Origin of the sequence: Streptomyces sp. NBC_00078 (genome assembly GCF_026343335.1) — a bacterium.
Lineage (GTDB): Bacteria > Actinomycetota > Actinomycetes > Streptomycetales > Streptomycetaceae > Streptomyces.
Map to the genome: position 1 here is coordinate 3,717,556 of NZ_JAPELX010000001.1, position 57,671 is coordinate 3,775,226.

Genomic DNA, 57,671 nt, shown 5'->3' on the forward strand with positions numbered 1-57,671 from the left:
CTTGCCATAGCCGACGTCGCCGCAGATCAGGCGGTCCATCGGGACCGACTTCTCCATGTCCTCCTTGACCTCGGCGATGGTCGTGAGCTGGTCGGGGGTCTCCGCGTACGGGAAGGCGTCCTCCAGCTCGCGCTGCCACGGGGTGTCCGGGCCGAAGGTGTGCCCGGGCGCCGCCATCCGGGCGCTGTACAGCCTGATGAGGTCGGCCGCGATCTCCTTGACGGCCTTCTTGGCGCGCGCCTTGGTCTTGGTCCAGTCGGCGCCGCCCAGCCGGTGCAGGGTCGGGGCCTCGCCACCGACGTACTTGGTGATCTGCTCCAGCTGGTCGGTGGGGATGTACAGACGGTCGCCGGGCTGGCCGCGCTTGGCGGGGGCGTACTCCACGACCAGGTACTCGCGGGTCGCGCCCTGCACCGTGCGCTGGACCATCTCGATGTAGCGCCCCACGCCGTGCTGCTCGTGGACGATGTAGTCGCCCGCCTCCAGGGTGAGCGGGTCGATGGTCTTGCGGCGGCGGGCCGGCATCCGGGCGCCGTCCTTGCCGGCCGCCTTCTGCCCGGACAGGTCGGTCTCGGTCAGGACGGCCAGCTTCAGCGCCGGGTCCACGAAGCCGTAGTCGATCGAGCCGCACGCCACATGCACGACCGACGGGGAGATCTCCCCGAGTTCGCCCGTTTTCGAATCGGACACGGCCAGGCGGGCCGCGATGCCCTCGCCGCCCAGCACCTCGACCGTGCGGGCCGCGGGGCCGTGCGCCTCGGTGACGAACACCGTGCGCCAGCCGTCGGCGAGCCAGCCCTTGGTGTCGGCGAGGGCCTTGGCGGTGTCGCCGCGATAGGTGTCGGGGGCGTGCATGCCGAGCTTGAGGGTGTCCGCCTCCCCCACCGCGCCGGCGGCATTAGTGAACGTCTCGTCGGCGGCGAACGGCGACACCGACCACCACATCATGTCCAGCTCGCGCGCCCGGTCCCGGACGTCCGCGATGGACCACAGGGAGGCCGCGTCGACGTCGATGGGGGCCTCGCCGCCGCCCGCGGTGGCCGCCCAGGATGCCTGCAGGAACTCCTGGCTGGTGGCGACCAGGTCCGAGGCACGCGTGCGGACCCGCTCGGGATCGCACACGACGGCCATGGAGCCCTTGGGCAGGACGTCGAGCAGCAGCTCCATGTCGTCGACGAGGACGGGGGCCAGGGACTCCATGCCCTCCACGGCGATCCCCTCGGCGATCCTGCCGAGCAGCTCACCCAGCTCGGGGTGCTCCTCGGCGAGGGCACGCGCACGCGTGCGTACGTCGTCCGTCAGCAGGAGTTCACGGCAGGGCGGCGCCCACAGGCCGTGTGCGGCGACCTCCAGGGAGCGCTGGTCGGCGACCTTGAAGTAGCGGATCTCCTCGACGTCGTCGCCCCAGAACTCCACACGCAGAGGGTGTTCCTCGGTCGGCGGGAACACATCGAGGATCCCGCCTCGTACGGCGAACTCGCCGCGCTTCTCGACGAGTTCCACGCGCGCGTACGCGGCGGCGGCGAGGGCGGCCACGATCTCGTTGAGATCTGCGCTCTCCCCGGTCCTGAGCGCGACCGGCTCCAGGTCCCCGAGCCCCTTGACCTGCGGCTGCAGCACGGACCGTACGGGCGCGACGACAACGGAGACCGGGCCGGTCTCGGGGTCGTCGGGGCGCGGGTGGGCGAGGCGGCGCAGCACCGCGAGCCTGCGTCCCACGGTGTCGCTGCGCGGGCTCAGCCGCTCGTGCGGAAGGGTCTCCCAGGACGGGTAGTCGACGACGCCCTCAGGCGGCAGCAGCGAGCGCAGGGCGGCCGCCAGGTCCTCCGCCTCGCGGCCCGTCGCCGTCACCGCCAGCACGGGGCGGCCGGTCTCGCGGGCCAGCGCGGCCACCGCGAAGGGCCGGGCCGCCGGCGGGCCGACCAGGTCGACGTGCATGCGGCGGCCGTCTGCGGCCGCCTTGATCGCTTCCGCGAGGGCGGTGTCCTTGACGACGGCGTCGAGCAGACCGTGCAGGCTCATTCGGGGCGGCTTTCGTCCGGGGGCGGGCAACGCGAATCGCCCGACGCGCGCTGCGGGCCGGGGGTCCCTCCAGCGTACGTCGCGGCTCGCGGGGGCGCGGTGTCCTGTGGACAACGCCGATCACTCGTTGCCCGGTACCGCGGTCAACGCCCCGGGGCTGCCGCCCCCCCCGCTTCGGTCTGGACGGCCTCGTCCTCAAACGCCCGACGGGCTGAGGGGCGCGGCCCGGCGTTCAGACCGGTACCGCACCCCCGCACGGCAACGCCCCGGCGAAAGACGCATGCGCACAGCAGAACCCGGCGCCGGGGAGTCCTCCAGGACTCCCGGCGCCGGGCGCTCCCCCGCAACCCCCGTGTGCGGTGGTCGTAGCCCCCGTGTCCCCTGTCGGGTTATTCGGTGGCGATGGCGTTCAGTACGTTCATCCGGCCCGCCCGGAACGCCGGGATCAGTGCCGCGAACAGGCCCACGAAGGCCGAGCCGAGGAAGACCGCGATCAGGGTCGGCCACGGGATCTCAAGGACCTTCAGGCCCTCCAGGGCGAGCAGCTTCTGGGCCGTCGCGCCCCAGCCCATGCCCAGACCCAGGCCCAGCAGGGCGCCGAAGAGGGCGATGACCACCGACTCCATGCGGATCATCCGGCGCATCTGCCGGCGTGACAGACCGATCGCCCGCATCAGGCCGATCTCCCTCGTCCGCTCGACCACCGAGAGGGCCAGGGTGTTCACGACGCCCAGGATCGCGACGACGATCGCCAGTGCCAGCAGGCCGTAGATCATGTTCAGCAGCTGGCCGATCTGGTCCTTCAGCGCCTGCTTGTAGTCCGTCTGGTCGCGCACCTCGTACTGCGGGTAGGCGTGCAGCGAGGACTTCAGCGACTTGTACGCCGCATCCTGCTGTCCGTCCTTGGCGGTGGCGAAGACCAGCTGGTCGAGCGGCATCTTGTCGGCCGGCACGTACTTGGCGAGCGTGGCGATCGACGTGTACTTGGAGCCCGCGTCGATGAGACCGTCGTTGCTGGTGATGGCGCGGACCGTGAGGTTCGCGGCGGCGCCGTCCCTGAACGCGATCCTGATCTTCGAGCCCAGGTGGACGCCGTGGGCCTTGGCGAACTTCTCGTGGACGGACATCGAGTCGGGCAGGTAGGCGTCCTTGAGGTTTCCTGCGACGGTCTTGACGCGCAGGTCGGTCGCGTACGTCGGGTCCGCCGCCGTGATGTCGGTGTCCTTGAGCGTCTTGCCGTCGGGCGTGGTGTAGTCGGCCTTCGCCGTCCTGTACTCGGTGACCCGGGACAGCCCCGGTGTCGACTTCACGGCCTTCACGGCCTGCGGGGTGACCATCTGCCCCTTGTCGGACTGGATGATGAAGTCGGTGCCGACGGTCTTGTCGAGCTGGTCCGTGGCGGAGGCGACCATGGAGGAGCCGACCACCGAAAGGCAGGCGACCAGCGCGAGCCCGATCATCAGGGCGGCTCCCGTGGCGCCCGTACGGCGCGGGTTGCGCAGCGCGTTGCGTTCGGCCATCCGCCCGACCGGGCCGAAGGCCCGCAGCAGTACGGCGCCCAGGACGCGCACCACGGCACTCGCGAGCAGCGGGCCGATGACGACGAACCCGATCAGCGAGAGCACCACGCCCAGGCCGAGCCACAGCGAACCGTCGCTCGCCTTGTCGACGTTCGCGGCCACGTAGAGGCTGCAGCCGCCGGCGCCGGTCAGCGCCACGCCCACCAGGGCCCGGATCCAGCCGGCCCGTGCGTCGGCCGGGGCTCCGGCGTCGCGCAGCGCGGCCATCGGGGAGACCTTGCCGGCCCGGCGGGCGGGCAGGTAGGCGGCGAGGACGGTGACGACGACGCCGAGCAGGAGGCCGACCACGGGGGTCGTCCAGGCGACCGTCAGGTCTGCGGTCGACAGATGCATGCCCATGGAGCCCATGAGCTTCATCAGCCCGACCGCGAGGCCGACGCCCGCGCCGACCCCCAGCACCGAGCCGAACAGGCCGAGCAGCAGTGCCTCGACCAGCACGGACCGGTTGACCTGCTTACGGCTGGAGCCGATGGCCCGCATCAGGCCTATCTCGCGGGTGCGCTGGGCGACCAGCATCGAGAAGGTGTTGATGATCAGGAAGATGCCGACGAGGAAGGCGATGCCGGCGAAGCCGAGCATGGCGTACTTCATGACGTTCATGAAGCTCGCGACGTCCTTCTGGTTGGCGTCGGCGGTCTCCTTGGCCGTCTGCACCTTGTAGCCGGTGCCGAGCGCCGACGCCACGTTCTTCTTCAGCTGGGGGTCGGTCGTCCCGGAGGCGGCCGTGACGTTGACGTTGGTGAAGACGCCGGTCCTGCCGACGAGCGTCTGCTGCGCGGTCTTCGTGTCCAGGTAGAAGATCGCCGCGCCGGGGTTGGTGACCTGGAAGTCGGCGATGCCGGAGATCTTCGCGGTGTGGGTGCCGACCGCGCTGATCACGGACAGCTCGTCACCCATCGCGAGGTGGTGCTTGTCGGCGGTGTCGGCGTCGACCATGACCTGGCCGGAGTTCTTCGGCGCGGCGCCCTTGGTGATCTTCATGGTGCGGGCGTCGTTGCCGTTCCAGCTGCCGACGATGGTCGGGGCGCCGCTGGACGGCGACAGGTTGTCCTTCTTGGCGTCCACGACGGTGACCGACGTGGAGAACACGGTCCCCTCCGCCGTCTTCACGCCCTGTGCGCCGCGCACCTTGCCGACCACGGCGGCCGGCATGACCGGCGGCCTGCCGTTGTCCGAGGTCGTCTCGCCGCTGTCGGAGGCGCCCTTGGCGCTGACGGTCACATCGGAGGAGGTGGCCGCGAACAGCTTGTCGAAGGTGGTGTTCATGGTGTCGGTGAACACCAGCGTCCCGCAGACGAAGCCCACCGAGAGCAGGACGGCGACCGCCGAGAGGGCCATGCGCCCCTTGTGCGCGAAGAAGTTGCGCATCGATGTCTTCAGCACGGTCATGACGTACGCCCCCGGGCGTCGAAGTCCTTCATGCGGTCCAGGACGGCGTCCGCGGTCGGCTTGTACATCTCGTCGACGATCCGGCCGTCGGCGAGATACAGCACCCGGTCCGCGTACGAGGCGGCGACGGGGTCGTGCGTGACCATGACGATGGTCTGCCCGAGCTCGTCGACGGACCGCCGCAGGAAGCCCAGCACCTCGGCACCCGCACGGGAGTCGAGGTTTCCGGTGGGCTCGTCGCCGAAGATGATCTCGGGCCGCGCGGCGAGGGCGCGGGCCACGGCGACGCGCTGCTGCTGGCCGCCGGAGAGCTGGGTGGGCCGGTGCTTGAGCCGGTCGCTGAGCCCCACGGTGTCGACGACGCGCCCCAGCCACTGCTTGTCGGGCTTCCGCCCGGCGATGTCCATGGGCAGGGTGATGTTCTCGAGCGCGTTCAACGTCGGCAGCAGGTTGAACGCCTGGAAGATGAAGCCGATCCGGTCCCGGCGCAGCTGCGTGAGCTTCTTGTCCTTGAGCCCGGTGATCTCGGTGTCGTCCAGGTAGATCTGCCCGCTGGTCACGGTGTCGAGGCCGGCGAGGCAGTGCATGAGGGTGGACTTGCCGGAGCCCGAGGGCCCCATGATCGCGGTGAACTGGCCCCGGGCGATGTCCACGTCGACATGGTCGAGGGCGACGACGCGGGTCTCCCCGGACCCGTACGCCTTGACGACCTGCCGCGCCCGGGCGGCAACGGCCGTACGCCCTCCAGTGCCCCCGTGCCTGGGAATGGTAACGGCCGATGTCATGGTAATTCTCCTATGTCGGGCGGCAGTTGGATGTGCCGGCCTGCGGATGTGCTGTTCGCGTCGATGCGCCGAGAAGCAAGAAGCGGTACGTCGATGAGTCTGGTGCCGGAGGGGGGTGCCGCGCGCTGGTGCTCGGCACCCTCTTCAAGGGGGGAAAACCCCACCCCCGCAGGTTCGGTCAGCCGCCCCCCAGCGGCATAAAGCCAGGTTAAGCAGGCTCCCGCCCGGTCTCGTCCTCCGGCGGGACGAGCCCTCCCCGGGCCGTAGTACGGAGGAACCCCTAGGGGCAGTCCACCGATGGGTGGAGGTGATCTCGGGGTTCGGTCCACCCACCGGCCCACTGAGCTTCCACCCTGCCGCTACGTCAGGGTCAAGTGGGAGAGTGGTCGCCGGCAGATAGATGCACGGGGAAGGAATCGCGTGGAGCAGGGGGACGTGGACCAGGGGAACGTGGACCAGGGGGACACCGGGATACGGGCGTCGGGGACGGAGGGCATCCCACGGGACACTCGCAGAAGGGGAGCCGTCGTCGCCGCGCTGATGCTCGCGATGGCGCTGGCCGCCCTCGACGCCACCATCGTCTCCACGGCCGTCCCGCAGATCGTCGGCGACCTCGGCGGCTTCTCGGTCTTCTCATGGCTCTTCTCCGGCTACCTGCTCGCCGTGACGGTGACGCTCCCGGTGTACGGCAAGCTGTCGGACACCTTCGGCCGCAAGCCGGTGCTGATCGCGGGCGCCGTGCTCTTCCTGCTGGGCTCGCTGCTGTGCGCCGCCGCCTGGAACATGGCCGCGCTGATCGCCTTCCGCATCGTGCAGGGCCTGGGCGGCGGTGCGCTGCAGGGCACGGTGCAGACACTGGCGGCCGACCTCTACCCCCTGAAGGAACGCCCGAAGATCCAGTCCAAGCTGTCGACGGTGTGGGCGGTGTCGGCCGTCGCCGGCCCGGGGATCGGCGGCGTCCTGGCGGCGTACGCCGACTGGCGCTGGATCTTCCTGGTCAACCTGCCGATCGGCGCGCTGGCGCTGTGGCTGATCGTCCGCCATCTGCACGAGCCGGAACGGAAGCCGGCCGCGCGCCCCCGTATCGACTGGGCGGGCGCGCTGGCGGTGTTCGCGTGCGGAGGCGTCCTGCTGACGGCGCTGGTGCAGGGCGGCGTGGCGTGGCCGTGGCTGTCGGCGCCGTCAATGGCCTTGTTCGGTACGGGACTTGCGCTGGCCGGGGTCGTGGTCCTGGTGGAACGCCGGGCGGCCGAACCGATCATCCCCGGCTGGGTGTGGCGCCGCCGCACGATCGCCGCGGTCAATCTCGCGCTCGGCGCACTGGGGCTCCTGATGGTGGCCCCGTCCGTCTTCCTGCCGACGTACGCGCAGTCGGTACTGGGCCTGGCCCCGGTGGCGGCCGGCTTCGTCCTGTCGGTCTGGACGCTGAGCTGGCCGGTGTCGGCGGCTCTGAGCCAGCACGTGTACGGGAAGATCGGCTTCCGCAACACGGCGATGCTCGGCATCGGGACGGCGACACTGATCCTCTTCGCGTTCCCGTTCCTGCCCTACCCGGGCTCGGCCTGGCAGCCGGCGCTGCTGATGCTGCTTCTGGGCGGGGCGCTGGGCCTGTTCCAGCTCCCGCTGATCGTGGGCGTGCAGTCCACGGTGGGCTGGGCGGAACGGGGCACGACCACGGCGTCGGTGCTCTTCTGCCGTCAGACGGGCCAGACGATCGGCGCCTCCGTCTTCGGCGCCGTGGCCAACGGCGTGCTGGCCTCCCGACTGGGCGGCGCGGGCGACCTGGACTCGGTGACCCGGGACCTGGGCGCGGGCGCGGTACCGGAGGCGACCCGGCGGGCGATCGCGGACGCGGTGCACGCGGTGTACTTCGGCGCGGCCTGCGCCGCGGCACTGGCGTTCCTGGTCCTCCTGCTCCTGGCCCCGCGCCGGTTCCCCGTGCTCGCCGACTGAACGATCGGACACCAAAAGTCTGAGTTAACGCGGGTAACATTGCAGGTCAGCGTAGTAAGCGCATACCGACCAATCAGTTTGGTGAAAAGCTCGCGTTCTCCCAGTACCGGCGAGTAGCGTGCGTGGCTCCGCCCCCCCACCTCCCTGCGGTCCCCCGCACAGGACCCGAGCCACGCAAGGAGCACCGGGATGTCCTACGACCAGTCCCCGTCGTACCCGTACCGCCATCCACCGCACAATCCGCCCCCGTCCTACGTCGCCGGCCACCCGTGGCAACCGCCCACCGAACCAGCCGAAGCGGCGGGACGGCGCCGGCCCGCGGAGCCCGCGCTCGGGCACCACAGCGATCTGCGGATGCTGCGCAACGCGCACCGCTGGCAGCGGCGCACCGCCACGCTCACCGCGCTCGGCTACTTCACGCTGTTCCTGATCCTGTCGGCGTTCGCCCCGTCGTTCATGACGAGCACCGTCACCGACGGCCTGCCGGCCGGCCTGCTGCTGGCGCTGCTGCAGATCCCCGTCACATGGCTGGCGATCGCGCTGTACGAGCACACGGCCCGCCGCCATGTCGACCCGATCGCGGACCGCATCCGCAAGCAGTCGGAGCTGGACGCCAAGCGGGAGGCGGCACGGTGACGACCGGTTTCAGCGGAAACGCGCAGGCCATGTCCCTGGTGGCCTTCTCCACCGTCGCCGCGATCACCCTGCTGCTGTGTGTGATGACGGGCCCCGACGGCGACGACCTCGACGAGTTCTACACGGGCTACGGCTCCCTCTCCCCCATGCGCAACGGCCTCGCGATCGCCGGCGACTACATCTCCGCGGCGAGCGTGCTGGGCACGGGCGGCGTGATCGCCCTGTGCGGCTACGACGGGATCGCGCTGGCCCTCAGCACCGCCCTGTCGCTGATGCTGCTGATGTTCCTGCTGGCGGAACCCCTGCGCAACGCGGGCCGGTTCACCATGGGCGACGCGCTGACACGACGCATGCCCGGACGTGGCGTCCGCATCACCGCCTGCGTGGTGACCATCGCCGCACTGCTGCCGCTGATGCTGGTGCAACTGGCGGGCACGGGGCAGCTGCTGGCGTTCATCCTGGGCTTCTCCGGCGACTCGCTGCAGACCGGCTGCATCATCGGCATCGGGGCGCTGATGATCAGCTACGCGGCGATCGGCGGTATGAAGGGCACCGCCCTCATCCAGATCATGAAGATCGTGATGCTGCTCGGCTCGGGCGCCGTGGTCGCCGTCCTGATACTCCAGCACTTCGACTGGGACCCGGGCGCCCTGTTCAACGCGGCCGCCGCACAGAGCGGCGCCGGCACCTCCTTCCTGCACTCGGGGCTGGAGTTCGCGGGCAGCCCCAACCCCCGCCTGGACATGATCACTTCGGAACTCACCATCGTGATCGGCGGCGCCTGCCTGCCGCACGTCACCATGCGCATGTACACCGCGCGCAGCGCCCGTCAGGTGCGGCGCTCGATGTCCTGGGCGGTGTCGTCGGTGGTGCTGTTCGTGCTCATCATGACGGTCGTCGGCTTCGGCGCCACGGCGCTGATCGGCCGGGCGGTGATCGCACAGGCCGACCCGCAGGGCAACACGGCCTACCTGCTGGGCTCCCGCGCGGCCTTCGGCGCGAACGTCTCCGCCGCCGAGACCTTCCTTTTCACCGCGGTCACCACGGCGATCTTCCTGACCCTGCTGGCCTCCGTCGCCGGAATGATCCTCGCCTGCGCCAACTCCCTGGCCCACGACGTGTTCGCCACGCGGGTGCAGGAGATGTCGGGGCGCCGCGAGATGCTGCTGGCCCGGGTCTCGGCGCTCGCGGTGGGCGTCCCGGCGATCCTGCTGGCCACCCAGGTCCAGCACCGCAACCTGCAGCCCCTGGTGACGCTCTCCTTCTGCATCGGCGCCTCGGCCATCGCCCCCGCGCTGGTCTACAGCCTCTTCTGGCGCCGCTACACCCGTACGGGCCTGCTGTGCACCCTCATCGGCGGTACGGCCGCGGTCCTGCTCCTGATGCCGGGCACCAACCTGGTCTCCGGCTCCCCCGCCGCCGCCTTCCCCGACGCCGACTTCAACTGGTTCCCGTTCACCACGACCGGCCTCGTGACGATCCCCCTGGGCTTCGCCTTCGGCTGGCTGGGCACGGCGGCCTCCGGCCGGAAGGCGTCGGAGGAGCAGCGACGGCAGTACGAGGCGGTGGAGGGCTGGATTCTCGCGGGGGCGGTACGGCGGAACGGGTGAGGGATCGCGGGGCGGGGCGAAAGCCGGGTGAGGCCGGGGCGGAGGCCTGCACCACCACCCCCGCCCTCACTCCCCCGACGCCGAACCCGTCAACGCCGTAAGGCTGTCACGTACGTTGTCCATCTGCGCCTGCACCTCGTCCGACCGCTCCCGGTGCTCCCGCAGCACCTGCTCCGTCTCCCGGGCGATCTGCTCCTCCCGCAGCCGCGCGGCCGCGAGGATCTCGCCGGCACGCGCGCGTGCCTCGTCCATGGACTGGTGGGCGAAGTCCTGCGCCTGGCCGAACGCCCGCTTCGCCTCGGCCAGCTCCGCCTTCGCCCGCGCCAGCCGCTCCGTCCCGCGCGCCTCGCGGGCGGCCACGCGCTCGGTCTCGACCTGCTCCAGCTCGGCCAGGCGCTCGGCGAACTCCCTGGCCTGCTCGGCGCGCATCGCGAAGGTGCGCTGCCGCACCTCCCGCAGCGCGGCCAGCGCCTCGCCACGGCCCGACTTCACCGCACGCCGGGCGCCGATGCGGATGTTGTAGGCCTCGGCCTGCGCCTCGAGGAGCCGCTGCCGGGCGCGTTCATCGGCCTCACCGCATACGGCGTCGGCGTGCGCCTGTGCGGCGTCATTCACGCCGGTCGCGTACTCCTGCGCCTCGTCCATCAGGCGCTGCGCCTCCTGCCGTCCGCGCTCCCGTACCGCCGCGGCCTCCTCCTCCACGCACTGGAAGAGCTGCCGCGCACCCTCCCCGAGCGTCTCGTACGCCTGCGGGGCCAGCTGCGCCACCGTCTCCTGCAGCAGCGCGGCCTCCGCCTCCATGTCCTTGGCGAGCACGGTGAGACGGGCCGCCCTCTCCCATGCGGCGTCCCGGTCCAGGGAGAGGGCGTCGGCGAAGGCGTCGACCTGGTCAGGACAGTAACCACGCCCCCGTACGACCCAGAAGCCGTGGGGCGAGACCGATGCGCTGCTCATCCTGGAACCCCTCTCTGCCGGACCCTCCACCGAACGGGCGCGAAAATCATGAGTGCGCGCACATCTTGATATATCGGACTCAAGTGTTCATAACGCGACACTCCGGGCACGGCGGGCACAGAAAGGGGCCGGGCCGGTCGAAAACGACCGGCCCGGCCCCTCGGGATCGGATCACGTGGGTCAGCGCCGGCGCATCACAGCAGCCCGTCCCACATCTGCTCCAGCAGCACCGACCACCAGCTCTCCGGCGAACCGAGCGCCGCCGGGTCCAGGGAGGCCAGCTGGGCCTGGAAGTCGACGGTCCAGCGGCCCGCCTGCTCCTGGTTCAGCCCGAACCTGAGGCGCCACATCCGGCCCAGCAGCGCCAGGCACCGCTGGAACTCCGGCAGCCCCGTGTTCACGAACTGCGGCGGCACGGGCGCCCCACCGGGACCCGCCTCCACCGGCACGGCCACGATGTTCGCCGTGCCGTACTGCACACAGATCGCCCGGCCGAAGTCACTGCCCATCACGAGGTACGAGCCCGCGTCCGCGGCCGGCTGCACGCCACGCTCCTGCGCCAGTTCGGCGAGCGTCGGCACCGGCCGCCCCGGCTGGGCCTGCGCCCAGAAGAACGGACCCATGTCCATCGGCAGCCCCGCCACCACCAGCACCTGCGCCACGACCGGCGGCACCCCCTGCCGGGACACCGCCGCCTGCTCGAACCGGAACACACCCGGCCCGAACGCCCCGGCCATCTCCTGCGCGATCCCCTCCGGCGGAATCGGCGGCGCGGCCTGCACCGGCGGCAACGGCGCGCGCACCGGCGCCGGGCGCGCCGGCCCGTCCGCGACCTGGTGCAACTCGCCCTGGTGCGCGATCAGTTGCTGCATGCCCTGCTGCCGGCTCGCGTGATCCGTACCGTACGGCGCGATGCTCGCGATCCGCGCCTGCGGCCACTGCTCCCGGATCATCCGCGCGCAGTAGGCACCCGGCAGCTCGCACGACTCCAGCTCCGTGTGCAGCTCCAGGACCTGGTCCGGCGGCACGTTCATGCCCCGCAGCTCGTGGAAGATCTGCCACTCCGGGTGCGGTGTGCCGGGCGCCGACCGCCGGATCAGCTGCTGCTCGGAACCGTCCTGCGCGCGGTAGCGCAGGACGGCCTGGTAGCCGGGGCCCACCGTCGGCTGCGCCTGCTGCGGGTAGCCGTACGCCGGCTGCTGACCGGGCGGCGGCATCGCACCGGGCGGCATGGGCGGCTGGGGCATCGGCGGCTGCGGCATGGGCGGCGCCATACCGGGAGCGCCAGGAGCACCGGGGGCGCCCGGGGGCTGCGGCGGCGGGGGCGCGCCGGGCCCGCCAACAGGGGGCGCGGCCAGCATGGTCTCCGCATGATGAACAGCGCCTCCGCGCCCGCCCGCGGACCCGCCGGGCACACCGGGGGCACTGGGAGGCTGCGGAACGCCGGGGCCACCAGGCGCACCCGGGCCGCCCGGCGGGTTCGGTGCACCGGGGGCTCCGGGGGCTCCGGGGGCTCCGGGGAACGCCGGGGCGCCCGGAGGCGGCGGGGCGCCTGCCCCCGGGCCCATCCGACCGGGGTCGGCGAGCATCGTGGCGGCATGGTGGACACCGCCGGGAGGGGTACCCCCTGGCGCGTTGGGCGCACCGGGCGGATGGGGGGCGCCCGGCGGATGCGGCGCACCACCGGGTGCGCCAGGAGCGCCAGGAGCGCCAGGTGCTCCAGGTGCTCCAGGTGCCTGCGGCGCCCCCGGCATGCCCGGACCCTCGGGTCCGTCGGGACCGAGCGCGGACACGAGCTGCGTGGGAACGTACCCGCCGGCGCCCGGCCCGGGCGGAGGCGGAGGCGGAGGCGGAGGCGGAGGCGTGCTCCCCGGCCGCACCCCCGGAGCACCGGGGGCGCTCGGCGGGTGCGGCGTCGTCGCACTCCGGCGCGGCGGGGGCGCCGCCTTGCTCGTCGCGGCGTCGGCGATGTCCCCGGCGTTCGACGCGAGCGGCCGCCCCGGAGCAGCCGGCGACTGAGGCGCACCACCGGGCGCCTGCGGGTAGCCGTAGGAAGGCGCGGGCGGCACAGGAGAAGGCGGCGTGGCACCGGATCCGGCGGCGGCCGGCCCCTGCGGATAACCGTACGACGAAGGCGCAGGCGGCGGGCCACCCGGCACAGGAGCACCCGGCGGCGGCGTGCCCGGCGCGGCGGCACCACTCGCACCCTGCGGATACCCGTACGGCGCCCCGCCCTGCCCGGGCGGCGGCGCAGACACCGGCGCACCGCCCGGTGCACCCGGCGCGTTCGACGCCCCGCGCGCTCCCGGCACACCCGGTGCACCCGATGCACCCGGCTCGTCGACCGCCGGAGCCAACGTCGTGCGCGGCAGCCGGCTGCCGCCCGACATCAGCGCCGTCTTGGCCTCAGGCGGCGTGTCCTCACCGGACTCGCTCAACGGCGGCGCGAACACGGTCGCGGGCAGCGGTACGGAACGGTCCTCGCCGGCCTCCGCGTTGGTGTCGGTCCCGGCCCACGGAGTCGCCCCCGCGGGCACACCAGGAGCCCCCGGCGCCCCGGCGCCACCATCCGCCGGCACCGCACCGCTCCCCCCGGCCTCCGGCCACCCCGCACCGCCACCGGGCGCAACCGGAGGCGATCCCGCCGGTACCCCCGCCTGCGTCTCGGGCAGCGCTCCACCCCCGGACGCACCCTCACCCGACGAACCGGCCGCGGCACCCGCCACACCCGCACCGCTCCGCCGATCCGGGATCCCCAACTTGTCCGCCGCCTCCTGCAACCACTCCGGCGGACTCAGCAGGAACGACGTCTGATTCAGATCCACCCGTGCCGGAGCCGCCGACGCCGGGGCCGGCTCACCGGTCTCGTCCGGGCGGCCGTACTCCTCCTCGTACCGGCGGACGACCTCACCCACCGGAAGCGACGGCCACAGCGTCGCCTCGCCACTGTCCCGGGCGAGCACCAGCCGCTGCCCGCCCCCGTCCGAACGCGGCCCGTCCGCCCGGTCCTCGGCCCACAGCACGAACCCGAGCCCGAACTCCCGCACCCGCACCTCACGATGCTGGTACGAAGGCAGGTCGCCGTTGATCCACTCCTCGGCGCGCTCCTGCGCCTGCGCGAAAGTCACCATCGCAACGCTCACTCCCCCACAGAAGAGACGGAAGAGACAGAAACGGGACGCGCGAACCCGCCGTCCACCATCAGATTCGCCACCGTCTCCAGCTCCGGCGGATTGCCCGCGAGCCGCGACAGAAACGCGTCGAAGTCCTCACCGCACGGCAGCAGCAACCGCTCCACACGATCCGCCGGCGCCCACGACGGATCGACGTCCCGCGCATCGTCGTACGCGCAGAACCACACCGAGCCGATCCGCTCGCCCTTCACCTTCACCGCGAGCAGACCACCCTGAACGAAACCGACGCCCAGATAGTCCTTGGTCAGATGGTCGCGCAAGCACTTGTTGACATACACCAGATCATTGACGGCCGCCTCGTCCCGCACCGTGAAGAACGGCTGGTCGATCAACAGCCCCAGCTCCGCGTCCAGCGCCGCACCCACCGGCGCACAACCGCCCGCCGCCTTCAGAAACGAACGGTACGCACCCGGCAGCCGGTAGCCGAGATCCTCCTCGACCCCCTGCACCTGCGCCTCCGTCACCGCCACACCCGACTTCGGCAGCCCGAAGTGCGCCGGCCGTGTCTCCTGCAGCGGCCGCGTACCCCGCTTGCCCTGATCGACGTTCGACACGGCGATCCCGCCGTGATGCCGCAGCAACGCCTTCACCTCGACCGGCACCAGTTCGAGCCGCCGCGAGCCCAGCACGTGATGCCACGTCCAGCCGTGCGGCGTCGCCACCGCCGGCACCGTGTCCCACAACTCGTGCCCGGAAGCCGCCAGCGCCGCGTTCGCCGACACGTAGTCCGTCAGCCGCAGCTCGTCGACACCGAAACCCTCCGGCGGCTCCGCGATCTCCGCGGCGGCACGCGCGTAGGCCGAGAAATCGGGGTAACCACGCTCATCGATGCGTACCCCTCTCGGGTGACGTGCCGCCCGGACCGGGTCCGGGAAATGCACGTCCTGCCCGGCGTAGGCCGCGTTCGGCGGCGCGGCTTGCTGCCCGAGCCGACCTGTCGTCATGGCGGTTGCCCCCTGCGGCACTCTGGTACGGCGCGCAACGACCGGCCCAAGCCGCCCGTCACGCCCCGTATCGACTGTCTCGTCCGTCGCAACGTCCGTCTCGCCGACTTCCGTCCCGACCGTCACCGCGCGTGTCACCACGCGCCACCGCATGGGTCACCACGCACCGGCCGCATGGATCGCGGTGCCGACAGCCTATGCGGTACGACCGGACGGGTCACCGGGCACCGGTCAGCCGCCCTCCGCTTCCGTGACCAGCCGTCACCCTGCCGTGACAGCCAGCCCAAACCCGGGCGTGTCGCGCCGCCCCAGCTTCCGCACCAGCCACGGCATTTGGCACTCTGTGACGTCCGGGGGATGCTCGGGAGGGGATGACGATCATGAACGTGACGCAGACGGGACCGCACACGGCACCGCACACCGGTACCTCCGGCGATCCTCGCATCGGCTGGAGCGCCGACGAGACTCCGCACGCGCCCGCCCTCCGGCACCGCCGCGACGGCATACTCCCCACCGTCGCCGCCGCCCTCTCCGTCCGTGGCGCCACCCTCACCGGCACCGCCGCCCGCGGCGAGGAAGCCCCGCCCCTGCACCCCCTCGTCCAGGACTTCCTGGACACCCTCACCAGCGCACAACGCGACCGCTTCACCGGCCGCTGCGCCGAGACCATCCTCATCTCCCGCCTCATAGCCACGGCCGACGCCGCCCGCAGCAAGCGCGCCGCCCGCAAGCCCATGACCAACGGCGAGGCCCGCAAAGCCCTCAAGCAGGCCAAACTCACCGCCCGCCGCATCCGCGAGGACGGCGACCCCCTGCACGGCGGCTTCGCCGCACCCTGCCGCGCCTGCACCGCCCTCAGCGCACACTTCGGCGTCCGCGTCGTCGACCCCGCGGCGGCAAACGGATAGCCGCAGACGGACAACCACGACGGACAAACCCCCACCTGGCACCACATCACGGCCCCGGCCGGGCACAACCTCGGCGAACTCGACGATCGAAGGGCAGATGCACCCCGACCGCACCTCCACCACGCGCTTCCCCGTACCCGTCGACGCCGCCCTGCGCGCCGCCGGCTGGCTCCCCGGACGCTGGGACATAAAGCAGGCCGAGATCTGGGCCGACGCCCTGCGCGAGCACGCCTCACCCGCAGGCCACCGCCATGCCGTCTTCCCCGCCGCGGTCGAGGCCTGGGCCGAATTCGGCGGCCTCCACATCACACCCACAGGTCCCGGCCGCCAGGTCGCCCCCGCCGCCCTGCACCTCGACCCCCTGCACGGCCTCCACATGGCCCGCACCCTCTGCGACCTCGGCCGCGCCCTCGACACCGAAGTCAGCCCCCTCGGCACCGAGACCGACACCCAGTCCCTGCTCGCCGTCGACACCGAAGGCCGCGTCTACGCCCTCGATCACACAGGCGACTGGTACCTCGGCCCCGACATCGACCAGGCCCTCGCCGGCCTCGTCGCGGGCGTCGAACCGGTACGCCTCACAGCAGGCTGAACCGCCCAGAACACCGAGCCGCCAAAACACCGAGCACGCCCAGCACGCCCAGCACGCCCAGCACGCCCAGCACGCCCAGCACGCCCAGAACTACGCGGCCGGAATCACCGCCGACACCCGAAAACCCCCGGCGTCCGTCGGCCCCGACACGAACACGCCCCCCAGCGCGCTGACCCGCTCCTTCATCCCCACCAGCCCGTTACCCCCCGAAGGCAGCCGCGCCGACGACGCCGAGGACACCTCCGGCGGCGGCCCGTTCTCCACCTGCATCGCGATCTCCGACACCCGGTGCGCGAGCCGCACCTGCGTCTTCGCCCCCGCCGCATGCTTGTGAACGTTCGTCAACGCCTCCTGGACGACGCGATACGCGGTCTGCTCGACCTCCGCCGCATACACCCGCGCATCCCCCTCAACGGACAGATCGACGACCATCCCCGCAGCCGCCGACTGCCCGACCAACTCCTCAAGCTCCGACAGACAAGGCCCCTCACCCTCGTCCACGGCCTTCGAAGCCGCCACCGCCGCGGCCACCCCCACCGCCGCCAACGGCACCGCCTGCTCACGCCGCCGGACCCCGTCCGCACTCCTGAGCACCCCGAGCATCTCCCGCAACTCGGTCAACGCCTGCCGCCCCATGTCCCCCACCAACGCGGCATTCCTCACCGCCTTCTCAGGATCCTTCCGGGCCACAGCCTGCAACGCGGCAGCATGCACCACCATCAGACTCACCCGATGCGCGACGACGTCGTGCATCTCCCGCGCGATCCGGGTCCGCTCCTCGTTCCGCGCCCACTCGGCCCGCTCCTCGGCCCGCTCGGCCAGCAACTGCAACTCCCGCTCAAGACTGTCCGCCCGCTCCCGCAGGCTCTCCATCAGCCGACGCCGCGCCCCCACATACAGCCCCAGCAGCAGAGGCGGCGCCGTCATCCCGATCGCCGTCGTGATCGCGGCGAACGGCACGAACCAGTCACCCAGATCCCAGGTCCCGCGCGCCATGTCCTGCCGCACCCGCACGAACATCACGATCAGCATGCCGACGAGCGACATCCCCGCCAGCGACGCGATGATCCGCCGGGGCAACTCCGAGGCGGCCAGCGTGTACAGGCCGACGATGCCCATCAGATAGCCCATCTGGGCCGGAGTGATCGCGATCGAGACAAGCACCACGGCGATCGGCCACTGCCGCCGGACGAGCAGCGCGGAGCCCGCCACCACCCCGAACACAACCCCCGCGGCCACCGGGATCCCCGCGTCCCGCGCGAACCGGACCCCCTCGAACGCACACTCCACCGCCGACGCCACCGCCAGGCCGACGTCCAACGCGGCACCGCGCCAACTCACCCACCACCACGGCCCTCCCCGGGCCGCGGCATGGTCTTCCCCCGTCGTGGTCATGCCTCCAGCCTAAGGGCGCCCCCGCCCCGTTTTCCGGTGAGTTTCCGTGGCTGGCCTACACCACAGTCGGTAACCGAACGCGCACGAAACCAACCACTTTCCCTCGACCTGCATCCACGAGTCGGCCGACGCGGCCGCAGCCGAGATCTTCTGGGCCGAACTGGTCGGCGTCGACGCCTCGACCTTCCAGCGGGTCACCCTCAAGAAGCACAATCCTCGAACGAACCGGAAGAACGCATCGGAGGACTACCGGGGTTGCCTGGTCATCTACGTCGCCAAGGGCGCCGACCTATACCGTCGCATCGAGGGCTCCTGGTACGGCATAGTGTTAGGTGCCGACTCGACGATCTAACCGAACGTCCGGTTCAGTCGAGTTTGATCCCCCGTGGTGTAATTGGCAGCACTGTGGCTTTTGGTGCCATCTGTCCGGGTTCAAGTCCTGGCGGGGGAGCAGCACGCGGTAGCGGGCCCTGACAACACCGTCAGGGCCCGCTCCCATGTCCCCCGAGAAACGCCCCGGTATCCTGCGGATGTCCCCACCCACTCCACAGCCGAAGGGCAACCCCGTGAGCGCCATTCGCCCGGCAGCCGTCGTCGTTCTCGCAGCGGGTGAGGGCACCCGTATGAAGTCGGCCACACCCAAGGTCCTGCACGAGATCTGCGGACGCAGCCTCGTGGGTCATGTGCTCGCCGCCGCAGGTGAGTTGGAGCCCGAGAACCTCGTCGTGGTCGTCGGTCACGCGCGGGAGAAGGTCGTCGCGCGCCTCGCCGAGATCGACCCCGCCGTACGCACCGCCGTGCAGGCCGAGCAGAACGGCACCGGGCACGCCGTACGGATCGCCCTGGAGGAGCTGGGCGGCGGTGTCGAGGGGACCGTGGTCGTGGTCTGCGGCGACACCCCCCTCCTCACCGGCGGGACGCTGCGGCAGCTCGCCGCCACCCACGCCTCCGACGGCAACGCCGTCACGGTGCTGACGGCCGAGGTCCCGGACGCCACCGGTTACGGCCGGATCGTGCGCGACGAGGCGACCGGTGCCGTCACCGGGATCGTCGAGCACAAGGATGCGAGCGAGGAGCAGCGCGCGATCCGTGAGATCAACTCCGGTGTGTTCGCGTTCGACGGTCAACTCCTCGCCGACGCCCTGAAGAAGGTCCGTACGGACAACAGTCAGGGTGAGGAGTATCTGACGGATGTGCTGGGGATCCTGCGTGAGGCCGGTCACCGTGTCGGGGCCTCCGTGGCCGGTGATCATCGCGAGATCGCCGGGATCAACAACCGGGTGCAGCTGAGTGAGGCGCGCAGGATTCTCAATGACCGGCTGCTCTCGGAGGCGATGCTGGCCGGCGTCACGGTCGTCGATCCGGCGACGACGTGGGTGGATGTGACGGTCTCGTTCGAGCAGGACGCGGTGGTCCATCCCGGCACGCAACTGCAGGGCTCCACGCATCTCGGTGAGGGTGCGGAGGTCGGGCCCAACAGCCGTCTCAGGGATACGCGGGTGGACGCCGGTGCGCGCGTCGACAACACGGTGGCGGACGGTGCCCATGTCGGGCCGCAGGCGACGGTGGGGCCGTACGCCTATCTGCGGCCGGGTACGCGACTGGGGCTGAAGGCCAAGGTCGGTACGTACGTGGAGACGAAGAACGCGTCGATCGGGGAGGGGACGAAGGTCCCGCATCTGTCCTATGTCGGTGACGCGACGATCGGCGAGTACACCAACATCGGTGCCGCGAGTGTGTTCGTGAACTACGACGGGCAGGAGAAGCACCACACGACGGTCGGATCCCACTGCCGGACGGGCTCGGACAATATGTTTGTGGCTCCCGTCACGGTCGGGGACGGCTCGTACACGGCCGCGGGGTCCGTGATCACGAAGGACGTACCGGCCGGTTCGCTGGCCGTGGCCCGTGGCCAGCAGCGGAATATCGAGGGTTGGGTGGCCCGTAAGCGTCCGGGAAGTGCTGCCGCGAAGGCGGCCGAGGCGGCTTCCCGGCAGGGCGGTGGCGAAGACTGACCGGAAACGGGTGCGTCAAACTCGGCGTACCGTGATATCTGCACATACTCGTATCGCCACCAGCTGAGACACCTCTGAGGAGACTGTGCTGTGACCGGGTTCAAGACGACCGGCGAGAAGAAGATGATGTTCTTCTCCGGCCGCGCCCACCCCGAGCTTGCCGAGGAGGTCACCCAGCAGCTGGGTGTCGGGGTTGTTCCGACGAAGGCCTTCGACTTCGCGAACGGGGAGATCTACGTCCGTTATCAGGAGTCGGCACGTGGTGCGGACTGCTTCCTGATTCAGAGCCATACGGCTCCGATCAACAAGTGGATCATGGAGCAGTTGATCATGATCGACGCGCTGAAGCGTGCGTCGGCGCGTTCCATCACGGTCATCGTGCCGTTCTACGGTTACGCGCGGCAGGACAAGAAGCACCGTGGCCGTGAACCGATTTCGGCCCGTCTGGTCGCGGATCTGATGAAGACGGCTGGTGCGGACCGCATCCTCACGGTTGATCTGCATACGGACCAGATCCAGGGCTTCTTCGACGGTCCGGTCGATCATCTCTTCGCTCTTCCGCTTCTGGCGGACTACGTGGGTGCGAAGGTCGACCGGGACAAGCTGACGGTTGTCTCGCCGGACGCCGGTCGGGTGCGGGTGGCGGACCGTTGGTGTGACCGGCTGGGTGCGCCGCTGGCGATCGTGCACAAGCGTCGTGACAAGGACGTCGCCAACCAGGTCACCGTGCATGAGGTGGTCGGTGAGGTGAAGGGTCGCGTGTGTGTCCTGGTGGACGACATGATCGACACGGGTGGCACGATCTGTGCGGCCGCGGACGCGCTGTTCGCGCATGGTGCGGAGGACGTCATCGTGACGGCGACGCATGGTGTGCTGTCGGGTCCGGCCGCGGATCGTCTGAAGAACTCGAAGGTGAGTGAGTTCGTTTTCACGAACACGCTGCCCACGCCGGGTGAGCTGGAGCTGGACAAGATCACGGTGCTGTCCATCGCGCCGACGATCGCGAGTGCGGTGCGTGAGGTGTTCGAGGACGGTTCGGTGACGAGCCTCTTCGACGAGCAGTAGTAGTCGGCCGGTTGGTAGGCCGGTCAGTGCAGTAAGGGTTCTGCAGCGAAGATCCTTTTGGGTACGGCCTTCCTCTCCGAGTAGACTGCTCCAGTTGCTCGGCGAGGGAGGCCGTCCTCTTGTGAGGTTCGGTTGTCCGTTATCGACGCGCTCTTCGTAGCAGGCCGTTCGTGGCCGGGTGACCACGTCCGTTCCTGATTTCCACGAGGAGTGTTCATGTCCGAGGTCAAGATCTCCGCAGAGACCCGTAACGAGTTCGGCAAGGGCGCCGCCCGCCGTATCCGCCGTGACAGCAAGGTTCCCGGTGTTCTGTACGGTCACGGTTCCGACCCGCTTCACCTGACCCTCCCGGGCCACGACCTGCTGCTCGCCCTGCGTACGCCGAACGTCCTGATCGCGCTGGACATCGACGGCAAGACGAACGAGCTGGCGATTCCGAAGTCCGTGCAGCGTGACCCGATCAAGGGCTTCCTGGAGCACATCGACCTGCAGCTGGTCAAGCGCGGCGAGAAGGTCACCGTCGAGATCTACGTCCACACCGAGGGCGACCTGGCGCCGGGCGGCAACCTGCTGGAGCACGTTCTGAACGCGCTGCCGGTCGAGGCCGAGGCCACCCACATCCCCGAGTCGGTCACGGTGTCCATCGAGGGTCTGGAGGCCGGTGCCGCCATCCTCGCCAAGGACATCACGCTGCCGAGCGGCACCACGCTGGCCGTCGACGAGGACACCGTCGTCCTGCAGGTCCTGGCCGCGCAGGCGGAGGAGGCCACGGAGGAGTCCGAGGGCGACGAGGCCGTCGCCGAGGCCTGAGCCGCACCGTAGTCGTTTCGTCAGCCGCTGTTTCCCCCGGGGGGCAGCGGCTGGCTGCTGGGGTCCGGGGGATCTCCCGGGAAAGCACAGCAAGGAGACATGGACGTGACCACCCCCGCCAATGGCCCCTGGCTCGTCGTGGGCCTCGGCAATCCGGGACCCGAGTACGCGAGGAACCGGCACAATGTCGGGTTCATGGTGGCCGATCTGCTGGCCGAGCGGATCGGGGGGAAGTTCAAGCGGGCCGGGAAGGCCCAGGCGCAGGTCGTGGAGGGGCGGATCGGGCCGCCCGGGCCGGCGAACCGGCGGGTGATCCTCGCCAAGCCGATGTCGTACATGAACCTTTCGGGCGGGCCGGTGAGCGCGCTGCGGGACTTCTACAAGGTTCCGGTGGCGAACATCGTGGCTGTGCACGACGAGCTGGACATCGACTACGGCGTGCTGCGGCTGAAGCTGGGCGGCGGGGACAACGGGCACAACGGCCTGAAGTCGATGACGAAGGCGATGGGGGCGGAGTATCACCGGGTGCGGTTCGGGATCGGGCGGCCCCCGGGGCGGCAGCAGGTGGCGGACTTCGTGCTGAAGGACTTCTCCTCCGCGGAGCGCAAGGAGTTGGACTACTTCGTGGACCGGGCGGCCGACGCCGTGGAGTGTCTGGTGATCGAGGGGCTGGAGCGGGCGCAAAGCACGTACAACTCCTGACTTGTCCCCGCGGGAGTTGACCGGGCGTGCAGGCATGGCCAATGATCCCGGCCATGCCTGCCACAGCCGCCCGTTCCCGTCAGGCCTCCCGGCACTCCGCCCCCCACGTCTCCCGTCAGGCCTCGGCCGTCGCTCTGCGGTTCGGGCGGCTCGCGGCGATGGGTACGGTCGCGGCGCTGATCCTGATCGCCGGGGTGTGGGGGTCGTGGAAGACCGCGCCGTACGTGATGCTCACGAAGGGGCGGGAGCGCGGCACGATCGAGGTGACGCGGTGCGGGGAGGACACCTGCACGGGTCCGTTCACGCCGCTCTCGCAGGGTGCGCCGGACCGGGGCCGGGTCGTCATCGAGAAGACGGTCGCGGTGGCGAAGGGGCGGACGTACACGGTCGTGGTGAAGCCGGGCGGTGACGAGGTCCTGCGGTCGGGGCCTGCGGGGGTCCTGTACGCGTGGGTGCCGTTCGGCGGGGCGTTGCTGCTGGCCTCGGTCGTGGTGGCCGGGGGGCTGGGGCGGACGCGCGCCGCGTGGGTGATGGCGGGGTCGGGGGTCGCGCTGCTGACGGCGGCGTTCGTGGCGATCTGAGCCCTTTCGTCGTACTGCAAGGACTCGGGGGAGGGCGGCGGTACGACGCCGGTTCCGTCGATGTCCGCTTCCCCGTCCGCCTCCGCGTCCCCGTCCTCCGAGGCCTCTTCGTCCGCGCCCTCCGAGGCCTCCGCGTCCCCGAGCTCGTCGGCCGGTGAGGCCGCGGCCTCCGCATCCCCGCAGGGCGGTTCGGGCGACCTGGCCGAGACGGGCAACGGTGCCCCCGTGGGTCTGCTCTCCGGTGCCGCGGCCGCGTTGGTCGCGGCGGGCGGTTACCTGGTGGTCCGGCGGCGCCGGGCCTGAGGTACGGCATGACATGAGGGTGCCCCCGAGCTGGTACGAAGCTCGGGGGGCACCCTCATCTCCCAACGGGTCAGCCGGTGTTGCGCAGGCCCGCCGCCACGCCGTTGACCGTGAGCAGGAGGGCGCGCGCGAGGAGCGGGTCGGCCTGTTCGCCGGCGGCCGCGGCGTCGCGCTGGCGCTTGAGGAGGGTCACCTGGAGGTAGGAGATCGGGTCCAGGTAGGCGTCGCGGATGGTGAAGGTCTGCTTCAACACCGGGGCGGCGTCGAGGAGTTCGCGCTCGCCGGTCACCTTGAGCACCTCGCGCACGGTGAGTTCGTGCTCGGCCCTGATGGTGTCGAAGACGTGCTTGAGGTCGTCGGGGACGAGGGTGTCGACGTAGTGGGCGGCGATGCGCAGGTCGGTCTTGGCGAGGGTCATCTCGACGTTGGAGATGAAGTTGCGGAAGAAGTGCCACTGTTCGTGCATCTCGTCGAGCACGGTGTCCAGGCCCGCCTCCCGCAGTGCCTTCAGGCCGGAGCCGACGCCGTACCAGCCGGGGACGATCTGCCGGGACTGGGTCCAGCCGAAGACCCACGGGATGGCGCGCAGGCCGTCGAGGCCGGCGCCGGAGTCGGGCCGGCGGGAGGGGCGGGAGCCGAGGTGCAGGTCGGCGAGCTGGTCGACGGGGGTGGAGGCGAAGAAGTAGGCGGGCAGGTCGGGGTCCTCGACCAGCTGTCGGTAGGCGGCCTCGGCGGCGTTGCTGACGACGTCCATGGCGGCGTCCCAGCGGGCGAGTGCCTCGACGGACTGGCGGGGAGCGGTGTGCAGGGCGGAGGCCTGGAGGGTGGCGGCGACGGTGAGTTCGAGGTTCTCGCGGGCCAGGGACGGCACGAGGTACTTGTCGGAGATGACCTCGCCCTGCTCGGTGACCTTGATCTCGCCTTCGAGGGTGCCCCACGGCTGGGCGAGGATCGCGTCGTGGGAGGGGCCGCCGCCGCGGCCGACGGTGCCGCCGCGGCCGTGGAAGAGGCGCAGCCGTACGCCGTAGCGGTGGGCGACGTCGCGCAGTCGGCGCTGGGCGCGGTGGATCTCCCACTGCGAGGTGGTGATGCCGCCGAACTTGGAGGAGTCGGAGTAGCCGAGCATGACCTCCTGGACGTCGCCCCTGAGCGCGACGAGGCGCCGGTAGGACGGGTCGGAGAGCATGTCCTCCAGGATCGTGTCGGCGGCCTTGAGTTCGTCGGTGGTCTCCAGCAGGGGCACGATGCCGATCTTCGCCCAGCCGGCGTGCAGGTCGATGAGCCCGGCCTCGCGGGCGAGGACGGCCGCCGCGAACACGTCGTCGGCGCCCTGGCACATCGAGATGATGTACGACTCGATGACCTCGGGTCCGAAGACCTCCAGGGCTCGCTTGACGGTCTGGAAGACGCCGAGGGTCTTCTCGCCGGGTGCGTCGACGGGCGCCGGTGTCGGGGCCAGCGGCCTCCTCGACCTGAGTTCCTTGGCGAGGAGCTTGGACCGGTAGTCGCGGGGCATGTCGGCGTAGCGCCAGGACTCCTCGCCGAGGCGGTCGAAGAGCTGGCCGAGGGCGTGGTGGTGGGCGTCGGCGTGCTCGCGTACGTCCATGGTCGCGAGCTGGAGGCCGAAGGCGGCCAGTGTGCGGATGGTGCGGTTCATGCGGCCGTCGGCGAAGAGCGCGCCCCGGTGCTCCCTGAGGGAGGTCTGGATCAGGACGAGGTCCTGCAGCAGTTCGGCGGTGCCGAGGTAGTCGCGGCCGGTCCGGTGCGGGATGCCCTTGGCGAGGCGCTGCTTGGTGTTCTCCAGCTTCTGCCGGATGCAGGTGGCCTTGAGGCGGTAGGGCTCCTCGGCGTTGAGGCGCTTGTAGCGGGGGCTGATCTCGGGGAGGCGGTCGAGGTCGGCCTGGAGGGAGTCGAGGAGTTCCTGGGTGGCGCCGGTGTAGCGGATGGAGTTCGACAGGAAGCCGCGGAGCTCGTCGATCAGGTCCAGGGCGTCGTTGATGCCGTGCTCGTGCTGGAGGATCAGGACGTCCCAGGTGACCTGGGGGGTGACGTTCGGGTTGCCGTCGCGGTCGCCGCCGATCCAGGTGCCGAAGGTGAGGGGACGGGTGTCGTCGGGCAGCTTCACCCCCACCCGCTCCAGCTCGGCGGTGAGGTCCTCCAGGACGTCGCCGACGGCGTTCGCGTGCAGTTCGTCGAGGTAGTAGATGGCGTTGCGGGCCTCGTCGGCGGGTTCCGGGCGTACGACGCGCAGCTCGTCGGTCTGCCAGACGAGGTCGATGTTCTCGGCCAGCCGGGTGTCGTGGCGGCGGCGGTCGGCCTCGATGACCGGGGTTTCCAGGAGTGCGGCGATGCGCCGGAGCTTGTTGAGGACCGAGCGGCGCGCGGCCTCGGTGGGGTGCGCCGTGAACACGGGCCGGACGTTGAGGTGGCGGACCGCCTGGCGCAGGTGCGCGGGGTCGGCGTCCTTCAGCCGGTCGGCCGTACGGGCCAGCAGTCCGCCCTCGGCGGCACGCCGCTCGCGCAGTTCGCGGCCGCGGTGGACCTGCTCGGTGACGTTGGCCAGGTGGAAGTAGGTGGAGAAGGCGCGGACCAGCTTGGCCGCGGTGGGGAGTTCGGTGCCGCGCAGCAGCTCGGCGGCGGCCTCGCCGTCCTCGCGGGTGAGACGGCGCACCTTCTCGACGAGTTCCAGCAGCTCGGGGCCCTCCTGGCGGACGAGAGTCTCGCCGAGGAGGTCTCCCAGCCGTCGGATGTCGGCTCGCAGCTCACTGTTGGTCGACGTGGTGCTCGTGGTCAGGTCGTCGGCACTGCTCACAGGTGCGGCTCCTTGCAGTGATCAGGCGGTGTGTCGCGCAGCGGCCCTTGCGAAGGGCGCTGGTGGGCGACGGGTGGGATCGTCCGGGAGGGGAACCCGGGGCAGGGGCCGCGCGGCGGGCGCCGCATACGGCCCTGGCAACCGGGAATGAATCAGAGCGGACCGCGCTGTCCGACCGACTCCAAGGATAGGTGTCCATGCGGACGCGCAGAATGTCGGGCTCTTGCCGCCGGGCGCCGCGCTGCCATACTTACGATGCCGTAGGTTACGGAACCGTAGGGTCCGTTGTAACGGAACCCGGGCACGGTTCCAGCAGCCGCTTCCCGACACCAGTCTCAAACCTCGACCCCACAGGGGACGCCCCATGACCGCAAGCTCCGACGTGATCGACGACGCCCCGAGGGCGAACGGCGACACCTCACTGACCTCGGCAACCCTGGGTGGAGACAAGAAGGGGTCGGTCGAGCAGATCGCGCTTCTTCTCTTCATCGTCGTCCCCTTCGTGGCGCTTCTCGCCGCGATCCCGCTGGCCTGGGGCTGGGGTGTGAGCTGGCTCGACCTCGGCCTGATGGTCTTCTTCTACTTCCTCGGCTGCCACGGTGTGACCATCGGTTACCACCGCTACTTCACCCACGGCTCCTTCAAGGCGAAGCGGCCGCTGCGCATCGCGCTCGCCATCGCCGGCTCGATGGCGGTGGAGGGGCCGGTGGTCCGCTGGGTCGCCGACCACCGCAAGCACCACAAGTTCTCCGACGCGGAGGGCGACCCGCACTCTCCGTGGCGTTTCGGCGAGACGCTGCCGGCGCTGATGAAGGGCCTGTGGTGGGCGCACATCGCATGGATGTTCGACGAGGAGCGGACGCCGCAGGAGAAGTACGCCCCGGATCTGATCAGGGACCCGGCGATCCGGGCGATCTCCCGCCAGTTCATCTACTGGACGGTGCTCTCCCTGGCCCTGCCCCCGCTGATCGGCGGTCTGGCCACGATGTCCTGGTGGGGCGCGTTCACCGGCTTCTTCTGGGGCTCACTCGTCCGGGTGGCTCTGCTGCATCACGTGACCTGGTCGATCAACTCGATCTGCCACGCGGTCGGCAAGCGTCCCTTCAAGTCGCGCGACAAGTCCGGCAACGTGTGGTGGCTGGCCGTCCTGTCCTGCGGCGAGTCCTGGCACAACCTGCACCATGCCGACCCGACCTCCGCGCGGCACGGTGTGATGCGCGGCCAGCTGGACTCCTCGGCGCGCATCATCCGCTGGTTCGAGGCGTTCGGCTGGGCGTACGACGTGCGCTGGCCGTCACGCTCACGTATCGATTCACGCCGTAACACCGGCCAGGACGGCTCATCGCCCCGGAAGGAGTCGGCGAAGGCGGCATGATTGACGCCGTGGCGACCGACTCCAGCAGTACCCCGAGCAATGAGAAGCCGCGGCGAGCGCGGCGCACCCGGATGACGGGAGCCGAGCGCCGCCAGCAGCTGCTCGAGATCGGTCGCACGCTGTTCGCCGCCAAGGGGTTCGAGGGCACGTCGGTGGAGGAGATCGCGGCGAAGGCCGGGGTGTCCAAGCCGATGGTGTACGAGCACTTCGGCGGCAAGGAGGGCCTGTACGCGGTGGTGGTGGACCGCGAGATGCGCCGTCTGCTGGACATGGTGACCGGTTCGCTGACGGCAGGCCATCCCCGTGAGCTGTGTGAACAGGCGGCGTTCGCGCTCCTGGACTACATCGAGGAGAACACGGACGGCTTCCGCATCCTGGTCCGTGACTCCCCCATCCCCCAGTCGACGGGTTCCTTCGCGTCGCTGATCTCGGACATCGCCACCCAGGTGGAGGACATCCTGGGCCGCGAGTTCAAGAGCCGTGGCTTCGACCCCAAGCTCGCCCCGCTGTACGCCCAGGCCCTGGTCGGCATGGTCGCGCTGACCGGTCAGTGGTGGCTGGACGTGCGCCGCCCGAAGAAGGCGGAGGTCGCCGCCCATCTGGTGAACCTGGCCTGGCACGGGCTGGACGGGCTGGAGGCGAAGCCGCACCTGATAGGTCGCCGCAAAAGCTGAGTCCCGTACCGGCGGGGGACGCATGGTACGGGACTCAGGTGCTTTACGGAGCGGTGCTTACGGGGCTCAGTGCTTGAAGACGTCCTTCGTCTTCTCCTTGGCCTGGCGTGCGTCGCCCTTCGCCTGCTCGGCCTCGCCCTCGGCCGTCATGCGCTCGTTGCCGACCGCGCGGCCCACGGCTTCCTTCGCCTTCCCCTTGGCCTGTTCGGTCTTGCCCTTGGCCTTCTCGTCCTTCGCCACCGTCGATCACTCCCGGTCAGTTTGGGCTTCGGTGTCAGCACGTCGAGTAACCGTCACGGCACCGGGCAAACCCTCCTCAGCGCCCCGGCTCCAGGAATTCCAGCCGGTTGCCGACGGAGTCCTCGGAGTAGAAGCGCCGGTGTTCCGGGAGGCCGTCGTCCCAGGTCACCGCGGCCCCATGCGCCCCGAGCCGGGCGGCGTACGCCTCGATCCCCGTGACCCGCAGCCCCGGGTGGGACTTCTTCGCCGGCCTGAAGTCCTCCTCGACACCAAGGTGCAGCTGCACCACTCCCGCCTGGAACCAGCACCCGCCCCGCGCCGCGAGCGCGGGCGGCTTGGGGATCTCGGTCATGCCGAGGACGTCGACGTAGTACGCCCGCAGCCGGTCCTCGGAGCCGGGTGGCGCGGCGAGCTGGACATGGTCGACGGCGGTGATCACTCTCAGGCCTCCTTGCGGGCCACGGCGAAGATCCGGCGGAACGGGAACGCGGTGCCGTACGCCGTGGCCGGATAGGCCTCCCGCAGGGACGCCCGGTACTCGCCGACGAACTCCTCGCGGGCCGCCGGATCATCGGCGAGGGCGGTGAGGACCGGCCGCAGCCCGGTCCCCTTGACCCAGTCGAGCACCGGGTCCTCGCCGGTCAGGAGATGGACGTACGTCGTCTCCCAGACGTCCGCCGCGCAGCCGAGGGAGGTCAGCCGCTCCAGGTAGGCCTCCGGCGCGAGGACGGCGTCGTCGTGGCGGAGGGTGTCGGCGAGGCGGTCCTTCCAGCGTGCGGAGTGGGCGAGTTCGCGCATCAGCGTGTGGCTGGGGGCGGAGAAGTTGCCGGGGACCTGGAAGGCAAAGGTGCCACCGGGCCTGAGGCCCGCGATCCACTCCCCGAACTGCTCCGCGTGCCCCGGGACCCACTGCAGGGTGGCGTTGCTGAGGATCAGGTCGCACGGCCGCGGGGGCACCCAGCGGCGGACGTCGGCGTAACTGAAGTCGAGGCGTCCCCCGCCGGACGTGGGGCCCCCATGCTCCACGAGCGCCTTGTCGAGCATCTCCGGCGAGTTGTCGTACCCGGTGATGGTCGCGGCGGGCCAGCGGCCGGCGAGCAGGACGGTGACGTTGCCGGGGCCGCAGCCGAGGTCGGCGATGTGGGGCGGGTTGCCTGGCAGCTCCGGGACGCGGGCCAGGAGGTCGGCGAAGGGGCGGGCGCGATGGCCTGCGTGACGCAGGTACTGGGCGGGGTCCCAGGTGGGGGCGGCGGCGGGCATGGATGGCCTCCTCGGCGTACTGGACTGGTACCCAGCCTCCCTCCCGATTTACCTTGACGTCAAGAGACTCGACATCAAGAGACTTCACATCGACACAACCACTACACTGATCGCCATGGAGGACGAGGTCGATCGGCTGGTCGCAGCGTGGCGCCGGGAGCGCCCTGACCTCGACGTGGAACCGCTCGAGGTGCTCAGCCGGGTCAGCAGACTGGCCCGGCATCTGGACCGGGCGCGCCGGCTGGCCTTCGCCGAGCACAGCCTGGAGCCCTGGGAGTTCGACGTGCTGACGGCGCTCAGGCGTGCGGGCACGCCGTACCAGCTCTCGCCGGGGCAGCTGCTGACGCAGACCCTGGTCACCTCGGGCACGATGACCAACCGCATCGACCGCCTCGCGAAGAAGGGCTTGGTGGAGCGACTGCCCGACCCGAGCGACCGCCGCGGTGTGCTGGTGCGGCTGACCGAGGAGGGGCAGGACCGCGCGGACCAGGCCCTGGCGGGTCTGCTGGACCAGGAGCGGGCGATCCTCGCCGAACTGTCACGTGCCCAGCGCGGCGACCTCGCGGGGCTGCTACGCCAGCTGACCGCCCCGTTCGACAACATCCCCGGCTAGGTCGACGGGGCCGACGCCGGCCCGGCGGGCGAGCGCGACGGCGGCCAGGGTCGAGTGGACGCCCAGCTTGCCGAGGACGTTCTGCATGTGTGTGCGCACGGTGTGCGGCGAGAGGAACAGCCGCTCGGCGACGGCCTTCCTGCCCAGCCCCGCGACCATGCAGCGCAGCACTTCCCGCTCCCTCGGAGTCAGGGACTCCACCAGGCGCTCGCTCTCGGTGCGGTGCTTGCGCGCGGCGGTCAACTCCCTGAGCACACCGGTGAGCAGGGCCGGCGGCAGATGCGTCTCGTCGCGCAGCACGCCCCGGATGACGCTGAGCAGCCGGGACAGCGAGCAGTCCTTGGCCACCCAGCCTGAGGCCCCGGCCTGCAGTGCGAGCGCGGCACGCCGCGGGTCGTCCTTCTCGGCGAGCACGATGATCCGTACGCCCGGCTGCCCGGAGCGCACCCCGGCGACCAGCGAGATCCCGTCGACGAGGCCGTCCTCGTTGGCCTCCTGAACGGGCACGGCCGGCCGGACTCCCGGCACGTTCCCGCCCAGATCGGAGTCGACGAGCAGCACGTCGAACCGGCGTCCCTCGGCTGCCGCACGCTCCAGGCTGCGCAGCGCGGCGGGACCGCTGCCCGCCGCGGAGACGTCGACGTCGGGCTCGGCCGCAAGAGCGGCGGCGAGCGATTCGGCGAAGATGCGATGGTCGTCGACGACCAGGACTCGGATGCGAACCACGAAACCCCCTTCCCCAAGCTCTCCAAGAGCAGGGGATGCCTCATCGTCGGGAGACGGCACGGGCGCAGGTACGGCGCCCGAAGCACCCCAGGTCGTGCTTGACCACCTGGGACTGGAACGGCACACCGCACGGCCGTCGCCGTGCGGAGACTGCTACCCCCACTTCGGGCGTCGTACCCGACTGTCTCGCCCCCTGATCGGCACCGGCCCCCACCGGTGCTGCTCATCAGGGTACGGCCGGGGGGCAGGAGCGGAAGGTAATTTGCAGAACTGGCTGTCCAGCGCGTTTATCGTGAGCCGCATGTTTCGTCTTGAGACAGAAGTCGACAAAGCCCGGCGCGATCTTCTCCGTTCTCGCCTGCGCGACACCAACACGGCGGCCTCCCCGGTCCTGCGCGCCTTGCGGGGAACCCCGTCGGAACGCGAACTTCCGCTTCACGCCTGGGTGTTGGACGAGCGCGACGAGCTGGTCGCCGGCCTGGTGGGCCACACCTGGACGACCTGGCTGCATGTGACGTACCTGTGGGTCGACGAGCGCCTGCGGGGCGCGGGCATCGGCTCGCGGCTCCTGGCGGAGGCGGAGAAGATCGCCCGCTCCGAACGGGGCTGCAGCTCGGTCCGCCTGGAGACCTGGGACTTCCAGGCGCCCGAGTTCTACAGGAAGCAGGGGTACGACGTGGTGTGCGTGATCCCCGACTATCCGCCGGGGGTCACGGAGTACACGCTGACAAAGAGGCTGGGGTGACACGAAACAGCCCGCCCGGCTTCGAGGACGAGGCCGTTTCGGCCGAAAGCCGGGGTCTGGGGGCGGCAGTCCCCGGAGCAGCTCAGCTCAAGCGCCGGGCACCTGCCGAAGGCACCGCCTCGAACACCCTCGGAGCCGTGTAGCCGCCGGAGGCGAACGCCTCCTCGACCGCCTTGGTGATGGTGTCCACGTCGGTCGCCTCCGCCAGGACGATCGCCGAGCCGCCGAAGCCGCCGCCGGTCATCCGGGCGCCCAGGGCGCCGGACGCGAGGGCCGTGTCGACGACCAGGTCCAGCTCCGGGCAGGAGATGCGGAAGTCGTCGCGGAGGGAGGCGTGGCCTTCGACCAGGACCGGGCCGATCGCCCGCGTCTCGCCCGACTCCAGGAGGGAGACCACCTGCTCCACCCGGTGGTTCTCGGTGACGACGTGGCGGACCAGACGGCGGACCTCCTCCTCGTCGCCCAGCCGCGCCAGCGCCGCGTCCAGTCCGGCGTACGGCACGTCCCGCAGGGCGTCGACGCCCAGCAGCGCCGCGCCCGTCTCGCAGCCCGCGCGCCGCTTGCCGTACTCGCCGTCGCTGTGGGCGTGCTTGACCCGCGTGTCGACGACCAGCAGCCGCATGCCCTCGGCCGCCAGGTCGAAGGGGATCTGCTTCTGGGAGAGGTCGCGGGTGTCGAGGAAGAGCGCGTGGCCCTCCTCGCAGCACGCCGACGCCGTCTGGTCCATGATGCCGGTGGGCGCGCCGACGTAGACGTTCTCGGCGCGCTGGCACAGACGGGCCAGCTGCCAGCGCTGCAGGCCCAGTTCGTAGAGGTCGTTCAGGGCCAGGGCCACCACGACCTCCAGGGCCGCCGAGGACGACAGGCCCCCGCCGGACGGCACCGTGGACGACAGGTGGACGTCCGCGCCGCTCACCGGGTGGCCGGCCTCGCGCAGGGCCCAGACGACGCCCGCCGGGTACGCCGTCCAGCCGCGGTCCGACTCCGGGGCCAGGGCGTTTGGACGCAGTTCCACGACCCCGCCCTCGACGTCCGCCGAGTGCAGGCGCAGGACACCGTCCTCGCGCCGTGAGACGGCCGCGACGGCGGTGTGCGGCAGCGCGAAGGGCATCACGAAGCCGTCGTTGTAGTCGGTGTGCTCACCGATGAGGTTGACGCGGCCGGGCGCCGACCAGACGCCCTCCGGCTCGGTTCCGTACAGCGCGGCGAAGCCTTCCCGGACCTGCTGTGCACCCACTACTGCTCCCTGGTCGTGCTTGCGATGTGCTGCGCGAACTGCCACGCGTCCGCGACGATCCCCGCGAGGTCCGCGCGGGACGGGTTCCAGCCCAGTTTCTCGCGGGCCGTGGCGGCCGACGCCACCAGGACCGCCGGATCGCCGCCCCGGCGCGGGGCCACGACCTCCGGGATCGGGTGGCCGGTGACCTGCCGGACCGTCTCGATGACCTGACGGACCGAGAAGCCCTCGCCGTTGCCCAGGTTGCAGATGAGGTGCTCGCCGGGGGTGGCGGCCTTCAGCGCGAGCAGGTGGGCGTCGGCGAGGTCCGCGACGTGGATGTAGTCACGCACGCAGGTGCCGTCCGGCGTCGGGTAGTCGTCGCCGAAGACGGAGATCGCGTCCCGCCTGCCCTGCGCGACCTGCAGCACCAGCGGGATCAGGTGCGACTCGGGGTCGTGGCGCTCGCCCTGGCTGCCGTAGGCGCCCGCCACGTTGAAGTAGCGCAGCGAGACCGCGCCCAGGCCGTGGGCCGCCGCCTCGCCGGTGATCATGTGGTCGACGGCGAGCTTCGAGGCGCCGTAGGGGTTGGTCGGCGAGGTGGGCGCCGACTCGACGATCGGGATCTCCCTGGGCTCGCCGTAGGTGGCCGCCGTGGAGGAGAAGACCAGCTTGCGGACGCCCGCCTCGCGCATCGCGCCGAGCAGCGCCATGGTGCCGGCGACGTTGTTGTCCCAGTACTTCTCGGGCTTGACGACCGACTCGCCGACCTGCGAGAACGCGGCGAAGTGCAGGACCGCATCGAAGGAGGAGTCCAGCCATTTGGCGGCGTCGCGGATGTCGCCCTCGACGAAGGCGGCACCGGCCGGGACGCCCTCCCTGAAGCCCGTGGAGAGGTTGTCCAGCACGACGACCTCGTGGCCCGCCTCCAGCAGATGCTGGGCGACCACACTGCCGACGTAACCCGCGCCGCCTGTCACCAGGTACTTACCGCTCATCAACTCGCTACCTCTCGCAGTCGCTCGGCCGCGCGCTCCGGCGGCACGTCGTTGATGAACACGCTCATGCCGGACTCGGAACCCGCGAGGAACTTCAGCTTGCCGGAGGTTCGGCGGATGGTGAAAAGCTCGAGGTGGAGCGCGAAGTCGTCGCGGTTGACGCCCTCGAAGTCCTCCAGGGCGCCGAACGGGGCCTGGTGCCAGGCCGCGATGTACGGCGTGAGGGACTCGTTCCCGTCTTCCTTCCCTCCACCGGGCCCGTCGAAGATCCGGTCGAAGCGCCTCAAGAGTTCCAGATAGACCTTGGGGAACTCTGTGCGCGCCCCCTCGTCGAGACCGAGCAGATCGGGCACGCGGCGCTTCGGGTACAGGTGGACCTCGTAGGGCCAGTGCGCGGCGAACGGCACGAACGCCACCCAGTGTTCACCCTCCAGGACGACCCGCTCCCCGGCGAGTTCGCTCTGCAGGACGGAGTCGAAGAGGTTCTCACCGCCCGTTGCCTCCTTGTGAGTTGCGAGCGAACGCAGCATCAGTGCGGTGCGGGGGGTGGTGAACGGGTACGCGTAGATCTGGCCGTGCGGATGTCCGAGCGTCACTCCGATCTCCGCGCCCCGGTTCTCGAAGCAGAACACCTGCTCCACGGAGGGGAGATGCGACAACTCGGACGTCCGGTCCGTCCATGCCTCCAGGACCAGGGCCACCTGCTCCTCGGTCAGGTCGGCGAAGGACGCGTTGTGGTCGGAGGTGAAACAGACGACCTCGCAGCGGCCCGAGTCGCCGGCCAGGGAGGGGAACCGGTTCTCGAAGACGGCCACGTCGTACGACGAGTCCGGGATCTCGCTCAGACGGTCGCCCTGGGAGGGGCACAGGGGGCACTCGTCGGCCGGCGGGTGGTAGGTGCGGCCCTGGCGGTGCGAGGCGATGGCGACCGCGTCGCCGAGCAGCGGGTCGCGGCGGATCTCGGAGGTGGTGACGGTCCGCTCGAGCGGGCGCTTGTCCACCGCGTCCCGCACGTGGTCGTCGCGCAGGTCGTAATAGATCAACTCGCGACCGTCGGCCAGGCGGGTCGAGGTCTTCTTCACTGCGGACTCCCTATCCGAGCCACTACTGCCCAGCTACTCACTCATCAAACATAACCAAACACATTGGAACACGACCCCTCACATCCGTCAACATCACAATCCAACAAAGACCATCAGCAGAAGTGTTCAATCACTGAACACCAAGGCGTAGTTTCCGCTCTGGATCAGTTCACGCGACGAAGCGAGTTCTTATGCAAACCCCCACATATTCGGCCATGCAGCTGGCCGCCGAGCTACGACTCCCCACGAACTGGCTCGACTACACGATCCTCGGCATCTACTTCGCAGTCGTCCTCGGCATCGGCTTCGCCGCCCGCGCGTCGGTGAAGACCAGCCTCGACTTCTTCCTCTCCGGGCGCTCCCTGCCCGCCTGGATCACCGGTCTCGCTTTCATCTCGGCCAACCTGGCCGCCACCGAGATCCTCGGCATGGCCGCGAACAGTGCGCAGTACGGCGCCTACACCGTGCACTGGTACTGGATCGGCGCCATCCCCGCCATGGTCTTCCTCGGCCTGGTGATGATGCCCTTCTACTACGGCAGCAAGGTGCGCTCGGTCCCCGAGATGCTGCTGCTGCGCTTCGACAAATGGGCACATCTGCTCAGTTCGATCCTGTTCGCGTTCGCCGCCATCCTGATCGCCGGTGTGAACCTGTACGCCCTCGCGATCGTCGTCGAGGCACTGCTGGGCTGGCCGCAGTGGGTGGCGATCGTGGTGGCCGGCGCCTTCGTGCTGGCCTACATCACCCTCGGCGGTCTGTCGTCCGCGATCTACAACGAGGTGCTGCAGTTCTTCGTGATCCTCGCAGCCCTCATCCCGATCGTGGTGCTGGGCCTGAAGAAGGTCGGCGGCTGGGGCGGCCTCACCGACAAGCTCACCGCGACCCACGGCGCGAACTTCACCACCGCCTGGGGCGGCACCGGTATCGGCAGCCCCAACCCGCTCGGCGCCAACTGGCTGACCATCGTCCTGGGCCTGGGCTTCGTGCTGTCCTTCGGCTACTGGACGACCAACTTCGCCGAGGTGCAGCGCGCCCTGTCCGCGAAGAACCTCTCCGCCGGCCGGCGCACCCCGCTGATCGCCGCGTACCCGAAGATCTTCATCGTCTTCCTGGTGATGATCCCGGGCCTGGTCGCCGCCGCGCTCGTGCCGAAGTTCGGCACCCCCGACTCCGGCTACCAGTACAACGACGCGATCCCCTACCTGATGCAGGAACTGCTGCCCAACGGCGTTCTCGGCATCGCCGTGACCGGTCTGCTGGCCGCGTTCATGGCGGGCATGGCGGCCAACGTGTCGTCCTTCAACACGGTGTTCACCAACGACATCTGGGGCCGGTACATCGTCAAGGGCCGCGAGGACGCGTACTACGTGCGCTTCGGCCGCCTGATCACGGTGGTCGGCGTCTGCGCCTCGGTCGGCACGGCCTTCCTGGCGTCGTCGTTCTCCAACATCATGAGCTACCTCCAGACGCTGTTCTCCTTCTTCAACGTGCCGATGTTCGTCGTCTTCATCGTCGGCATGTTCTGGAAGCGCGCCTCCGTCAAGTCCGGCTTCTGGGGCCTGCTCGCCGGCACGGTCTCGGCGATGGTCAACTACTTCTGGATCTACAAGCAGGGCATCATCGACATCCCCACCGACCAGGGCGCCAACTTCGTCTCCGCGATCGTCGGCTTCGTCGCCGGCGCGGTGGTGATGGTCGCCGTGTCCCTGTTCACCGAGCCGAAACCGGCCGAGGAACTGGAGGGTCTGGTCTACGGCACCACCTCACCCGGCATGCAGGAACCGCCCGCCGCCGGCGACGACGCCTGGTACCGGAAGCCGGCCCTGCTGGGCTGGGGCGCCGTGGTCATCGCAGCCGCCTGCTACATCCCGTTCTCGCTCTGATGGCATCCTGACTGGGGAGTTGGAAAACCATGACTGATCAGTCCGGACCCTCCGGATACTCCGGGTACTCCGACAAGGACGTCCAGCGCGAGGTCACCGAGCTGCAGGAGAAGTCCGCGACCGCGGCCCGCATCTTCGACCTGCGCCGCATCATCGGCGGCCTGTTCGTCCTGTACGGCGTCATCGTCACGATCACCGGCATCACCGACGACCAGGCCGCGATCGACAAGGCCCAGGGCGTCAACATCAACCTGTGGACCGGCATCGCCATGCTGCTCCTCGGCATCTTCTTCCTGGCCTGGCTGAAGCTGCGCCCGACCCCTCCGCCGACACCGGCGGCCGCCCCGGGACAGGAGGACGACGCCCCGGCCCCACGCCCGGAGTGACGGCCACGGGGCCGGAGAGCTCACCGCCTCCGGTCCCGCCCCGTCCCCACCCACCCCGGGACCCCCACACCTCCCCCCGGAGGTCAAAGGGCTTCTGGTCCCGCTTCCGCGTGCGTCACCGGCGTCGCCGTGTGTGTCAGCGGGCCCGCTCGGTCCAGCAGACCGGTGCGGGCCGCCAGGGCCGCGGCCTCCAGGCGGGAGCCGACACCTAGTTTCATCAGGACGCGCTGGACGTGGGTGCGGGCGGTGGACGGGGCGATGCCCATGCCGGCCGCGATCAGGCGGGTGTCCTCGCCGTCGGCGACCCGGACCAGGACCTCGACCTCCCTCGGGGTGAGCATCTGCAGCAGACGCTGGCCCTCGTCGTCGGGCTGGGCGGCGGGGTTGAGGAGTTCACTGAAGGCTCCTTGCAGAAGCTGCGGGGCCACCGCCGCCTCACCCGCCCTCGCCTTCATGATCGCGCGCTCGACACCCTCTATGCGCTCGTCATGGCGTACGTAGCCCGAGGCGCCCGCGGCGAAGGCGGCGGCTATGCCGCGCGGGCTCGGCACCGGGCCCAGGACCACGACGGCGACCTGCGGACGCTCCCGTTTGATCCTCACCACCGGATCGAAGATGCCCGGCTCGGCCGGTGTCGCCGTCCCCAGCAGACAGACCTCCGGCGCACGGGTGATCACCAGCTCCGCCGCGCCCGCGGCAGGCGCCGCCGCAGCGAGCACCCGGTGCCCCCGCAGCTTCAAGGCCGAGGCCAGCGCCTCGGCGAGCAGTCGGTGGTCGTCGACCACCATGAGCCGCACTCCCATCGAGCAACCCCCCAGTCCCCCCAATGGATCACCACGGATGCCCACTGGTCCGCGCGGACGAAAGCCCCCCCGGCTCCCCCGCTCTCCATGCCCCCGGAAGCTACACGCTTGTTCGACGATGCGCTCCCCCTACCGGTGAGAAGTGCCCCGGATCGACGGAATTTCTGATGTCGAGGGTGACGGCCACGACGCCCACGGCCCCGCCCCTGAGCAGGGACGGGGCCGTGGCACGGCTGTCGCGCGGGTTCAAGCGCCGGCGCCGAACGCGATCGCCAGGTACTCCTTGTCGCCGGCGCCCGACGGCTTGTCGGCGTAGACCCCGGACATGTACAGGTGCCCCTGCGCATAGATGATCTCGGAGTACTCCGGGGACATGCTCGTCTCCACGTCGCGCACCGACTCCGTCGCCGGGTTCTGCAGCAGCTTCGTCTCCTTGAAGGAGCCGCCGTCGATGCTGACGATCTGACCGCCCTTGTCGTACGGCGGGCGCTTGTACGCGATCACGTTGGCGCCGTCCATGCGCAGCGGGGTGATCGTGTAACCGTCGCCCGCGTCCGCGCGCTGGCCGGTCTGCTTGCCGGTGGCCAGGTCGAACGCGACGATCTCGTTGGTCTGGCTGTACTCCCCGGTGCCGTCGTGCTCCTCGGTGGGGATGTACAGCCGGCCGTTGCCGACGGCGATGCCGGTGCACGCCTCGACCCTCGTGATGCCGTCGCACTTGGCCGCGAACTGGTCGCCCGGCGCCGAGATCCGGTTGATCAGCTTGCCGGTCTTGTTGTCGATGGAGAAGAAGTCCGAGATGCCGCTGCCGTCGCCCGCGCTGTCGCCGACGTCGGCGGCCACCACCAGCGGGTTCGTCGACACCACGGAGGCGTACTCGATGCCCGAGGTCATCTTGTACTCCGAGATCACCTTCCCGGACTTGGGATCGATGGTCTGGATGTGCAGCTGACGCTGGTCGTAGGAACCGCACTTGCGCACCGCGACCAGCTTCTCGCCACCGCCGTAACCGGCGTCGTAGCAGGTGTCCGTGGGCTTCGGGGCCCACAGGGACTTGCCGGAGGTGACGTCCCAGGCGGCGCCTCCGCTGCTGCTGCCCGCGGCGACGGTGTTCGCGCTGACCGTCACGTTGTCCAGACTGATCGGCCGGTCACCGGAGTTGACCGTCTTCGTCCACAGCTTCCTGCCCGCGTCCAGGTCGATCGCCGCGACCTGGCTGCAGCCCGCCGAGCTGTTCTTCGCCGGCATCTTCGGCTGGAAGACGATGGCCGTCTTGTTGTCCTCGGTGGTGTGCGAACTGGCCTCGCACACCGGGCCGGGCAGCGCGATCGTCCAGAGCTTGGTGCCCTTTTCCGGGTCGTAGCCGTTGATCTCGGCGACGCCGCTCTTGACGTAGGCCTTGTCGGTGAGCCACGAACCCGCCACGACCGTGCTGTCGTCCACCTTGGGCTCCGGGACCTGGAACAGGACATGGGAGCCGGGGTTCGCGGGCACCTTCTCGTCGCCCTTGGCCGACGACCCGCCGGTGTCGCCCTTGCCGTCCTTCCCGCCGGTGCCGCCACTCGAACTCGCGGTGTCGTGCTTCTTGTCGTCGCCCTTGCCGGACGAGGCGTACCAGATGCCGCCGCCGACGATCAGCGCGATCGCGACGACCGCCGCGACGATGATGGTCGTCTGCGTGCTGAGCCCCCGCCCGCCCGCGGGCTGCCCGGCCTGCGGCTGCAGCGGCATGGAGGGCTGCGGGTAGCCGTAACCGGGCTGCTGGCCATAGGGGTTCGGGGCCTGTCCGTACGGGTTCGGCTGCTGGCCGGGGTAGCCGTAGCCCGGGGGCGTCTGCGGCGGCTGCGGCTGCTGCGGCGCCTGGGGATAGCCGTAACCGGGCTGCTGCCCAGGCGGCGGAGGGGGTGTCTGCGGAGCCTGGGGTGCCTGCGGGTAGCCGTAGCCCGGCTGCTGCGGGGCGCCGAAGCCGGGCTGCTGCGGCGGCTGGTCCTGAGGCGGGCCGAAGCCGGGCTGCTGCGGGGGCTGGTTGGGCGGCGGGGGCGGTGGCTGGGTCATCGTGTGCGTTACCTCGAAGCGTGGCGGCCGGGCGGCGGGGGCTGCTGGAGCGAAGGAAGAGAGGGAGGAGTCACTTGCCGTAGGCGAGCATCAGCTTCTCCTTCGCCTCGTCATTGCCGGTCAGCCGGGTGGTCGAGAGGTAGAAGCGCCCGTCGACCCAGTCGAAGTCCTTGGAGAAGAAGCCGTTCTCGATCTCCGCGACGCCTGCCGGGTTCTGCAGCAGCTTCACCGGCTTGTGGCTCGATCCGCCGGTCGCGATCGACACGACCTGGCCGCCCGCGTCGTAAGAAGGCTCCACATACGCGATGAGCTTTCCGCCCTCGGCCCTGATCGGCAGCATCGACTCGTCCGCGGGGGACTTGACCCGCCACTTCTCCTTGCCGTTCGCGAGGTTGATCGCGACGATCTCGTTGGCGCCGGTCGTGGCGTCGGTCGGCAGGTAGAGGGTGCTGGAGTCGGAGGCCACGCCCTGGCAGCCCTGAAGGTCACGCGAGAGGATCGCCCAGCCGCACTGGGGGCCGAATTTCTCGTCGAAACTCACCTGCGAGCGGAAGGTGCCGTTCGCGTTGAACGTGGAGATGTTCCACGCCTTCTTGTCCTCGTTGGTGCTGTAGACGACCAGCGGGTCGACGGAGTACGTGCGCGCCACCGTCCAGCCCTTGTCGAACTTCTGCGTCCACTTGACCTTGCCGGTGGCCGGGTCGAGCTGCTGCATCTCGTCGTGCTCGTTCGATCCGGTGGCGTCGCAGGAGGCGACGGACAGCAGCCTGCTGCCGCCCGCGAACGCGGTCGGGAAGCACGAGTCGCCGTACTTCTTCTTGTCGAAGAGCTTCTTGCCGGAGTCGACGTCGTACGCCACTCCGGACTGCGAGCGGCCCACCATCAGCGTCTTGCCCGTGATGGACAGGGAGACGGTGATGGTGCTGTCGAACAGCGCACCGTCGGTGAGCTGGGTCTTCCAGCCCTTCTCGCCGGTGTTCAGGTCGATCTGCTGAAGCTGGTTGCACCTGGCGCGATCGCTGGTGCCGCTCTCGTAGGCCACCACGACCTTGTCGTCGGCCGACTGCTGCCTGGTGACCGCGCAGATCTTCTGCGGGAAGGTGACCGGGGCCCAAGTGGGTTTGCCGTCGCCCACGTTGTAGGCGAAGACCTGCTTGTACGCCGCCTTCACCGCCGCCTTGTCGGTGATCCACATGCCGGGGGCGTCGGCGCCGGAACCGGGCGCGTCCGGCGCCTCCTTGTACCAGAGGACCTTCGACTCGCCGGCCTGGCGGCCCTCGTTGAGGTTCTCGGCGTCCGAGGCGCCGTCGCCGGTGCCGTCACCGGGGTTCACCGGAGCATCGGACGGGGAGGCCTTGGAGTCGTCGCTCTTCTCGGCGACCGGCTTCTTCTTGCCGTCGTCGCCCCCGCTGGTCGCGGCGAAGACGGTGCCGCCGATGACGGCCAGCGCGGCGACCACCGCCGCGACGACGAGCACGGGCCTGCCCTTGAAGGGGTTCTTGGAGCCGGGGCCGGGCGGCGGGGTGCCGGGCGCGCCGGGGTACTGCGGCTGCGGGTAGCCGTAACCGGGCTGCTGGCCGTACGGACCGGGCTGCTGGGGCTGACCGTAGGGGCCGGGCTGACCGTACGGGGCCGCCGGCTGACCCGGCTGCTGACCGTAGGGGCCGGGCTGTCCGTACGGGCCGGGCTGCTGGCCGTACGAGCCGGGCTGCTGGGGGGCCTGGGGTGCCTGGGGGTAGCCGTAGCCGGGCTGCGGGGCGCCGGACGGCGGGGCCTGTGGGGGCGGCGGCGTCTGGGGCGGGCCCTGGGGTGGCGGCGGGGTCTGCGGAACTCCGAAACCGCCCTGCGGCTGGTTCTGCGGCGCTCCGAAACCACCGGGCTGCGGCGGCTGGTTGGGCGGCTGGTTGGGCGGCTGAGTCATCAGCGCGTCTCCCCCTCGTTCACTGATTTTTAGCCACGCCCTGAGGTACGTGATGGACCCAGAGTCGTACTCAGAAAGTTCTCAGACGGCTCTTTGTATCACTCGGGGCCGACAACGCACCGGGCCGGTTCACGCCCTGTACCCAAGGGAGAACCGGCCCGTGATACCGCCGTTATGCGCCTTCACGCACCCTTCACGCATCCTCGGCGAGTTCCAGCCACTGCAGCTCCAGCTCCTCGCGCCGGCCGGTCAAGTCCCGCAGCTCGGCGTCGAGTTGGGCCACTTTTGCGAAGTCCGTGGCGTTATCGGCGATTTGGGCGTGCAGCTTCGACTCCTGCTCGGAGACCTTGTCGAGCTGCCGCTCGATCTTCTGGAGTTCCTTCTTCGCGGCGCGCTGGCCGGCCGCGCTCTTCTCGGGTACGGCCTTCTCCACGACCGGCGACGAGGCGGCGACCGCCTCCTCCATCCGCCGGCGCCGCTCCAGGTACTCGTCGATGCCGCGCGGCAGCATCCGCAGGGTGGCGTCACCGAGCAGGGCGAAGACCCGGTCGGTGGTGCGTTCGACGAAGAACCGGTCGTGGGAGATGACGATCAGCGAGCCGGGCCAGCCGTCGAGGACGTCCTCCAGCTGGGTCAGCGTCTCGATGTCGAGGTCGTTGGTGGGCTCGTCGAAGAAGAGGACGTTGGGCTCGTCCATGAGCAGCCGCAGCAGTTGCAGCCGCCGTCGCTCACCGCCGGACAGGTCACCGACCGGCGTCCACTGCTTCTCCTTGTTGAACCCGAAGGTCTCGCACAGCTGCCCGGCCGTCATCTCCCGCCCCTTGCCGAGGTCGACGCGCTCGCGCACCTGCTGCACCGCCTCCAGGACCCGCAGGCTCGGGTCGAGCTCGGCGACCTCCTGGGAGAGGTAGGCCAGCTTGACCGTCTTGCCCACGACGACCCGGCCGCCGGCGGGCTGGATCTCGCCCTCGCTGCGGGCGGCCTCGGTCATGGCCCGCAGCAGGGAGGTCTTGCCGGCGCCGTTGACGCCCACCAGACCGATGCGGTCGCCGGGCCCGAGGTGCCAGGTGACGTGCTTGAGGAGCACCTTGGGGCCGGCCTGGACGGTGACGTCCTCAAGATCGAAGACGGTCTTCCCGAGCCGGGTGGAGGCGAACTTCATCAGCTCGCTGCTGTCGCGCGGCGGCGGTACGTCCGCGATCAGCTCGTTGGCGGCCTCGACGCGGAAGCGCGGCTTGGAGGTACGGGCGGGTGCGCCGCGGCGCAGCCAGGCCAGCTCCTTGCGGACCAGGTTCTGCCGCTTGGTCTCCTCGGTGGCGGCGATGCGCTCACGCTCGGCGCGGGCGAAGACGTAGTCGGTGTAGCCGCCCTCGTACTCGTAGACGTCGCCCTTCTGCACGTCCCACATGCGCGTGCACACCTGGTCGAGGAACCACCGGTCGTGGGTCACGCACACGAGCGCGGACCGGCGCTCCCGCAGATGGCGGGCGAGCCAGGAGATGCCCTCGACGTCGAGGTGGTTCGTGGGCTCGTCGAGGACGATCAGGTCCTGTTCCTCGATGAGCAGCTTGGCGAGCGCGATACGCCGCCGCTCGCCGCCGGAGAGGGGCGCGATGACGGTGTCGAGTCCCTGCGGGAAGCCGGGCAGGTCAAGCCCTCCGAACAACCCGGTGAGCACGTCGCGCACCTTCGCGTTCCCGGCCCACTCGTGGTCTTCCATGTCCCGGATGACCTCGTGCCGGACGGTGGCGTTCGGGTCGAGGGAGTCGTGCTGCGTGAGCACGCCCAGGCGGAGCCCGCCGGAGTGGGTGACCCGCCCCGTGTCGGCCTCCTCCAGCTTGGCCAGCATGCGGATGAGGGTCGTCTTGCCGTCTCCGTTGCGCCCCACGACCCCGATCCGGTCGCCCTCCGAGACGCCGAGGGAGACGCCGTCGAGGAGGGCACGAGTGCCGTACACCTTGCTGACGTTCTCGACATTGACCAGATTGACGGCCATTACTCTCCTGCCCAGGGGGTCGATCGACCTTCCAGGGTAGTCGGCGGGGCGCCTTGCCTTTCACGCGTCCCGGCGCCGGCCCCCGTCAGCCGCTCAGGACGGTCAGCCGCCCAGCACCGTCGCACCCGGCACGGGCCCCTGTGCCGTGCGCACCGTGCGGCATGTGCCCGAGGTCTTCAGCGCGTCCGCCACCTTGGCCGCCGACTCCGTGTCCCGGGCGAGGAACGCCGTGGTCGGGCCCGAGCCGGAGACCAGCGCCGTGAGGGCGCCGGCGGTGCGGCCGGCCGCGAGGGTGCCGGCAAGTTCCGGGAAGAGCGAGAGGGCGGCGGGCTGCAGGTCGTTGGACACGGCCGCGGCGAGCGCATCCGGGTCGCCCTTCGCGAGCGCGTCCAGAAGCTCTTCGGAGGCGACGGGCTCGGGGATGTCGAGCCCCTCCCCCAGCCGGTCGAACTCGCGGAAGACGGCCGGGGTGGACAGTCCGCGGCCGGCCATCGCGAAGACCCAGTGGAAGGTTCCGCCGGCCTCCAGCGTGCGCAGCTTCTCCCCGCGGCCGGTACCGAGCGCGGCCCCGCCCACCAGGCTGAACGGCACGTCGCTGCCCAACTCCGCGCAGATGTCGAGCAGTTCGGCCCGGGAGGCACCCGTCCCCCACAGCCTGTCGCAGGCCAGCAGGGCGCCCGCGCCGTCCGCGCTGCCGCCCGCCATACCGCCGGCGACCGGGATGTCCTTGGCGATGTGGATGTGCACGGCCGGCTCGATGCCGCGCCGCTCGGCGAGCACGAGCGCGGCACGCGCCGCGAGGTTCGTGCGGTCCAGGGGCACCTGGTCGGCGTCGGGGCCCGTGCAGGTGACGCGGAGTTCCCCGGCGGGCGTCACGGTCACCTCGTCGTGGAGACCGACCGCGAGGAAGACGTTGGCCAGGTCGTGGAAGCCGTCGGGGCGGGCGGCGCCCACCGCGAGCTGGACGTTGACCTTGGCGGGGACGCGGACGGTGACGCTCACTTCTGCCCGGACTCCTTGTTCTCGGCGTGCTCGGCGTGCTCGGCGCTCCCGGCGCTCCCGGCGCTCGACGCGCTCCCGGCGTGCTCGGCGATGCGCGCGAACTCCTCGACGGTGAGGGCCTCCCCGCGCGCCTGCGGCGAGACTCCGGCGGCCACGAGGGCCGCCTCCGCCGCCGGGGCCGAGCCCGCCCATCCGGCGAGCGCGGCCCGCAGGGTCTTGCGCCGCTGGGCGAACGCCGCGTCGACGACGGCGAACACCTCCCTCCGGGAGGCGGTGGTCTTGATCGGCTCGCTCCGGCGGACGAGCGAGACGAGCCCGCTGTCGACGTTCGGCGCCGGCCAGAAGACCTTCCGCCCGATGGCGCCGGCCCGCTTGACCTCGGCGTACCAGTTGGCCTTCACGGACGGGACGCCGTACACCCGCGAGCCGGGCGCGGCGGCCAGACGGTCGGCGACCTCCGCCTGGACCATGACGAGGGTGCGCTCGATGCTCGGGAAGGTCTCGAGCATGTGCAGGAGGACCGGCACGGCGACGTTGTAGGGGAGGTTCGCGACCAGCGCGGTCGGCGCGGGTCCGGGCAGCTCGGTCACCCGCATCGCGTCGGAGTGCACCAGCGCGAACCGCTCGGCGCGCTCCGGCATCCGGGCCGCGACGGTGGCGGGCAGCGCCCCGGCCAGTACGTCGTCGATCTCGACGGCGGTGACACGCTCGGCGGCCTCCAGCAGCGCGAGCGTGAGGGAGCCGAGCCCCGGGCCGACCTCCACCACCACGTCGTCCGGCCGGACGCCGGCGGTGCGCACGATGCGCCGCACGGTGTTCGCGTCGATCACGAAGTTCTGGCCGCGCTGCTTGGTGGGCCGCACGCCGAGGGCTGCCGCCAGTTCACGGACGTCGGCGGGGCCCAGGAGGGCGTCGGGGGCGGGGCTGGTACTCACGGCGACAAGGGTACGGGGCGGCGCGGGGCCACCGCTCACCCGCGCAGCCGCACCCCGCAGTGCGGCCAGGGGCTCGCCCCCCGGCGCACGTACAGCTTCTTCGCACGCAGCGTCTGCTCCGCCGCCGGCGCATCCTGCGGCCGCCCGCTGCCACCGACACTGCGCCAGGTACGGGAATCCAGCTGGTACAGGCCCCCATAGGTCCCCGAAGGATCGACAGCATGCGACCGCCCGCCCGACTCGCAGGCCGCCAGGCCCTTCCAGTTCAGGTCGTCGGCGCCGTGCACGGACGTGGGCAGCGGCTTGGTGCCGACCCTCACGACCTCGGACTGCGGCTCGCGCACCACCTCCGAGTCGGTCGCGCGCGGCTTCTGCTGCACGCCGTTGACGGTGCGCAGGGAGTAGGTGACCCGCCGCAGACCGGGCTGTCCGGCCCGCTCCACGACCTCCGTCCCCTTGAACAGCAGGGGGTCGTCCGTCCGCTCCACCTTGAACGGGATCGCCTCCTCGCGGACCTCCTTGGAGCCCCTGATCCGCAGCACGGTGACGGTCTGCCCGTCACGCGGGAAGCTGTCCGCCGGGACGGAGGTGGTGTCCGCGCCGTGCAGGGCGACGCCGGCCTCCCGGACGGCCTCGCGCACCGTCGCGGCGTTCGTGCGGAGGGTGCGGGCGTGACCGTCGGCCATGATCGTCACGGAGCGCTCGGTGCGTACGTCGAGCGCGAGCCCGGCGCGCCCGATGGGCTGGGAGCGCGAGACGGACATGTACGCGCCCTGGGCCCGCACCCCGAGTTGTTCGAGCGCCTCCTGCACGGTGTGCGCTGTCGTCCACACCTCGCGCCGGTGGCCGTCGATGGTGAGCCGCACAGGACGCCCGTAGTGCACGGCGACCTCGTCACCGCTGGCGAGCGGGGTGCCGCGGGCGGGCGCGACCACGTCGTGCGCACCCACCTCGACGCTCTCCTGCGAGAGCAGCTCGGTCACGTCGTCCGCGAAGGTGTGCAGGGTGCGCGGTGTGCCGTCGACCGTCAGCTCGACGGCCTTGTCCTTGGCGACGAACGCGGTGGTGCCGCCGGCCAGGAAGGCGACGACCAGCGCCTGGGGCAGCAGCCGGCGCACGGTGCTGTCCGAGCGCTCCATGTACCAGGGCCTACGCCGGCGCGCGGCCCTTCGGCCTCCTTCGGTCGCCTCGGCGCGGACGGCGGGCGCGGCGGGCCTGGCGGGCCTGGCGGGCCTGGCCGACGCGGGCGACAGCGCACCCGTCGCGGTCCCCACCTGCCGCGGAAGCACCGGCCCGGGCGTCTCGGCCGGCCCGGGCATCGCGGCCTGCGGGGCCGACTCGTAGGCGGGCCGGTACGTGTCCTCCTCGTAGGCGGGCCGGTACGTGTCCTCGTGTGCCCCGGGCATCCCGTACGCCAGCGTCTGGGCGCTGTGCACGTCGTAACCGCCGTACTCCGGCGGCGGGTAGCCCGGGTTCGGGCCGGGCGACTCATACGTCTCGTACTGCGAATCCTGTGAGTACTGCGAGTACTGCGAGTTGCTCACGCTGACACGCTCCAGGGGGCCGGAGGGGTCCAGAGGGGTCCTGAGGGGTCCTGATCGGGCACCAGAACCTAGCGGAGCGAGTGTCACTCTCCAAAGCGACGCAACTACACAGGGTCGCGACGGGGCCGGGATGAGCCCGCCCCGCGTTACCGGAGGGTTATGTACCGGGCACCCTCAGTAGTCGAAGGCCAGCGCGGTGTTCGCGGCGAGGGCTGTCGCCAGCGCGTCCTCGTCGATGCCCCGTACGGCGGCCATCGCGCGCACCGTGACCGGAATGAGATACGGGGCATTGGGCCGTCCGCGGTACGGCACCGGTGTCAGGAACGGCGCGTCGGTCTCCACGAGGACCAGTTCCAGGGGTGCCACTGCGAGCGCGTCCCGCAGATTCTGGGCGTTCTTGAAGGTGACGTTGCCGGCGAAGGACATGAAGTATCCGGCGCGGGCGCACAGTTGAGCCATCTCGGCGTCGCCGGAGTAGCAGTGGAACACCGTCCGCTCGGGGGAGCCCTCCTCCTTGAGGATGCGCAGCACGTCCGCGTGGGCGTCGCGGTCGTGGATGACGAGGGCCTTGCCCTGCCGCTTGGCGATCTCGATGTGGGCCCGGAAGGAGGCCTCCTGGGCGGCCATGCCCTCGGGGCCGGTGCGGAAGTGGTCGAGGCCGGTCTCACCGACCCCCTTGACCTGGGGGAGTGCGGCCAGGCGCTCGATCTCGGCGAGCGCCTCGTCGAGCGCCGCCGGGCCTCCCGGCTCGCGTGCACCTTGCCGGGACCAGCCGTCGGGGTCTCCGTGCACGATGCGCGGCGCCTCGTTGGGGTGGAGGGCGACGGTCGCGTGGACGGCGTCGTACCGTCCCGCCGTGTCGGCGGCCCACTGCGAGCCGCGTACGTCGCAGCCGACCTGCACGACCGTCGTCACGCCCACCGAAGCGGCCTTCGCGAGGCCCGCCTCGACCGTGCCGGACTGCATGTCGAGGTGGGTGTGGGAATCGGCGACGGCCACCCGGAGGGGTTCCGGGAGCGGCGGCCCGTTCTTCTCGACGGTCTTCTCGCTGGGGCCGGAGGTGTTCGAAGGCATGCCCCGATCCTACGAAAGGGGCATGCCCGCCCGGCTGCGGGAGCTGTCAGCTCGCCTTGCGGAAGGGATGCAGGAGATCGGACAGATGCCAGTGGTGGTCCCGCTGCCCGGCCCCGGCCGCCTCGGCCCCCTGCTCCGGCGCCGCGGCCGGCCCGGTCTGGGGCGTCCGGCGCTGCTGCGGGTGCACGGCGTCGCGCACGGACGAGACCTGCCCCGGCCGCATGATCCGTACGACATGGCTGTCGCAGTTGTGGCACGTCGGCTTGGACAGCGGTGAGGGCACGACCTGGCCGTCGGCCACGTACATCACGAACTGGTGGCCCTCGACGTCCGTGTGGTGCTCTATCTCGTACGACTGCTCCCAGCCGTGCCCACAGCGCATGCAGGCGAAGGAATACGACTCGTGCACGACTGCGGTCGCCGCTCCGCGGAGGCCGGACTGCCCTGCGATCTCGCTCATGCCAGCTCCTCTTGTCCGCTGGACAAAGGGACGGGTGCGTCCCTTCAACCAGTGGACGCTTCCGCCGGAGCGAATGCATCAGGGCTGTCGACTGTTGGAGTCGATTTGGACTCTCCTTGCCATACCGGCCCCCGCGAGCCCTGTGGGCTTTGCTTTGAAAGACAGTCTTTTGCCTGCCCGTGGGGCGCCCGCTCAGGAGAGATGCGCCCTGCTCAGAGGCGGTGTGGCGGACTTCACGAAGTCCTCACGAACCACTCGTGGACGCGGCGTTCTTCGCGGCCACAACCGCGTCGAAGACCTCCCGTTTGGGCAGCCCCGCGTCGGCGGCGACCGCCGCGATCGCCTCCTTGCGCCGCTCCCCCGCCTCCTCGCGCACCCGGACCCGCCGCACCAGTTCGGCGGCGTCGAGTTCCCCCGGCCCCCTCTCGGGCGCACCCTCGACGACCACGGTGATCTCACCGCGCACCCCCTCGGCCGCCCATGCCGCGAGCTCGGCCAGCCCGCCGCGCCTGACCTCCTCGTACGTCTTGGTCAGCTCCCGGCAGACGGCGGCCCGGCGCTCGGCCCCGAACACCTCGGCCATGGCGGCGAGGGTGTCGTCGAGACGGTGCGGGGCCTCGAAGTAGACGAGGGTCCGGCGCTCCTCTGCGACCTCCCTGAGGCGCGTCAGGCGCTCCCCCGCCTTGCGCGGCAGGAACCCCTCGAAGCAGAAGCGGTCGACGGGCAGCCCGGACAGCGCGAGCGCGGTGAGCACGGCGGACGGGCCGGGCACGGCGGTGACCCGGATGTCCTTCTCGACGGCGGCGGCGACCAGCCGGTACCCGGGATCGGACACGGACGGCATCCCGGCGTCCGTGACGAGCAGCACGCGCGCGCCGTTCACGAGTTCCTCGACGAGTTCGGGCGTACGGGCCGACTCGTTGCCCTCGAAGTACGACACGACCCGCCCCTTGGGCGTGACGCCCAGCGCCTGCGTCAGACGCCTCAGCCGCCGTGTGTCCTCGGCGGCGACCACGTCGGCCCCGGCCAGCTCCGCCGCCAGCCGGGGCGGCGCGTCCGCGACGTCGCCGATGGGGGTGCCCGCCAAAACAAGGGTTCCAGTCACCTGCCCATCCTCCCAGGGGCGACCGGGTGCGGAGGGACACGGTCGGACGCGTCCGGCTCGTTACCGCACATGCACGGGACTCACACAGCACCGTTCCCTACGATGGCGCGGTGACCAGTACCGCGTCCTCCCCGGACACCCGGCAAGGCCAGAACCCGCACGACCAGCGGCCGTCGTGGCAGCAGCGGCTGCGCCGTTTCGGCTACACGGCGGCGCCGAGAAGCGACGTACGCGAGCGCCTGGTGCCGCCGTACGTGCAGCCCAGCCCGCGGTTGTGGCAGGTCCTGGGCGTGCCCAAGGCGCTCGCCGAGCGGATCGCGCGCTGGTCGGGCTGGGGCGGTCCGCTGCTGGTGACGCTGATGGCGGGCGTGATGCGGTTCTGGAACCTGGGCAGCCCGAAGGCGGTGATATTCGACGAGACGTACTACGCCAAGGACGCGTGGGCGCTCGTCCACCGCGGCTTCGAGGTCAACTGGGACAAGAACGCCAACGATCTGATCCTCTCCAGGAACGGTCACGTCCCGATCCCGACGGACGCGGCGTACGTCGTGCATCCGCCGGTCGGCAAGTACGTCATCGGGCTGGGCGAGCTGGTCTTCGGGTTCGACCCCTTCGGCTGGCGGTTCATGACGGCGCTGCTCGGGACGCTGTCGGTCCTGATGCTGTGCCGTATCGGGCGCCGTGTCTTTCGCTCGACCTTCCTCGGCTGTCTGGCCGGCGGGCTGATGGCGGTGGACGGCCTCGCCTTCGTGATGAGCCGTACCTCGCTGCTCGACGGCGTGCTGATGTTCTTCGTGCTGGCGGCGTTCGGCTGTCTGGTCATCGACCGCGACAGGGCGCGGGAGAAACTCGCGGCCGCGCTCCTGCCGGACGCCGACGGCCATGTCCGCCCGGATCCGCACATCGCCGAGACCACCCGGCTGGGGTGGCGCCCCTGGCGCTGGCTGGCGGGCCTGATGCTGGGCCTGGCCATCGGCACCAAGTGGAACGGCCTCTACATCCTGCTCGCCTTCTGCGTGATGGCGGTCCTGTGGGACGTCGGCTCGCGCAAGGTGGCGGGCGCCCGGCACCCGTACGGCGCGGTGCTCAAGCGCGACACGGGTATCACGTTCCTGGCCACGGTCCCGGTCGCGATCGCGACCTATCTCCTGTCCTGGACCGGCTGGATCCTCTCCCCCGCGAGCGGCTCCGGCGGCTACTTCCGCAACTGGGCCGCCACCGACGGCAAGGGCGGCAGCTGGACCTGGCTGTTCCCCGACTGGTGGCGCAGCCTGTGGCACTACGAGCACGAGGTCTACAAGTTCCACGTCGGCCTGCATTCGCCGCACACCTACATGTCCAACCCGTGGAGCTGGATCGTCGACGGCCGCCCGGTCTCGTACTTCTACGAGTCCCCCTCGGCCGGCCAGGACGGCTGCCCTGCCGACGCGGGCCAGAAGTGCGCCCGTGAGGTCCTCGCGATCGGCACGCCGCTGCTGTGGTGGGTGGCGTGCTTCGCGATCCTCTACGTCCTCTACCGCTGGCTGCTGCGCCGCGACTGGCGCGCGGGCGCCATCGCCTGCGGCATCGCGGCCGGCTATCTGCCCTGGTTCATGTACCAGGAGCGGACGATCTTCTTCTTCTACGCCGTCGTCTTCGTGCCGTTCCTCTGTCTGGCGGTGGCGATGCTGCTCGGCGCGCTCATCGGCCCACCCGGCTCCAGCGACACCCGCCGGGTGGCCGGGGCGACGGGCGCGGGCGTGCTGGTCCTGCTGATCGCCTGGAACTTCATCTACTTCTGGCCGCTGTACACCGGCACGGCGATCCCCATCGACGACTGGCGATCCAGGATGTGGCTGGACACCTGGGTGTAGCCACATTCGACTGGAATGCGGCCAAAAAACGCCACTTTATATCTTATGTAATTTTCACACCCAGAAACTCAATACCGTCAACTCCTCTTTCGGAAAAACAGGGGGGAGTGACGCATGTCGTATTCGCGCAACATAACCGACGTGCACGTCAGCAAGGGTGCTCTGTGGATCGGGTCTGACACCTATCCACTGCGCAACATCGCGCGCACGTCGATGCGGGAACTGGTACCCAATCGCGCCGCGGCCCGGTCGAAGTTCATCAAGGGCGCGATCATCCAGGCCGTCGTGCTGCTCTTCGGCCTCGGGCTCACGGGGGCGTCGGCGGTGGTCGGCATCGTGATCGTCCTCGTCGCGCTCGGCCTCGCGCTCCGCGGCTGGCTCGAACTGCAGAAAGTGCTGGAGGCGCCGACGCTGTACGTCCTGCAGATCACCACGTCGGGAACTCCGCAGACCGCGCTGACCAGCGACGACAAGAAGCTGATGGACCAGCTCTTCCACCAGCTGATGGAGGCGATGGACAACCCGGAGGTCCAGTTCCACTACCAGATGCCGACGTACAACATCAGCGGCGACAGCATCTACCAGTACGGCGACCACAACGTCGGAAAGGTGACCACATGAGCGGCGACTCGGTGATGCAGTGGGGGGACGGCAACATCGGCATCATCAAGAACCAGGGCGCCGCGAGCCCGCAGGCCGCACTGGTCCAGCTGGTCGAGGCGGCGCTGGCACTGCGCGAACAGGTCCCCGCGAGCGACCGCCAGGTCTTCGACACCTCCGTCGAGGTGCTCCGCGCCGGCGGGACGCAGGACCGGGGACGGCTGCGCCGGGCACTGGCCTCGATCGCCGGAATCGCCGCCCTGGTCGGCGAGGTGGGTGCCCCCGTCGTGAGCGCGGTGAACAGCCTGGTGGAGGCGGCCGGCCTCCGGTGAGGCCTGCCGGTCGGCCTCCGGTGAGGCCTGCCGGCCGGCCTCCGGTGAGGCCCACCAATCGGGGAACTCGCGCCCCATCCGACACCTCCGCCGCGTAGTGTGCCCGTGCGGGACCCCTCTTGAACACGTTCAGAAAAGGTCCGGGAGGGTCCCGCACACCACACAACGGGGTACGGGGAGGGGAACCATGAGCAGGGGGGTCAGAACCGCTGTCATCGGCAGCGTGTTCGCCGTGATGGTCGGCGGGGCCGGCTACGGCGCCTTCAACATCGTGTCCGCCCTGGACGGCGACGGCGGGGGTTCGGGGTCGAGCGGGCCGGCGCCGGTGAGGACCGGGCCGCCCAGCAGCGGCGAGATCAAGCAGACGTCGGCGAAGTTCTTCACGGCCTGGGAGCAGGGGAAGGCGGCCGAGGCGGCGACGTACACGAACAACGACGCGGCGGCCGAACCGCTGCTGACCGCCTACGGCCAGGACGCGCACATCACCGGCGTGAAGATCACGCCGGGCACCGCGAGCGGCGCCACGATCCCTTTCACGGTCAGGGCAACGGTGTCGTACGAGGGCAGATCCAAGCCCCTGACGTACAAGAGCGAGCTGACGGTGGTGCGGGGCAAGACCACCGGGCGGGCGCTGGTCGACTGGCAGCCGTCCGTCGTCCATCCCCAGCTGCGCAAGGGCGACACGCTGGTCACCGGCGAGTCGGCGAACCCCGAGATCGAGGCCGTGGACCGGGGCGGCGCCGTACTGACCAAGGAGAAGTACCCGTCGCTGGGCCCGATCCTTGACGAACTGCGCGCCAAGTACGGCGAGACCTCGGGCGGTACGCCCGGTGTGGAGCTGTCCGTCCGGCACGAGGCCGAGGGCTCGGCCGACACGACGCTGCTCACGCTGGCCAAGGGCAGGCCGGGCAAGCTGCGGACCACGCTCAGCGCGAGCGCCCAGGCGGCGGCCGAGACGGCGGTGAGGAAGTACGCCGAGTCGTCCGTGGTGGCCCTCAAGCCGAGCACCGGTGAGGTGCTGGCGGTCGCCAACCACCGTGAAGACGGCTTCAACGCGGCGTTCCTGGGCAAGCTGGCCCCCGGCTCCACGATGAAGATCATCAGCGCGGCCACGCTCATCGACAACGGCATCACCAGCATGAACGGCCCGGCCCCCTGCCCGAACGAGGCGGTGTGGCAGAGCCAGACCTTCCACAACCTCAAGGGCATGCAGCCGAACGGGAAAGCCACCCTCTCCGAGAGCTTCGCCCGCTCCTGCAACACGGCGTTCGTGAAGTACGCGGACGAGGTAAAGGTGGACTCCCTCACGAACGAGGCGCAGAACCGCTTCGGTCTCGGCCGGGACAACTGGAAGACCGGCATCCCGTCCTTCGACGGCTCGGTCCCGGCCTCCGGCGGCCCGGACACGGCGGCGAACATGATCGGCCAGGGCCAGGTGCAGCTGAGCCCGCTGAACATGGCGTCGGTGACGGCGACCGCGATGACGGGCGCCTTCCGGCAGCCGGTCATCGTCTCGCCGAAGCTCGACGACCGCGAACTCGCCACCGCCCAGGGGCTGTCCGCGGGTACGGTCGCCCAGCTGCGGGCGATGATGAACCGCACCGCCACCAGCGGCACGGCAGCCGGCGTGATGGCGGGCCTGAGCGGCACCGTCGGCGCGAAGACCGGTTCCGCCGAGGTCGACGGACAGTCCAGGTCCAACAGCTGGTTCACGGGTTACCGCAACGACATCGCCGCAGCGGCCATGACCCAGGACGGCGGCCACGGCATCGACGCGGCCGGCCCGATTGTCGCAGCTGTGCTACGGAGTGGCGGCTGAAGTCACCCGTGCAGGACGGGACTCTAGGCTGTTGGCGTCGTTGGGATGGATGAGGGCAACGGGGACCCTGGAACCGCGGAGGCTTGGGAGCAGTGGGCAACAGAAGGCGCGTCGCCGAGCGACGGAAGACCAAACCCGCCGTGGTCGGCGGGATGATCGCCGTGGTGATCGGCGGCGCCGGCTTCGGCGCCTACGCGCTGTACGGCGGCGGGGCAGCGGCCGACGACAGGACGGCGACGTCGTCCGCGGGCGCCGACCACAAGGCCATCAAGACCGGCCCGCTGTCCGCGGCCGAGGTGAAGACGGCGGCCCAGGGCTTCCTGGCGGCCTGGCAGCAGGGCAAGGTGACGAAGGCGGCCGCCGTCACGAACGACTCGGCGGGGGCCACCGCCCTGCTGACCGGCTACACCAAGGACGCCCACATCACGGGCGTCACGCTCACCGCGGGCACCCGCACCGGCGACACGGTCCCCTTCTCCGTCAAGGGCACGGTGTCGTACAAGGACACCAAGAAGCCGCTCACGTACGAGAGTTCGCTGACGGTCGTGCGCAGCAGGACGGACGGCAAGCCGTACGTCGACTGGCACGCCTCCGTCGTCCACCCCGACCTCAGGGACGGGGACACCCTGGTCACCGGCGAGTCCGGGACGCCCCCGGTCAAGGCGTACGACCGTGCAGGCGGCGAGCTGACGGCCGCCAAGTACCCGTCACTGGGCCCGGTCCTGGACGGACTGCGGGAGAAGTACGGCAAGACCGCCGGCGGCAAGGCGGGCATCGAACTGCGCGTGCTGCGCGGCAAGGAGTCCCAGAAGGCCAAGTACTCCGACAAGACGCTGCTGGCCCTCAGCAAAGGCACGCCCGGCTCGGTGAAGACGACGCTCAGCCCGACGCTGCAGGCGGCCGCCGAGCAGCAGGTGGCAAAGCAGGCGAGGGCGTCCGCGGTCGTGATGCGCCCCTCGACCGGCGAGATCCTGGCCGTCGCCAACACCTCCCACGGCTTCAACGTCGCCTTCCAGGGCTCCCTGGCGCCGGGCTCCACGATGAAGATCGTGACGTCGACGATGCTCTTCGAGAAGGACCTCGTCCACCCCGACGACTCGCACCCGTGCCCCAAGACGTACAAGCTCGCCGGCTGGACGTTCCACAACGACGACGACTCGGAGATCAAGAAGGGCACGTTCAAGCTGGCCTTCGGGGCCTCCTGCAACAACGCCTTCATCAACTTCGCGCCGAAGCTGTCCAACGGCGACCTGACGCAGGAGGCCCAGCAGGTCTACGGCCTCGGCATGAACAACTGGGCCATCGGTGTCCCGACCTTCGACGGCGCCGTCCCGGTGCAGAGCGGCGCGCAGATGGGCGCCTCCCTGATCGGGCAGGGCGGTGTGCGCATGAACCCGCTGAACATGGCGTCGGTGGCGTCCACCGTGGAGGCGGGCACCTTCCACCAGCCGTACCTGGTCGCCCCGAGCGTGGACAACCGCACGCTGGCGAAGGCCTCGCGCACGATGTCGTCGAAGACGCAGGCCGAGCTGAAGGAGGTCATGCAGTACACGGCGGCGTACGGCACGGCGTCCAAGGCGATGGCGGGCCTGGGCCCGAACTACGGCGCGAAGACGGGTTCGGCGGAGGTCGACGGCCAGAAGAAGCCCAACGGCTGGTTCACGGCGTTCCGCGGTGACCTCGTGGCCGCGGGCGTGGTCCAGGCGGGTGGACACGGCGGCGACACGGCGGGTCCGATCGTGGCGGCGCTGCTGAGGATGGGCGGCTGAGCCGAGGATCGCGGCTGAGCCGAGGATCGCGGCTGATCAGCGGCCGGCGGCTGATCAGCTGGTGACCGGCGCGGCCGCCATGTAGGTGCGGCGCAGGAACCGCAGCAGGGACTTGGTCTCGAACTGCACCACCGAGACGCCCTGCGCCGAGTGGAACTCGACCACGGCCTGCACCCTGCCGCACGGCCACACGCGGACCTCTCCGCTGCCGGCCGGGGCGCGCAGGCCCTGTTCCAGGAGCGAGCGCGAGAACGTCCACTCATGAGTCCCGGGAAGGCCGACGCGCACCGAGCGCGGGTCGGTGTCGGGGTCGTAGCGCAGGACGACGGGGATCGTCTCGTCCTCGGGGATGGCGGCGTCCGTGACGACGTGGGCTCGTGCGTACTGCTCGACTACGGACATCGTCGGCCCTCTCACGCTGCGTGATCTGTGTGGAACCTGTGCGTCCACGCACGTCTAATGTCCCATATTTTCCGAATTACGCCCCCTGGCGCAGGACAACCTGCGCGGGATGCTCTGCACGAGCCCCTCGCTCTTGCAAGGAGTTCGCAACAAGCCACTATCATCGAACGGTGCATGTGCCCGACGGATTCATCAACGCTCCCATCTCCGCCGTGACCGGTGTCGTCGCCGCGGGTGCCGTCGCCGTGAGTCTGCGCGGCGCGCGCCGCGAGCTCGACGAGCGCACGGCTCCGCTGGCCGGCCTCGTGGCGGCGTTCATCTTCGCCGTCCAGATGCTGAACTTCCCCGTCGCGGCGGGGACCAGCGGCCATCTGCTCGGCGGCGCGCTCGCCGCGATCCTCGTCGGCCCCTTCACCGGCGTCCTGTGCGTGTCCGTCGTCCTGCTGATGCAGGGCATCCTCTTCGCGGACGGCGGCCTGACCGCGCTAGGCGTGAACATCACGGACATGGCGATCGTCACGACGGTCGTCGGCTACGCCGTCTTCCGCGGCCT

General features: G+C 70.5%; 49 protein-coding genes, 1 tRNA gene and 1 pseudogene (2 of these 51 only partly in view). 25 read left to right on the plus strand and 26 right to left on the minus strand.

The window, feature by feature from the left end; translation table 11 throughout:
• The 3 genes from mfd to OOK07_RS17300 all read right to left on the minus strand — a co-directional run.
• Positions 1–2,022 carry the 5' portion of a transcription-repair coupling factor gene (gene mfd, locus OOK07_RS17290; protein WP_266797286.1) on the minus strand. Its footprint begins 1,551 nt before the window's first position, so 2,022 of the gene's 3,573 nt are visible here — the first part of the coding sequence; the start codon lies at positions 2,020–2,022; its stop codon lies off the left edge, out of view.
• Positions 2,023–2,411: 389 nt separating this feature from the next.
• A complete protein-coding gene (locus OOK07_RS17295; protein ID WP_266797287.1) occupies positions 2,412–4,991 on the minus strand; it encodes an ABC transporter permease in 2,580 nt (859 codons plus the stop codon).
• Entirely contained in the window at positions 4,988–5,776 is a 789-nt protein-coding gene (locus OOK07_RS17300) for an ABC transporter ATP-binding protein (protein WP_266681197.1), read from the minus strand. The genes OOK07_RS17295 and OOK07_RS17300 overlap by 4 nt, the downstream gene beginning before the upstream one ends.
• A 450-nt stretch (positions 5,777–6,226) precedes the next feature.
• Here OOK07_RS17300 and OOK07_RS17305 point away from each other — a divergent pair, with 450 nt between their 5' ends.
• The 3 genes from OOK07_RS17305 (at position 6,227) to OOK07_RS17315 (ending at position 9,975) form a co-directional block, all read left to right on the plus strand.
• Complete coding sequence (locus OOK07_RS17305; protein ID WP_406313326.1) at positions 6,227–7,729, plus strand: MFS transporter; 1,503 nt, start codon at positions 6,227–6,229, stop codon at positions 7,727–7,729.
• 189 nt (positions 7,730–7,918) lie between these two features.
• On the plus strand, positions 7,919–8,365 hold the full coding sequence (locus OOK07_RS17310) for a DUF485 domain-containing protein (RefSeq protein ID WP_266681199.1): 447 nt from the start codon (positions 7,919–7,921) through the stop codon (positions 8,363–8,365).
• Entirely contained in the window at positions 8,362–9,975 is a 1,614-nt protein-coding gene (locus OOK07_RS17315) for a sodium/solute symporter (protein WP_266797289.1), read from the plus strand. Before OOK07_RS17310 ends, OOK07_RS17315 begins: the two co-directional genes overlap by 4 nt.
• Before the next feature lie 66 nt (positions 9,976–10,041).
• Here the strand turns inward: OOK07_RS17315 and OOK07_RS17320 are convergent, their stop codons facing one another.
• From OOK07_RS17320 to OOK07_RS17330, 3 genes are all read right to left on the minus strand, one after another.
• Entirely contained in the window at positions 10,042–10,929 is an 888-nt protein-coding gene (locus OOK07_RS17320; protein ID WP_266797291.1) for a coiled-coil domain-containing protein, read from the minus strand.
• A 194-nt stretch (positions 10,930–11,123) separates the two neighbouring features.
• The gene (locus OOK07_RS17325; protein ID WP_266797293.1) at positions 11,124–14,060 is read right to left on the minus strand and encodes an SUKH-4 family immunity protein; all 2,937 of its coding nucleotides are present in this window, start codon (positions 14,058–14,060) and stop codon (positions 11,124–11,126) included.
• An 8-nt stretch (positions 14,061–14,068) separates the two neighbouring features.
• The gene (locus tag OOK07_RS17330) at positions 14,069–15,067 is read right to left on the minus strand and encodes an SMI1/KNR4 family protein (protein ID WP_266797294.1); all 999 of its coding nucleotides are present in this window, start codon (positions 15,065–15,067) and stop codon (positions 14,069–14,071) included.
• Between the two features lie 371 nt (positions 15,068–15,438).
• Here OOK07_RS17330 and OOK07_RS17335 point away from each other — a divergent pair, with 371 nt between their 5' ends.
• Together OOK07_RS17335 and OOK07_RS17340 are read left to right on the plus strand one after the other, a co-directional pair.
• Positions 15,439–15,975: a YwqJ-related putative deaminase gene (locus OOK07_RS17335; RefSeq protein WP_266681209.1), complete on the plus strand. Its 537-nt coding sequence runs from the start codon at positions 15,439–15,441 to the stop codon at positions 15,973–15,975.
• Between the two features lie 97 nt (positions 15,976–16,072).
• A complete protein-coding gene (locus tag OOK07_RS17340; RefSeq protein ID WP_266681211.1) occupies positions 16,073–16,567 on the plus strand; it encodes an SUKH-3 domain-containing protein in 495 nt (164 codons plus the stop codon).
• Positions 16,568–16,657: 90 nt separating this feature from the next.
• Here OOK07_RS17340 and OOK07_RS17345 read toward each other — a convergent pair whose 3' ends face one another.
• Positions 16,658–17,962 carry a sensor histidine kinase gene (locus tag OOK07_RS17345; protein WP_266681213.1) on the minus strand — a complete coding sequence of 435 codons (1,305 nt, stop codon included), beginning with the start codon at positions 17,960–17,962 and terminating at the stop codon, positions 16,658–16,660.
• A 112-nt stretch (positions 17,963–18,074) separates the two neighbouring features.
• On the opposite strand from OOK07_RS17345, the pseudogene OOK07_RS17350 reads away from it, so the two are divergent.
• The 8 genes and pseudogenes from OOK07_RS17350 to OOK07_RS17385 form a co-directional block, all read left to right on the plus strand.
• A pseudogene (locus tag OOK07_RS17350) lies at positions 18,075–18,314 on the plus strand (hypothetical protein); the annotation flags it as partial.
• Positions 18,315–18,341: 27 nt separating this feature from the next.
• Positions 18,342–18,413, plus strand: a tRNA-Gln gene (locus OOK07_RS17355).
• A gap of 115 nt (positions 18,414–18,528) precedes the next feature.
• Positions 18,529–19,977 carry a bifunctional UDP-N-acetylglucosamine diphosphorylase/glucosamine-1-phosphate N-acetyltransferase GlmU gene (gene glmU, locus OOK07_RS17360; protein ID WP_266681215.1) on the plus strand — a complete coding sequence of 483 codons (1,449 nt, stop codon included), beginning with the start codon at positions 18,529–18,531 and terminating at the stop codon, positions 19,975–19,977.
• Positions 19,978–20,067: 90 nt separating this feature from the next.
• The gene (locus OOK07_RS17365; RefSeq protein WP_266681217.1) at positions 20,068–21,042 is read left to right on the plus strand and encodes a ribose-phosphate diphosphokinase; all 975 of its coding nucleotides are present in this window, start codon (positions 20,068–20,070) and stop codon (positions 21,040–21,042) included.
• A gap of 216 nt (positions 21,043–21,258) precedes the next feature.
• A complete protein-coding gene (locus OOK07_RS17370) occupies positions 21,259–21,852 on the plus strand; it encodes a 50S ribosomal protein L25/general stress protein Ctc (protein WP_266681219.1) in 594 nt (197 codons plus the stop codon).
• A 99-nt stretch (positions 21,853–21,951) separates the two neighbouring features.
• Positions 21,952–22,554, plus strand: coding sequence for an aminoacyl-tRNA hydrolase (pth, locus tag OOK07_RS17375; RefSeq protein ID WP_266681221.1), 603 nt, complete (start codon positions 21,952–21,954; stop codon positions 22,552–22,554).
• Between the two features lie 41 nt (positions 22,555–22,595).
• The gene (locus tag OOK07_RS17380; protein ID WP_266683578.1) at positions 22,596–23,135 is read left to right on the plus strand and encodes a hypothetical protein; all 540 of its coding nucleotides are present in this window, start codon (positions 22,596–22,598) and stop codon (positions 23,133–23,135) included.
• 60 nt (positions 23,136–23,195) lie between these two features.
• Positions 23,196–23,438, plus strand: a complete 243-nt coding sequence (locus OOK07_RS17385; RefSeq protein WP_266681223.1) for an LAVTG motif-containing sortase-dependent surface protein — start codon at positions 23,196–23,198, stop codon at positions 23,436–23,438.
• 70 nt (positions 23,439–23,508) lie between these two features.
• Here OOK07_RS17385 and ppc read toward each other — a convergent pair whose 3' ends face one another.
• Positions 23,509–26,250, minus strand: coding sequence for a phosphoenolpyruvate carboxylase (gene ppc / locus OOK07_RS17390; RefSeq protein WP_266681225.1), 2,742 nt, complete (start codon positions 26,248–26,250; stop codon positions 23,509–23,511).
• 364 nt (positions 26,251–26,614) lie between these two features.
• Here ppc and OOK07_RS17395 point away from each other — a divergent pair, with 364 nt between their 5' ends.
• Both OOK07_RS17395 and OOK07_RS17400 read left to right on the plus strand, forming a co-directional pair.
• Positions 26,615–27,625 (plus strand): acyl-CoA desaturase, encoded by a 1,011-nt coding sequence (locus OOK07_RS17395; RefSeq protein WP_266681227.1) that lies wholly within the window; start codon positions 26,615–26,617, stop codon positions 27,623–27,625.
• Entirely contained in the window at positions 27,622–28,299 is a 678-nt protein-coding gene (locus OOK07_RS17400; protein WP_266515818.1) for a TetR/AcrR family transcriptional regulator, read from the plus strand. Before OOK07_RS17395 ends, OOK07_RS17400 begins: the two co-directional genes overlap by 4 nt.
• Positions 28,300–28,365: 66 nt before the next feature.
• On the opposite strand, the gene OOK07_RS17405 is transcribed toward OOK07_RS17400, so the two are convergent.
• From OOK07_RS17405 to OOK07_RS17415, 3 genes are all read right to left on the minus strand, one after another.
• Positions 28,366–28,539: a CsbD family protein gene (locus OOK07_RS17405; RefSeq protein WP_266797299.1), complete on the minus strand. Its 174-nt coding sequence runs from the start codon at positions 28,537–28,539 to the stop codon at positions 28,366–28,368.
• Positions 28,540–28,615: 76 nt separating this feature from the next.
• Positions 28,616–28,978: a VOC family protein gene (locus tag OOK07_RS17410; protein WP_266681231.1), complete on the minus strand. Its 363-nt coding sequence runs from the start codon at positions 28,976–28,978 to the stop codon at positions 28,616–28,618.
• Between the two features lie 2 nt (positions 28,979–28,980).
• Positions 28,981–29,799: a trans-aconitate 2-methyltransferase gene (locus OOK07_RS17415; RefSeq protein WP_266681233.1), complete on the minus strand. Its 819-nt coding sequence runs from the start codon at positions 29,797–29,799 to the stop codon at positions 28,981–28,983.
• A gap of 115 nt (positions 29,800–29,914) precedes the next feature.
• Between OOK07_RS17415 and OOK07_RS17420 the strand changes: the two genes are divergently transcribed.
• On the plus strand, positions 29,915–30,412 hold the full coding sequence (locus OOK07_RS17420; protein ID WP_266681235.1) for a MarR family winged helix-turn-helix transcriptional regulator: 498 nt from the start codon (positions 29,915–29,917) through the stop codon (positions 30,410–30,412).
• Here OOK07_RS17420 and OOK07_RS17425 read toward each other — a convergent pair.
• A complete protein-coding gene (locus tag OOK07_RS17425; protein ID WP_266797301.1) occupies positions 30,371–31,138 on the minus strand; it encodes a LuxR C-terminal-related transcriptional regulator in 768 nt (255 codons plus the stop codon). The two genes, OOK07_RS17420 and OOK07_RS17425, sit on opposite strands and share 42 nt — an antisense overlap.
• 301 nt (positions 31,139–31,439) lie before the next feature.
• Here OOK07_RS17425 and OOK07_RS17430 point away from each other — a divergent pair, with 301 nt between their 5' ends.
• Entirely contained in the window at positions 31,440–31,883 is a 444-nt protein-coding gene (locus OOK07_RS17430; RefSeq protein ID WP_266681239.1) for a GNAT family N-acetyltransferase, read from the plus strand.
• 82 nt (positions 31,884–31,965) lie between these two features.
• Here the strand turns inward: OOK07_RS17430 and galK are convergent, their stop codons facing one another.
• From galK to galT, 3 genes are read right to left on the minus strand one after another with little or no spacing between them, the layout of a single operon-like run.
• Positions 31,966–33,120: a galactokinase gene (gene galK, locus OOK07_RS17435; RefSeq protein ID WP_266681241.1), complete on the minus strand. Its 1,155-nt coding sequence runs from the start codon at positions 33,118–33,120 to the stop codon at positions 31,966–31,968.
• A complete protein-coding gene (gene galE, locus OOK07_RS17440) occupies positions 33,120–34,097 on the minus strand; it encodes a UDP-glucose 4-epimerase GalE (RefSeq protein ID WP_266797303.1) in 978 nt (325 codons plus the stop codon). The genes galK and galE overlap by 1 nt, the downstream gene beginning before the upstream one ends.
• Entirely contained in the window at positions 34,097–35,179 is a 1,083-nt protein-coding gene (gene galT, locus OOK07_RS17445; protein WP_266681245.1) for a galactose-1-phosphate uridylyltransferase, read from the minus strand. Before galT ends, galE begins: the two co-directional genes overlap by 1 nt.
• 191 nt (positions 35,180–35,370) lie before the next feature.
• Between galT and OOK07_RS17450 the strand changes: the two genes are divergently transcribed.
• Together OOK07_RS17450 and OOK07_RS17455 are read left to right on the plus strand one after the other, a co-directional pair.
• Positions 35,371–37,062, plus strand: a complete 1,692-nt coding sequence (locus tag OOK07_RS17450) for a sodium:solute symporter family protein (protein WP_266797305.1) — start codon at positions 35,371–35,373, stop codon at positions 37,060–37,062.
• Positions 37,063–37,091: 29 nt separating this feature from the next.
• Positions 37,092–37,448: a hypothetical protein gene (locus OOK07_RS17455; protein WP_266681249.1), complete on the plus strand. Its 357-nt coding sequence runs from the start codon at positions 37,092–37,094 to the stop codon at positions 37,446–37,448.
• A gap of 83 nt (positions 37,449–37,531) precedes the next feature.
• On the opposite strand, the gene OOK07_RS17460 is transcribed toward OOK07_RS17455, so the two are convergent.
• From OOK07_RS17460 to rsmI, 10 genes are all read right to left on the minus strand, one after another.
• Positions 37,532–38,251: a helix-turn-helix transcriptional regulator gene (locus OOK07_RS17460; RefSeq protein ID WP_266681256.1), complete on the minus strand. Its 720-nt coding sequence runs from the start codon at positions 38,249–38,251 to the stop codon at positions 37,532–37,534.
• A gap of 246 nt (positions 38,252–38,497) precedes the next feature.
• A complete protein-coding gene (locus OOK07_RS17465) occupies positions 38,498–40,306 on the minus strand; it encodes a BamB-related PQQ repeat family beta-propellar protein (protein WP_266797308.1) in 1,809 nt (602 codons plus the stop codon).
• Positions 40,307–40,376: 70 nt separating this feature from the next.
• The gene (locus OOK07_RS17470; protein WP_266681260.1) at positions 40,377–42,227 is read right to left on the minus strand and encodes a BamB-related PQQ repeat family beta-propellar protein; all 1,851 of its coding nucleotides are present in this window, start codon (positions 42,225–42,227) and stop codon (positions 40,377–40,379) included.
• Between the two features lie 193 nt (positions 42,228–42,420).
• Positions 42,421–44,223, minus strand: coding sequence for an ABC-F family ATP-binding cassette domain-containing protein (locus tag OOK07_RS17475; RefSeq protein WP_266681262.1), 1,803 nt, complete (start codon positions 44,221–44,223; stop codon positions 42,421–42,423).
• A 102-nt stretch (positions 44,224–44,325) separates the two neighbouring features.
• Positions 44,326–45,225 (minus strand): 4-(cytidine 5'-diphospho)-2-C-methyl-D-erythritol kinase, encoded by a 900-nt coding sequence (locus tag OOK07_RS17480; RefSeq protein ID WP_266681264.1) that lies wholly within the window; start codon positions 45,223–45,225, stop codon positions 44,326–44,328.
• Positions 45,222–46,160, minus strand: coding sequence for a 16S rRNA (adenine(1518)-N(6)/adenine(1519)-N(6))-dimethyltransferase RsmA (gene rsmA / locus OOK07_RS17485; protein ID WP_266681266.1), 939 nt, complete (start codon positions 46,158–46,160; stop codon positions 45,222–45,224). The genes OOK07_RS17480 and rsmA overlap by 4 nt, the downstream gene beginning before the upstream one ends.
• A gap of 35 nt (positions 46,161–46,195) precedes the next feature.
• Entirely contained in the window at positions 46,196–47,704 is a 1,509-nt protein-coding gene (locus OOK07_RS17490; protein ID WP_406311882.1) for a resuscitation-promoting factor, read from the minus strand.
• Positions 47,705–47,878: 174 nt separating this feature from the next.
• Positions 47,879–48,778, minus strand: coding sequence for a TatD family hydrolase (locus OOK07_RS17495; protein ID WP_266797310.1), 900 nt, complete (start codon positions 48,776–48,778; stop codon positions 47,879–47,881).
• A 46-nt stretch (positions 48,779–48,824) separates the two neighbouring features.
• On the minus strand, positions 48,825–49,238 hold the full coding sequence (locus tag OOK07_RS17500) for a hypothetical protein (protein ID WP_266681270.1): 414 nt from the start codon (positions 49,236–49,238) through the stop codon (positions 48,825–48,827).
• Between the two features lie 244 nt (positions 49,239–49,482).
• Positions 49,483–50,343, minus strand: a complete 861-nt coding sequence (rsmI, locus tag OOK07_RS17505) for a 16S rRNA (cytidine(1402)-2'-O)-methyltransferase (RefSeq protein ID WP_266681272.1) — start codon at positions 50,341–50,343, stop codon at positions 49,483–49,485.
• A 110-nt stretch (positions 50,344–50,453) separates the two neighbouring features.
• Here rsmI and OOK07_RS17510 point away from each other — a divergent pair, with 110 nt between their 5' ends.
• The 5 genes from OOK07_RS17510 (at position 50,454) to OOK07_RS17530 (ending at position 56,716) form a co-directional block, all read left to right on the plus strand.
• Positions 50,454–52,196 (plus strand): dolichyl-phosphate-mannose--protein mannosyltransferase, encoded by a 1,743-nt coding sequence (locus OOK07_RS17510; RefSeq protein ID WP_266797312.1) that lies wholly within the window; start codon positions 50,454–50,456, stop codon positions 52,194–52,196.
• Between the two features lie 114 nt (positions 52,197–52,310).
• On the plus strand, positions 52,311–52,817 hold the full coding sequence (locus tag OOK07_RS17515; protein WP_266681276.1) for a DUF6232 family protein: 507 nt from the start codon (positions 52,311–52,313) through the stop codon (positions 52,815–52,817).
• Positions 52,814–53,128, plus strand: coding sequence for a hypothetical protein (locus tag OOK07_RS17520; protein WP_266681278.1), 315 nt, complete (start codon positions 52,814–52,816; stop codon positions 53,126–53,128). The genes OOK07_RS17515 and OOK07_RS17520 overlap by 4 nt, the downstream gene beginning before the upstream one ends.
• Positions 53,129–53,315: 187 nt before the next feature.
• The gene (locus OOK07_RS17525) at positions 53,316–54,947 is read left to right on the plus strand and encodes a penicillin-binding transpeptidase domain-containing protein (protein ID WP_266681280.1); all 1,632 of its coding nucleotides are present in this window, start codon (positions 53,316–53,318) and stop codon (positions 54,945–54,947) included.
• 92 nt (positions 54,948–55,039) lie between these two features.
• Positions 55,040–56,716, plus strand: a complete 1,677-nt coding sequence (locus OOK07_RS17530; protein WP_266681282.1) for a penicillin-binding transpeptidase domain-containing protein — start codon at positions 55,040–55,042, stop codon at positions 56,714–56,716.
• 54 nt (positions 56,717–56,770) lie between these two features.
• On the opposite strand, the gene OOK07_RS17535 is transcribed toward OOK07_RS17530, so the two are convergent.
• Positions 56,771–57,118, minus strand: a complete 348-nt coding sequence (locus tag OOK07_RS17535; RefSeq protein ID WP_266681284.1) for an SsgA family sporulation/cell division regulator — start codon at positions 57,116–57,118, stop codon at positions 56,771–56,773.
• 170 nt (positions 57,119–57,288) lie between these two features.
• On the opposite strand from OOK07_RS17535, the gene OOK07_RS17540 reads away from it, so the two are divergent.
• Positions 57,289–57,671, plus strand: the start of a protein-coding gene (locus OOK07_RS17540) for an energy-coupling factor ABC transporter permease (protein ID WP_266681286.1). 667 nt of this gene lie beyond the right edge of the window; 383 of the gene's 1,050 nt are visible here — the first part of the coding sequence; the start codon lies at positions 57,289–57,291; the stop codon falls past the right edge of the window.

Bases quoted from the DNA above. Each gene is read 5' to 3' on its own strand.
- OOK07_RS17295 (WP_266797287.1), bottom strand. From the start codon at position 4,991: ATGACCGTGCTGAAGACATCGATGCGCAACTTCTTCGCGCACAAGGGG.
- OOK07_RS17300 (WP_266681197.1), bottom strand. From the start codon at position 5,776: ATGACATCGGCCGTTACCATTCCCAGGCACGGGGGCACTGGAGGGCGT.
- OOK07_RS17310 (WP_266681199.1), top strand. From the start codon at position 7,919: ATGTCCTACGACCAGTCCCCGTCGTACCCGTACCGCCATCCACCGCAC.
- OOK07_RS17320 (WP_266797291.1), bottom strand. From the start codon at position 10,929: ATGAGCAGCGCATCGGTCTCGCCCCACGGCTTCTGGGTCGTACGGGGG.
- OOK07_RS17325 (WP_266797293.1), bottom strand. From the start codon at position 14,060: ATGGTGACTTTCGCGCAGGCGCAGGAGCGCGCCGAGGAGTGGATCAAC.
- OOK07_RS17330 (WP_266797294.1), bottom strand. From the start codon at position 15,067: ATGACGACAGGTCGGCTCGGGCAGCAAGCCGCGCCGCCGAACGCGGCC.
- OOK07_RS17335 (WP_266681209.1), top strand. From the start codon at position 15,439: ATGACGATCATGAACGTGACGCAGACGGGACCGCACACGGCACCGCAC.
- OOK07_RS17340 (WP_266681211.1), top strand. From the start codon at position 16,073: ATGCACCCCGACCGCACCTCCACCACGCGCTTCCCCGTACCCGTCGAC.
- OOK07_RS17345 (WP_266681213.1), bottom strand. From the start codon at position 17,962: ATGACCACGACGGGGGAAGACCATGCCGCGGCCCGGGGAGGGCCGTGG.
- OOK07_RS17370 (WP_266681219.1), top strand. From the start codon at position 21,259: ATGTCCGAGGTCAAGATCTCCGCAGAGACCCGTAACGAGTTCGGCAAG.
- pth (WP_266681221.1), top strand. From the start codon at position 21,952: ATGGACGTGACCACCCCCGCCAATGGCCCCTGGCTCGTCGTGGGCCTC.
- OOK07_RS17380 (WP_266683578.1), top strand. From the start codon at position 22,596: ATGATCCCGGCCATGCCTGCCACAGCCGCCCGTTCCCGTCAGGCCTCC.
- OOK07_RS17385 (WP_266681223.1), top strand. From the start codon at position 23,196: ATGTCCGCTTCCCCGTCCGCCTCCGCGTCCCCGTCCTCCGAGGCCTCT.
- OOK07_RS17395 (WP_266681227.1), top strand. From the start codon at position 26,615: ATGACCGCAAGCTCCGACGTGATCGACGACGCCCCGAGGGCGAACGGC.
- OOK07_RS17400 (WP_266515818.1), top strand. From the start codon at position 27,622: ATGATTGACGCCGTGGCGACCGACTCCAGCAGTACCCCGAGCAATGAG.
- OOK07_RS17415 (WP_266681233.1), bottom strand. From the start codon at position 29,799: ATGCCCGCCGCCGCCCCCACCTGGGACCCCGCCCAGTACCTGCGTCAC.
- OOK07_RS17420 (WP_266681235.1), top strand. From the start codon at position 29,915: ATGGAGGACGAGGTCGATCGGCTGGTCGCAGCGTGGCGCCGGGAGCGC.
- OOK07_RS17430 (WP_266681239.1), top strand. From the start codon at position 31,440: ATGTTTCGTCTTGAGACAGAAGTCGACAAAGCCCGGCGCGATCTTCTC.
- galE (WP_266797303.1), bottom strand. From the start codon at position 34,097: ATGAGCGGTAAGTACCTGGTGACAGGCGGCGCGGGTTACGTCGGCAGT.
- OOK07_RS17450 (WP_266797305.1), top strand. From the start codon at position 35,371: ATGCAAACCCCCACATATTCGGCCATGCAGCTGGCCGCCGAGCTACGA.
- OOK07_RS17455 (WP_266681249.1), top strand. From the start codon at position 37,092: ATGACTGATCAGTCCGGACCCTCCGGATACTCCGGGTACTCCGACAAG.
- OOK07_RS17460 (WP_266681256.1), bottom strand. From the start codon at position 38,251: ATGGGAGTGCGGCTCATGGTGGTCGACGACCACCGACTGCTCGCCGAG.
- OOK07_RS17465 (WP_266797308.1), bottom strand. From the start codon at position 40,306: ATGACCCAGCCACCGCCCCCGCCGCCCAACCAGCCCCCGCAGCAGCCC.
- OOK07_RS17470 (WP_266681260.1), bottom strand. From the start codon at position 42,227: ATGACTCAGCCGCCCAACCAGCCGCCCAACCAGCCGCCGCAGCCCGGT.
- OOK07_RS17475 (WP_266681262.1), bottom strand. From the start codon at position 44,223: ATGGCCGTCAATCTGGTCAATGTCGAGAACGTCAGCAAGGTGTACGGC.
- OOK07_RS17495 (WP_266797310.1), bottom strand. From the start codon at position 48,778: ATGCCTTCGAACACCTCCGGCCCCAGCGAGAAGACCGTCGAGAAGAAC.
- OOK07_RS17500 (WP_266681270.1), bottom strand. From the start codon at position 49,238: ATGAGCGAGATCGCAGGGCAGTCCGGCCTCCGCGGAGCGGCGACCGCA.
- OOK07_RS17515 (WP_266681276.1), top strand. From the start codon at position 52,311: ATGTCGTATTCGCGCAACATAACCGACGTGCACGTCAGCAAGGGTGCT.
- OOK07_RS17520 (WP_266681278.1), top strand. From the start codon at position 52,814: ATGAGCGGCGACTCGGTGATGCAGTGGGGGGACGGCAACATCGGCATC.
- OOK07_RS17525 (WP_266681280.1), top strand. From the start codon at position 53,316: ATGAGCAGGGGGGTCAGAACCGCTGTCATCGGCAGCGTGTTCGCCGTG.
- OOK07_RS17535 (WP_266681284.1), bottom strand. From the start codon at position 57,118: ATGTCCGTAGTCGAGCAGTACGCACGAGCCCACGTCGTCACGGACGCC.